The organism is Mesorhizobium sp. M0633 (genome assembly GCF_040320645.1).
In the GTDB taxonomy this organism is placed as follows: Bacteria; Pseudomonadota; Alphaproteobacteria; order Rhizobiales; family Rhizobiaceae; genus Mesorhizobium.
This window is the reverse complement of the sequence record NZ_JAMYQC010000034.1, coordinates 1-57,671: the sequence shown is the minus strand read 5'-3', so window position 1 is coordinate 57,671 and position 57,671 is coordinate 1. Positions and strand designations below refer to the sequence as shown.

Below are 57,671 nucleotides of genomic sequence, written 5' to 3'. Positions count from 1 at the left end.
GGTGTTTTGACCGTGAGCTCCTGTACAATACGGAACCGGCACACGCCCTGCAGCGAAATCAGGTAACGGCCGTCGCCGCTCTCGGACAGCGCAATGATGCGCCCGGCGCAGCCGACATTGCAGAGCTCCGGCTCGCCGTCGGGACGCAGCGCACCGTCAAGGCTGGGCTGGATCATGCCGATCAGCCGCGGCCCGGCGATCGCCTCGTCGACCATCTGCAGATAGCGCGGCTCGAAGATGTTGAGCGGCATGCGGCCTCCCGGCAGCAGCAATGCGCCCTCAAGCGGAAAGATCGGCATGGTCGACGGTAAGTCCGCAGCGAGCCGGTAATGCGCGTTTCCCGCCTGCACCTCAATCCTCCGATCGCTTTGTCAGGAAGCGCACCAAATCCGTCTCCTCCCGGCCGGCACAAGGCGCAACACCGGAAACCTGAAATCGAACGCCATCCGAAAACCTAATCTGGCGCAGCCGCGGCCCACCGCAAGCCCGCGCGACAAAACAGTCTGCGCCGGCTCAGGAAAACAGCAGCGACGACAGTTTGCGCCGTGCCGACAGCGTTGCTTCGTCGGTCATGCCCCATGCCTCGAAGAGCTGCAGCAACTGGGTTCTGGCGCCGTCGTCGTTCCACGAGCGGTCGGCCTTGATGATCGCCAGCAGATTGTCGGCCGCCGCCATGCGATCACCCTTGGCGTTCTGGATCATGGCAAGCTCGAACCGTGCCTGGTGATCCCCGGGATTTTCGGCCAGCCGCCGTTCCAGTTCCGCCGGATTGCCGAGCACTGCTGCTTGCGCGGCGAGCGCCATCTTGGCCCGCAGCGCGGCGAGCTGGGGCGCATCCTTCTTTGCTTCCGGCGCCCGCGCCAGCACCGCCTCGGCACCTTCGGCATCGCCGGCCTCGAACAGCAGGTCGCCCAAGCCAGCGATCGCCTCGATCGTCTCCGGCGCCTGTTCCAGGATGGCATCGTAAATGTCGGCCGCCGTCTGCACGTCCCCGGTGTCGCGCGCTTCGGCGGCCGCGGCCAGCGCCTCGGCAAGTTGCGGCGCACCGCCGTTCTTGCCGCCGACCTTCTGGATGAATTGCGTGATCTGGCTCTCGGGAATGGCGCCCATGAAGCCGTCGACCGGCTGGCCGTCCTTGAAGGCAATGACCGCCGGTATCGACTGGATGCCAAGCTGGCCGGCGATCGATGGATGGTCGTCGATATTCATCTTGACCAGCTTGACCTTGCCACCGGCGGCTTTCACCGCCTTCTCCAGCAGCGGCGTCAATTGCTTGCAAGGGCCGCACCACGGCGCCCAGAAATCGACCAGCACCGGCTGGTGACGCGATTCCTGGATCACGTCGGCGGCAAATCCAGCGGTCGTTGTGTCCTTGATTACGTCGGCCGGCGCCTCCGCAAGCGCGACCTTCTCACGCGCGGCATCGGTGCCGCCATATTGCACGGTGGTGGCATACCGGCCGCCATTGCTGCCAAATGGGCCGCCAAAGGGGTTGCTATCACTCATCTCGTCGCCTTTCGGTCGCGCCGCCGGCCAAGGGACGGGCGCAACATCCTTCTTTAGAACCCGGTTTCAGTCACCCATGTGGCGATCATGCCGAGACTTTCAAGATAACAGCATCATGTCCGGTTGCCTCGACGAATTTGACCAGGTCCGCGGCAGCGATGGAAGTCGTCGCTTCGTTGGTCAGCGGGTGGGCATTGACCACCGCATGGCTCATCAGCACCTCGTCCAACACGACCTTGATCCTTCGCTCGGTGTCGTTGATCAGCCCGAACACCGTGACCGCGCCCGGGACGACGCCGAGAAGCTCCATCAGCATCTCCGGCCGGCCGAAGGACACGCGCCCGGCAGCGCCGATCAGATGGTGTATATGCTTGAGATCGACCACCGCCTCCTCGCCGACGCTGACCAGGAAGAAATTGTCCTTCTTGTCCTTGAGGAACAGGTTCTTGGTATGGCCGCCGGCAATCTCGCCGCGCAGCGCCTGCGAATCGGCGACCGTGAACAGCGGCGGATGCCGCCGCGTCGATACTTCGATCCCGAGTCCGGCGAGAAAGGCGAAAAGTTCGGCTTCGGTCTTCGGCATCGGTCTTTCTTCTGATGGCCCGCTTTCAACTGCTTGTTCGACTAACGCCGTTTACGGCCAATGATGCTGCCAAGACAAGCCCGTCGCGCAACGCGGGGGCGATTGCCTTGCGACGTCTCGCAGGAGGCTTGTTCGCATTGCCGACGAAGCAAAAAGCCTGCGAATTCCCTGTTGCAATCGCCGCGCTCTTCAGCCATATAGGCGCGGCTTGCGGCCCAAAAGCCGCGCGAGCGGGTGTAGCTCAGGGGTAGAGCACAACCTTGCCAAGGTTGGGGTCGAGCGTTCGAATCGCTTCACCCGCTCCAGTTTCCTTGAGGGGAACCAAGCGATTAAGAGGCGCCTTTCGGGGCGCCTTTTGCTTACGTGGCGAAAAGAGTGTCCCTGCCATGGGCGATGCGCGGAAAGCCGCACTGTGACCAGCAGGTGTCGCAGCTTTTCTATTCCGTTGTGCTAGCTTTTTTTCTGCGCCGAATAGTGTGCGACTGCGCGACGGCCATTTTCAACTCGGGCGTGATCTCCAACGGTGCATTCTCTGCCCCATGTTGGTTCTGTAGCCCCTGGACCTGGACGGTCGGAAATGGGAGTTCGATGCCCTGCTCCTTGAAGACCTGGCGGAGGCGTACATAGAATTTGCGTTTCATACCGAAGGCGCCTCCCGGCTTGGTTGTGGCCTTGACCCTCAATACGATGCCGTATTCGCCGAACTCCTGTACGCCCTGCATCTTGATCGGGTCGAGCACCCAGTGTTTGAACTCGGGATCTTCCGCCAGTTCGAGGCCGATCCGCTTGATCAGCTTGCGAGCGAAGTCGATATCAGTGTCATAACCAACGGTGATGTTGAATTTGTCGATAACCCAGTCACGGCTCTGGTTCTGGACTGCCCCGAGTTCACCGAAAGGTATCGTGAACAGCGGACCACGATGGTGGCGCAGCTTCACCGAGCGCAGCGAAAAGCTTTCCACAGTACCCTTGTAATTGCCCGATGAAATGTATTCGCCAACACGGAACGCATCATCGAGCAGAAAAAACACGCCTGAAATGACGTCCTTGACAATGGTTTGTGCCCCAAAGCCCACGGCGACGCCGACGACGCCAGCGCCGGCGATCAATGGGCCGATCTGGATACCCAGCGAGGCGAGCATCATAAGCACCGCCATCACGATGATCGATGCGAGCAGAATATTCTGGAGGATCGGCAAGAGCGTGTGCAGCCGCGCCTGCTGCGGATCGAGGATCGGGACGTCCTCGTCGCTGATCACAGGGTGCGGTGTTTCGATGCCCAGCTTTCGTTCGATCAAAGCTTTGATGATCGACCAGCCGAAGTCGGCGGCGAGGGCAATGACCACGACATTGATCAAGCCGCGCAATATGAACGTCGTCGTCGTATCGCTGTCCCGCATGGATTGCATGTCCAGACCCCAGACACGTGCGAGAAGGTAAGCCGCCGCCAGGATGAAAATCATTCGGATTCCGCGATCGATGACAGCGATCGTCACCGCCGGGATCGTGGGCCGGCCGACATCTTCCGAACCTGGCCGCAGAACGAAATTAACCCCGCGCTGCGTCACCACGATTGCCAAAGGCAGGAAGAATGCGGCGAAGGTGAACCAGAAGTATGTATAAAGGCCGGCGATACGCTGCAGGAACAGGACGACGAAATAAGCAGTCAATAGCCATGTCGCTTCCGTGTGACCGATGTGGCGCGCACCGTCTCGCTGCGTTCTTGGCCGACGCCAAATGGCGAGCAGCAGGAGCAACAGCAGCACGAAATCGGCGCCCAGTGACAGGACCATCATTCCGTCCTGATCGATGCCGAGACTTGGCAAGAGGATAAACGCGGCGCCGAAGAAGGCGAAGACGCCGACGATCCGGGGTAGCCAATAGGACCAATGGTCAGCCGCTTCGTTGGTGATCGGCAAAGCACGAACCTCGACGGCGTTCTCGACGTTCATGAAGGAAGGGACGAGCATCGCCATGACGTACATGCGCACACCCCATGTAACGACTGCCGCCATCAGAAATGTCAGTACAATCTCGCGGATAAGCATCGGCCAGTCGAACAACATGAACGCGCCGGCGCTGCCCAGTGCGAAAGAGACTATCAGCATGCTGGAATAAAGCAGGCGGCCACCAATCTTCTTGGCTCGCCCAACGGGCGTATCCTTCGGTTGCGCGATAATCCAAAGACGAAATGGACGGGTGAGCTTGAACGTTGCCCAAGTGAGTGCCAGGCCGGCAGCGATGAACATTGCAATCAGCACAAATACGCCGGCAGGCCCCTTGCTGGACATATCCTCCATCGTCTCTGCCCGAACGCGCGCGAACTGGCCTGGCAGCAAGGGCAAAGTTCGCACGATTCTTTCGATATGATGCCTGATTCCATCGAGCGTCGAGGATGCCATCGTATTCATCTGGCCTGGTGCGGCCACGGCGCCGGACGATGCGTCGGTCGGCGAAGCCCCTCTCTCGGCGGGCGCTCCCGTTGACCCGGCGTCCTGATTTCGCTGTTCGGCCACCCAGGCCTTCACTGACGGATCGTCGAGAAGCTCGAACAACTGTTTGACCCTTTCAGGCGGGACGGTCGCCGGCGCCTGCGCCTGCGCCTGACCAGCCAACAAAAGGGCGATCCCAAAGACGAGCGGCCTGGCAATCAGGGCAAACATCGCAGTCAGGTCTCCGAGACGCCGTGCCGGGCGCGCCAGGTTCCTGGCTCCCAATCGTCGAGTCATGAGTGGCATCGTGCTGTTAACCTTCCGGTCAGATCGGCGAGCAACGACATCTATGTCCGTTGTTGCCCTACCTTGAAGAAACCGATGTTGCGGTGCAAGACGTCATCGTTCCGAGCCAGACCGTTGCGCCGGGTACTTGGCGGTGTTTATTTAGCCGCGGGGGCAGGTCATTCCGACCTCGGCCCAGGCCTCCGGCCAGTTCTATGAACTGGGCATCGACGTTAAATCTCAGGAACTGATTTCCTGAGTTGACCAGGACAGACCTTTGGCGGTCGCTCGGTGGTCAACTGCTTCGCGCACCGCTGCGGACATTCGAAACCATGATGTTGCTTGAGATGCAATGCGCTTCCGGGTCGGCACTGCCATGCGGCAAATCAGGCCGGGAGCCGCCACATTCGCACACGACCTGTACCACGCAATTCCGTTTCCTCGAGCGGGTCGCAAGCAAAATTTGGTCCAAGCAGTTGATGAGTTGCATCCGAAATACGGATTTCATCGGGCTCCGCGGACGTTTGGATACGTGCGGCGAGATTAACGGTGTCGCCCCATAGGTCATAGGCAAACCGCCTTTTGCCTATGACGCCCGCCACGATTGGTCCTGAGTGAATTCCAATTCTGAGTCTTATCGGTTCTCCTGCGAAGCGTTCGAGCTTAACCGCCTTCCGCAGTTCAAGCGCATAGTGCGCAAGGGCTTCCGCATGATCGGATCGCGCGGCGGGCAGGCCAGCGACCACCATCACACAATCGCCGATTGTCTTGATCTTTTCGCAGCCGTATCGCTCCGAGAGCAGATCCGCCGCTTTGAAGAAGTAATTTAAAATAGCGAGCGTCGTCACGGCTCCGACGTTCCGCGCTCTTTCCGTAAAACCGACGATGTCGGCAAAAAGCACACTCACCTCTGCGTAGTTGTCTGCAATTTCTTCGTGCGCTTTTAGCCGCTCCGCGATAGACGCCGGAAGAATGTTGAGGAGCAGGGCTTCGGCGCGCTGGTATTCACGCGACAATCCCTCTTGGCTCGCCCTCAACGCCTCGTTCATCGATTGTAATTTCTCGTTGAGTTGACGCTCCCTCTCTTGCAGGAGCGTCATTTCATAAGCCTTCTGTTGAAGCCGCTGCCTATTGTCGCGTTCGGCATTGGCGTCAAGAAAGAGCAGCCACACGCAGGCATTGTCAGCAAAAAGATGGAGGTCCGCGACACGCCCGCTGGGAAGTTCGACCATGGCCATATCATATGGAAGCTCCGGGCAGGGCAACAAACCTTCCATGAATTCAAGCTGCTCGGCAACAGGCTTACCTATGCGAACTGACGAGAGTCCGTAATGTTTAACGTTACCGCCCTTCGCAGCTATGCAAAGCTGGGCGTCGATTTTCAGATATGCGACCGAGCGCTCGTTGTAGAAGAAATCGTAAATCCAGCTTTTAACTTCTCTTGGCAAGACGTGCATGGTTTATTTGCTGACCATCGAAGCAAGTTGACGAAACGCATCATCAACATGCTCACCCGAAAGCGCACTTGTTAGATAGACTTGCCATCCAAGTTGCCTCAGTTCGTCAATTTCACTATCCGATATTGCCCACCGATCGGCCAGATCGGATTTGTTGAACAGCAATACAAACGGCATAGCGCCGAATTCAGCCTCGGCCCGCTCGCGCAACGTGAGCGCCACGGCAAGAGTAGCAGCGCGTGTTCCATCGACGACAAGCACGAGCCCACTCGCACCTCGCACATAGCTGACGCGGAATGAGCCGATATCGTCTTCGCCGGCCAAATCCCACAAAATCAGATCCACGGTTTTGTCCGGGAATGCGACGCTCTTCTTGTCGATTTTCACTCCCACCGTGGTCAAGTAGGTTTCTGAAAAGATGCTTTGCACAAACCTGCGAACCAGACTGGTCTTTCCGACAGCGAACCCGCCCAACATGCAGATCTTCTTTTGCAATATCCTGGGCTCCGCCTAGTGGAAGTTTACCGTAACCGAAACTCTGCGGTTGGCGGAGTTCCCGGTTCGGCTATTTTCAATCTCCGCTGGCTCAAAGGTGCCCGCGCCGCGAACCAAGAGCAACTCCGGATCGACGCCGCGCTTCTTGAGAAGCGCACGAACTGTTTCCGCGCGCGCGGCGCTGATCGACAACTTGGCCGTTTCACGGCCCGTCTCGTCCGAATGGCCGGTCAACATGAACTGTGCTGTTACGCCTGCCTTGCGGGCGGCCTTGGCCAATTCCTTCAACTGATTCGCCAATTTGTCGAGAACCGGCAGTTGCTCTGGTCCCGGTACAGCCTTGCCAGAATCGAACAAAATGTCGACCGCTTGAATAGCCTCCCTCAAATGAGTGAGTTGCGGAGGGGTCAACTCACGCAGCTCGGAGATTTCTAGAGAGAGTCCGTCCGCGGACAGCTGTTGGGCGGCGACCCGCGCCCGATCTATCCAGGCGGCAGGAGCTTCACCCTGGGCAACGATGCGATCCTTGATGATCGAAAGCCGTACTGAATCCGGCGGAGTCAGCGACGCCATCAGCCGCTTCACCACGAACTTCGGATCAAGGCTTTGATAGAATTGCCACTGTGAATGAACGCGAGCAGGATCGACCCCTGTTCCGGACAGCAGAGCCTTCGGGTCGGCGGCCTGCGGGTCTCTCAGGCCGGAAATATAGAAATGTCCGCCCCTCGCCGTTTGTTGGGCGACGATGATTCCCGCTTGGGCCTCCAGTCGCGACACATAAGTCTGCCAGTGCTCCGCCGCGCGTGCTTCGGGGCTCACATCACGAACCTTGGAGATGTCGAATTCCGGTCCGCCTGCCGAAAGCTGTCGGGCCGCTGCGCGTGCGAGATCTATCCAGGTGTCGGGAGCCTCACCCTCGGCAACGATGCGATCATTGACGATCGAAAGCCGAACCGATTTCGGCGGGGTCAGCGACACCACCAGCCGCTTCAGGACGAACTTCGGATCAAGGCTCTGATAGAATTGCCACTGTGAATGAACGCGAGCAGGATCGACCCCTGTTCCGGACAGCAGAGCCTTCGGGTCGGCGGCCTCCGGGTCTCTCAGGCCGGAAATATAGAAATGTCCGCCCCTCGCCGTTTGTTGGGCGACGATGATTCCCGGTTGGGCCTCCAGTCGCGACACATAGGCCTGCCAGCGCTCCGCCGCGCGTGCTTCGGGGCTCACATCACGAACCCTGGAGATATCGAATTCCGGTCCGCCTGCCGAAAGTTGTTGGGCCGCTGCGCGCGCCCGATCTATCCAGGTGTCGGGAGCCTCACCCTCGGCAACGATGCGATCATTGACGATCGAAAGTCGTACTGAATCCGGCGGAACCAGCGACGCCGTTAGCCGCTTCAACACGAACTCCGGATCAAGACTCTGATAGAATTGCCACTGCGAATGAACGCGGGCGGGATCGACCTGCGTTCCGGCCAACAGAGCCTGCGGGTCGGCGGCAAGCGGGTCTCTCAGGCCGGCAATATAGAATTGGCCATCGCGCACCTTTTGTTCGGCAACGATGATGCCCGGCTGGGTCCCCAGTCGCGACACATAGGCCTGCCAGCGCTGCCCGGATTGCCAAGAAAGAAAGAACCAACCGCCTGCCGGAATCAAAACCAGCAGGACTGCAGCGACTACCAGCCACGGAAATCCCTGGTTTGATTCCTCCTGCTTCAGTTCAACGCAGGTCTGCAACTGCGTCTCTACGCCGGCCAACTGCGAACTGTCGCCGTCAAACTGCTCTAGAGCCTGTGAGCATTCATCATGGATGCGAAGCAATACATCGCGAATTATTTCATGTAATTCCTCCGGCGGATTTCCCCGGATCACCGCAACCAAGGTCGCAAACGGTCCAACTTCCGACCAGAGACGAAGCTCTCCGAAACGAATAGTGTCCAGGCCACTCTGTTCTTTCTCGTTAAATGAGTCTTTTACAAAATCTTGAATTGCACTAAGCATCGAAGAAATGAGTTGAGGGTCTTCGCTAGTTGCATTATCGGCAGTTACATGCGCTATCAAAAGCCCGGAATTGCGGTTGATGAGAAACACATGTTCCACACGATAGACAAGAGAATGCTTAAGAACAACTTCTGAGAAGCTTGCTCCTGTCCTCCAAGCTTCAAGTCTCCACTTGAGCCCATGCCAGGTAAATATATGTCTTAAAGTTTCATTCAGCGATTGAAAGGTCTGGTCGATCTTTTCGCCGATCGACTTGCGAATAGCCGGCAGAAACACCGGGTACAATATATCCGTCAGCGTACGCGGGCTCTTCTGGATGGACCGTTGCACGGCCCTCTCGACAGCTGGCGCAAGGGCCTCTCCGAGTTGCGCATGAGGCGCACGTGCGGCTGCACGGGGGAGAACGCTCCCCACTGCAGCCGCAAGCTGCTCGGGTTCGTCGAGCAGGTGCGTAACTCGTGAAAGCTCCGAAATTTCGCGGCCGACCAGCAACTGGCGCAGCGTTTCCATGCGAGGGTCGGTGGTTGGGATTCCGTCGAGACGCGCACGATAGTCCGGATCAACGTTCCGGGCAATTTCGATCAAAAGGCGAGCCAGAGCCTCGCGATCAATCTCTGTATCGTTCGAAGCTGCTCTTTGAGGGAGGCTGATTGGGTCGACAGTCGACGTCAAGTTCCGATCAACTCACTTTCCAGGTACGCTCCGAGTTGTTCTTGCTGCCGACGGGATCCTGATTTAGACATTTTGCAACCTCGACAAACAGGCCAGCCAAAAGATTTCGGTCGGTCTTGACATTGCCAAGATCGGAAAACATTTTCTCCATCAGCATCTGAATGCTTTCATTCTTTTGCTTGATTTCCTCACGCAGCAAATGATCGTTTCGATTTATCCGGTCCGCAACTTCCCGCTCAAGCTCGCTCAACTGATCCGACAACGCGCGCACCTGCTTTTCGAGCGCCTGATTTTGCTCGCGAAGATTCCGGTCAATCTCCTTATCGGCGTCGGCTCGCGCGTCTTTTTCGTTCCGCAATTGCGCCGCAAGCGAGTCGACCTGCTTCTTCGCATTTGACTCGTACATTTCAAGATTGCGCTTGGCCTCGGATTCGACATCCTTGAAGCGCTGCAAGACCCGTTCTTCAAGCTTGGAAAAGCGGCGGTCATAGTCCTGCATCTGGTTGCCGAACAGCAGATCACGTATCTTGTCGACACCTACAGCGTCGCCGGGGGCCCCGCTCTCGCGAGCCTGGCCCGCCATGAAGGTCAGCCCGCTTCCGTCTGCATTACTTATCAGATTTGCGTCCGCTTTATTTGCTGAAGAAGCGGTATTCGAAGATTCCTTGGCCATCTTTATGCCCCCTTCTTTGAACAATTGCCACAGTGCACCACTCAGAAACCAGCAAGCATGCCAGCAAAATACCCGGCTCGCAAGCCGGAATCTTCTTGGCTTAAGCCAATTCGTGCCTCCCTTTTACATCTCTTGGACTAGCAGCAAATGCACGAGTTCCGATTGATGTCGCTCTCGCATCTCTTTGTGATAGCAGCCATAACCGGCTAATCTAATCGATCATTGGACGCAATCTACTATCGAAATGAGTAATACAATGTCAGGCTATAGCTACTGGAGCGCAATTAAGTAGCGCAGACTCATTAGAAGTGTCTAAAGTAGCTGGTCTGGCGGTGCACGTACCGTCTCGCACCCGGCTGTATACTGCGACGATCAGCTTCCGATGCGGGCCCCAACGGTAGAAGGAAGGTCTTCTTTCGCACGGAGAATGGCTGTTCGAGAATGCACCTCGGAATCGAGGCGTTTCGGTCGATAGGAGGGGAGCGACAGTCCCAATAACTGCAGTCATTCACACCAAAGCTTCAGTGGGCGGCATTTGTTGCGCCCCCAATTGCAAAAGACGTCAGGTTGCCATAGCTATTGCACTCATACGGTGCCCGGGACCGCCGCCTGTGGTCATGGCGCCGACTCCGGGGATCGACATGAGTATGCGGCATGCTTGGCTTTGACGTGCATCTGCGACAGCTGGCGCCCAAGCTCGGCGGCACGGATGCGAATGCTGCGCCAGGCTTCCAACTTCGGTAGCACGACAGGAGCAAGCTCGCTCTGCAGCCCAATGGCGGCGTCGCGGCGGCTCGGAAGAGTTCGCAGGAGACTGTTTGGACGCAGCGTCCCTGAGGACCGTTTCCTTTGGCAGGAAATCGCCGGCTATGTTTCGGGACTCTTGTTCTACCTTCGAACCAACGCGCGGGTTACACGGCGTGGCGCATAATCCCTTGGTTTCAATCGTGGTTCCTGCGCACAACGCGGAGGTAACGCTGGCGCGCGCACTCGATTGCCTTCTCGATCAGGAAATAGTGGATTGGGAGGCGATCATCGTCGACGACGCCTCCACGGACCGCACCCCCGCGATCATCGCCGGTTATGTGGAGCACGATGCCCGGTTTCGGACATTGAGCTCTTGCGCGTATAGCGCCGCTGGCGCGCGCAATAGCGGGATGTCGACAGCGCGCGGCCACTGGCTCATGTTTCTGGATGCGGACGATTGGGTGGGTGCCAGCTTCCTTGCCAAAATGCTGGCCGCACTGAAATCCGCTCCCGATGCAGTGGCTGCCTATTGCGGTTCCCGACGCGTGATGCCCGATGGCGAACTCACGGCGTCGAGCATCGCGACGGAGGTTGCGATCCAGCCCTTCGAAACATTCGCCCGCCGGTGTGCCGTCCGCACTCACGCGCTGCTGGTCGATCGGGAGATAATTGTCGAGTTGGGCGGTTTCGACGTGTCGCTGCGCACCTGCGAGGACTGGGATCTGTGGCAGCGCCTCGCACGTCTAGGCAAAAATTGGGTGATGGTCGACGAGCCGCTCGCTTTTTATCGGGTCAGCCCCAACTCGCTCAGCCGCAATTCGACGCAGGTGCTGGCAGATGCGGAAATCGTGATCGCCCGCGGCTTTTCCGCCGATCCCAGGGTCAAACACCCGGCATCGGCTCACGCCAATGGAGCGACCGACGCGAACGGCCACACCGCTTCAGAAGCACTCGCGTGGTTCGCGTTGTGGAACGCCGCATCGGATTGCGGCTGCGGCTCGCGCTCGATCAACCCGCAGTCCCTGCGCACGCTCCCGGCAGGACGTAAGTGGGCGCGTGAGATCGCCAAGGTGGCCGTCGATGGCCTTATGGTAGGAAGCCTGTCGGTGCCAGCGCAATTGGCTGCCAGGTGGGACAGGTTCGGCGGCTCCCTCACCGAGTTGATCATCGAACTCGGCAAGGTCTGGAATAATCCCGACGCGGCTCGCCGCGTGCAGTATCACTTTGAGCAAATGCTGCTCGATGTCGACGATCTTGCCGCGCCGCGCAGGCTGGCGCGGACACTTGGAATTCGTGTCGACGCGCGAAATCCGGCCTCGATCGAAGTGCCGGAAGGAATCGATCAAATCTATGCCCATCTGATGATGGATGGCCAGATCGAGGCTCTCGTGCAGTTCGGCGTACTCGGGAGAGTGACAAGGCGTCATTGGATTGAATTGATCCTGAATTTCGTGCCCCCTGAGCGGCCTATGCACAGTGCCGCGCGACTTGCGAGGCGATCGCCTGTAGATGCACCGCAAAAGGGCGCCGGTGCCGACAAGTCAAACATGTTTGCAGCCGAGGTATTGTTGTCCATGGCGGGACGCCGGTCTGATCGGGACAGCCATTTCGGCAAACTCGCGGGATTGGCCGCGGAAGCGCAGGCGCTGGTTCGGTCGAGCGCCGAAACTAAAGAGCCTTTTACAGCGCCGCGCCGTGCACGGGCCGCGGATGGGCGCGACAATGATCGCACATCTTTCTGGAATCGCCATTTCGCGACCGAGGATCCCTGGAACTACGGTTCGCCCTATGAGCAGGAAAAATATGAGCGGCAGCTCGAAATTCTGCCTGCCGGTCCCATCGGACGGGCGCTTGAGCTGGCCTGCGCGGAGGGCCACTTCACGCGGCAGCTGGCGCCGCGCGTGGGCCATTTGACCGCAACTGACATCTCCGCCGTAGCCGTCGGACGGGCGCGCGCGCGATGCAGCGATCAGCCGAATGTTGAGTTCGGCGTACTGGATTTCTCTGCGGACACGCTGCCGGGCGAAATGGATCTGATCGTGTGTTCGGAAGTGCTCTACTACCTGGATGATCTCGCCGATGTGCGGCGCATCGCCAAAAAACTCATTGAGGCGTTGGCGCCTGGCGGCAGTTTCATCAGCGCACACGCATTCGTGCTACGAGACAATGTTGGAAGGACGGGCTTCGACTGGAACACATTCGGTGCACAAGCGATCTCAGAGACGCTGGCAGCGACCGACGGCCTCGTCCTCGAGCAATCGATCCAGACCGAGCTCTACCGCATAGACCGCTTCCGCCGCTTGTCACCAGGCGACGTGGCGACGGAACCGATGGTAGATCATGTGCCAATCCGCGCACCCGTTGAAATCGGGGTCGCGCGAAATATCGTCTGGGGCGGGGCGCGGGCCTTGCGTCGCGACGTGGCACGTAGCGAGCGGCGGCAGCGTATCCCCGTCCTCATGTATCACAGCGTCGCCGATGATGGTCCGGCCGCGCTCGCCCGTTTTCGGCTCGCGCCCGCCGCATTCGCCAGCCAAATGGCATGGCTGCGCGCCAATGGCTTTCACGCGATTAGGTCCGAGCAGCTGGAATGGTTCATCGTCAACCGTCAGCCTTTCGTTGGCCGCCCAGTGCTCATCACGTTCGATGACGGCTTCCAGAACTTTGCCGACCATGCCTGGCCGGCCTTGCGCACGAACGACCTGACCGCGGAAGTGTTCCTGGTGACGGACCTGGTGGGTGAAAGCGCACAATGGGACGCCTACAGCGGCCCGCCGACGCAGCTTATGGACGCCGGGACGGTGCGACGCCTCGCCGGCGAAGGTGCGTTCTTCGGAAGCCATCTGGCGACGCATCGCGCGATCGATGGTCTGTCGAGCTCTGACTTGGCCGCCGAGCTCCTGCGCTCTCGTATGTTCATCGAACGATGGACCGGTCGGCCAACCACGGCGTTCGCGGCACCCTTCTCTGTCACCGACCGACGGCTTGGCAGGCTGGCCAAGGAGTGCGGCTATCGAATCGGCTTCGGCGGCAGACACGGGCCGGCGGACCTCGATTGCGATCCCATCGACCTTCCGCGCATCGAGATTCGCGGAGATCACTTGCTCGATGACTTTGTTGGCAAAGTCGAGGCCGTGCTCGCATGAACGGTGAACTTGTCAGTATCTAGATTTGTAACAAATTGGTTCCGCTTTTTATTCGGTGTCCCGCCCGCTTACCTCGTTCGCAAGTCTATTGGGCGACTTGGGATACGGCTGACATCAGCTCCTGCGGGCTTGGCGCCCCAAACATGTATCGCCCACCCTCTGGAACCTCCGTGAAGCTCCAGCGGACGATCCCCTGCCGGTCCAGCAGGAACTGACCGACCAATTGTCCGTGTCCCGTTGCTAGCATCTGCTCGTCGGCTTCGGTCAGCTCGTAATGGTCCCTCTTGTTGAGGATTTCGCTGGCCGCAAGAGGATCCATAGGACCGGGCAACTCGCCTGGTATGTCGACCCGCATATCCTTTGCCGCTGCCATCGAGACCTTGTACGGCCAGTTCGTCTCGTTTTGGGTGAATTCGAGATTGGGCAGTCCAAAAGCACGATGTGAAGCGCGTTCAGGATCGGAGGCCGCAAGCAGATTCGGCATCGGATGGTAGCGGAAATAGAGACGCGCCCGTTCGATCGGCGTGTTGACCACCGTCAGGCTCTCCACGCCCTTTTCGCGCAGCTCCGGATCAAGCCGCGCCTGGGCGGCGATATGGCGCCGGCAAAACGCGCAATGCAGACCTCGAAACAGGCCGACCAGCACCGGTTTTTGGCCGCGAAAATCGTCAAGCGCGATCTTGCCTTCCTGGGTAATGGCGTCGAGTACCACGTTTGGCGCACGGTCGCCCGGTTGAAGCGGCACCAAGTCACTACGCGCGGACATTTCCAACCTCCAACCCCGGCTAGTCGAGAAAAGGCAGCACCACAAGCGCTTCCGGGTCGAGCCCGTGCTGGGCGCATATACCCTGCGCCAGGGAAAAGTAGCGTTCGGCCTCGGCCAGATTGTCGAGGTCGAGATTAAGCGTTGCAAGACCATCATAACACGGAAACAGCAGTTGGGGTTCGCCCGTTTCGCGAGCTACGTCCAGTGCTTCGTGGAACAACCCAACCGCCAGGTCCGGACGGCCGTTGCACTGGTGGATCTGCCCAAGCACGATCAACGGCACCGGCAGGTGCTCGCGCTGGTCGAGCGCCCGGTCGATCTCGATGGCCTTCTCGGCAGCAGGCACGCCCTCCGTTGGACAGCGATCCGTGAAAGTACAACAAGCGACCGCCAGATTGGCGAGGAGGCGCGCCTGGAAACCCAAATCACCAATACGGCGCGCCACTTCAAGACCGCGCCGACAGACCTCCATCGCCTTTGCGGGATCGATGGTCGTGTAAAGCACGCCGAGATTGGTGTAGCCGCGGCAGGCCGCGCCCAGCAGACCGGCGGCTTCGGCCAATTCAATGCTACGCTCAACCTGACGCACGGCCTCACGGTTTCGCCCAAGGCGAGCCAGCGCGACAGCCTTGGTATTGAGTGCCTCGGCGGTCACAAGAGTGGCATCACACCTTACCTCGGAGACATGCTCCGTTGTCAGTGTGCCTACGCAATCCAGCGCCGCGTCTGCCCATTTTGCCGCGAGAGCGTGATCTCCGCTACGGAACGCCTGTCGGCCACGTTCTTGCCACAGATGCGCCTGCTCGATCGGGGCATCCGCTCCATCGAGGAGCGCTGCCGCCTCAGCATAGCGGGGTTCTGCCTTGTCCCGCTTGCCGACATCCCAGAGTAGCCGACCGATCTTACGCAAAACTCGCGCCGAGGCGACGCGATTGGCCGACTCGCGGTATGCCTGCAACACCGTCTCGTAGTGGTGGTGCGCGATCTCGCGGCGGCCTGCCGGGCCGCTCAAATCGGCAATGCGCTCTGCAATTGCCAGTTTGAGCGGTGTTTGCCCGATCGCGCCCAACGCAGCCAGTGCTCGCTCGTAGAAACGAAGGGCGTCGTCGTTGGCATATATCATGCGAGCGCGATCGCCTGCCGCCTGCAGGTAATGCGCGCCCTTCTCCCGCTCGGCGCTCTGTGCAAAATGATGACCGAGCACGGTCAAATCCTCGAGCCGTTCCGGCTCGTCGCCGCACAGTTGCTCCAAGGCAGCACCGATCCGCCCGTGGATTTCGGTCCGGCGTTGCAGGAGCAGATTCTGGTAGATCACGTCCTGCAGCAATGTTTGCGTAAAGCGGTAGCTTTGAGACGAGACCGACCCTGATCCGGCAACTTCCTCGATGATTTCCGCATCGCAAAGCAGTTCGCAGCCGGCTTCGAGCCGGCCGGGGTCGGCTGTCACGGTTTTCAGAAGTGTGGCATCGAAGCGCGGGCCGATTACCGCGGCCTCCTGGGCCAACCGGCGCGCCTCTTGGGGCAGCCGGTCGACGCGGGCAAGCAACATTGCCTGGATAGTGGCGGGGATGCCGGTTGCGACTTCGCCTGCCACAGTCCGCCATCGCTGGCCCTCTCGCATCAGTACACCGCGATCGATAAGGCCGCGAACGATTTCCTCTACAAAAAGGGGGTTGCCGCCCGCGCGCTCGAGGATCTGGTCGAGAAGCCCTCCCGCGGAGCTTACCCAGCTCTCGCCGAAAAGCGCTGCCAGCAGGCTGCGTCCGTCATCATTGTTGAGTGGCGGAAGCCTGAGCGCTGTGTGACTGACCCGACTTGAGTCGAGCTGGTCGTTGTCCGGCGCCGGACGATGCGTGACCAGCAACATCAACCGCGTGCGTTCCAACCTGTCCATCACGAAACGTAGTGCCTCGAGCGACACGGCGTCGGCCCAGTGCAGGTCTTCGACGACAATCAATAGCGGCGACAACGCAAGCCGCCGTTCGATGATTGTGCGGACTGCGTAGAGAATTTGCCGCCGCAGCTGCTCGGGCTCGACATGCTGCAAGGTGGCATCGGGGTCGCCAAGGCCAAGCACATGGTAGAGCAAAGGCATCAGCCGCTTCGCCTCCTCGCCCTGCAGGCCGAGATCGGCAAGCAAGCCTGCGAGCTTCCCCCGCATTTCGTCCCCATTGTCGTTTTGCATCATCCCGGCAGCGCTGCGCACCACTGCGCCCAAGGCGCCAAAAGATTGTTCACCCAGCGGTGAGCACGTGGCCTGCCGCACGGCGACGTTGCGAAAACGCTCCTCGTCGCCGACGCGGGCGACGAACTCCTTCACCAGCCGCGATTTCCCGATGCCGGCTTCTCCGACGAGGCGGACAAGTTGGGCCGAGCCGCCGCACGCCTGGTCAAGGCTCGCCATCATTCTATTGAGCTCCGCACCACGACCTATTAGCGGCGCACTGAGGCCGAGCGCCTCGAGCCCGCGCGCTGCACGCGGCACCGCTAGCGGTGCGTCCAGTCGATGAACGAGCACGCTGCCAGCCTTGCCGCGAAACACGACATCACCCAGCGACTCGTAAGAGAAGGCATGCCGGGTCAGCCTGTGAGTGAGCTCGCCTACCAGCACCTCACCCGGTGCGGCCAGCGATTGCAGGCGTTGCGCCGTATTCACTGTGTCGCCGGTCACGGAATAGGATCTGGCGGTGCCGATGCCCAATCCGCCAGTAACGACCGGACCAGTGTTTATGCCGATGTGGAGTAACAGAGGCGAGCCGGAGTGGGGGGTGCTTTCGCCGAGCCGCGCCGTCCGGGCGATCATGTCGAGAGCGGCGCGAAGCGCACGTTCCGGATCGTCCTCATGCGCGACCGGCGCACCGAACAAAGCGAGCAGTGCATCGCCGATGAATTTGTCGACGAAACCACCAAAGTTTCGCACGGCCGCCGTCAATTCCTTGAACAGTTTGTTCTGCAGCGCTTGCATGACCTCGGGGTCGAGCTGCTCGCTGAGTGTCGTAAAGCCGCAAAGGTCGGCGAACAGGACCGTTACCGTCCGGCGATCGGCGTCAGAGACGGGATGCAGCCCTTCTTCGCTTTCGATGTTCGGAAGCAGCGACGGAGTTCGAGAAGGCGGCACAATGGTCCGGCTTGGTGCCGGAGCAGGCCGTTCGACGGCTTTTGCGGGCGCACCGACGCTTGCCCCACATTTCGGACAGAACTCGAAATCAGGTGCGCAGGTGTAGCCGCAACTGGCGCATGGCACGGGCTGGCGCCTGCCACACCTCGGACAGAAGGCGTAACCGCCCTCAATCTCGAAACCGCAGCCCGAGCAGTCCATCGAACAAGACCTCACTAGTGGCCGTGACGGCGTGATCTCGCCCGCACTTCACGGCCAGACTATTCACAAGGATGCACCGATAGTCGTCGACGGGCAAGCGGCAGCGAGCGATCCGTGTGGGTCCGGTGGCAGAGCGCTGCCCATTCGGGCGGCTGCGTGGCCGTCGTCTGCGAAAGTTCCCTCTTACCCTCCGTCTTCCTGCTATCATGAAGATGAGAGGCCGTTGACCTCTTGATGCAACGGGCTGACTCGCAACGCTGTCACCGACGTCTCGCGCGCTTCCGGCCCGCAGCTACGGCCATCTGGGCCGTTTCGCCGAAGCCCGCGCGGCATGGCAGGAGGTGCTTCGCGTCAATCCCGACTATTCGTTGGAATACCGTCGCAAAGTCTTGCCCTACAAGAACCGGTCGATTTCGAACACGTGGTGGATGGGCTCCGCAAGGGGCGGTGCGGTGCAATGACAGGTGAGGCCTATGCGGCCGGATCAGACGCTAGAGGCTCCCCGATAGATCGCCGTCGCTTGCGGTTGCGCACTAGTCTCAGGTCGGCTTGATCTCTGCCTGGCCGATCTTGCGCCATCTGGCGTTTTCGCGAACCAGTTTCAGGTCGTCGGTCGTCTCGGCAAATGTCCGCAATCGGTATTGCCGGAGCAGGTTTGGGAAGAGCGCCACTTCCGGCAGGCCGGCAAGCTGCTCGCGGACTGAGATCTTTTCATCGATGACCCGCATGCCCCAGGCATTTTCCCGAACCTGCAGCTCCGCGGCCAGATCGCGCTCTTCCGGCGCGTTTTCGTCCAGCACGGCCAGAAGGATCGAGTGGAAAAGCGCTACGTAGCCAATCTGTCTCAGGCCGCCCACGACCCGCACGCGCGGCAATATGGCAAGGACGAGGAACGTCAGGAACAAGTTCGGCAGCAGCACGCCTTCCAGCAGCGCCCGCCTGAGATGTGGCCGCTCGAACGGGATGGAAAGACCTTGCGGCCTGTCAGGCTCGATCAGGTGCCCGTTCTCGAGAACGAGCTTGCGCACGCGCTCCTCGCGGATTCCCCAGAAATAGTCCGTGGCATTGGGCAGGAATCTGCCAAATGGGCTCGATGCGGCCTCTTGCCAGGCATGTTCGAGACGCTGGCGTCTTGCGGGTTCAATGAGCAGCCTGGAAAGAAGGCTGCCGTCATATTCCAGATGCCGCGCCATGGCAGCCGCGGCGGCCCGATCATCGATGAAAACCGGCAGGGCCATGCCGGCACGATCCCAATTGGCGACCAGATCCTGGTTCAGGGCAGTCAGCGCATCGGCGGCGGTTTCAAACACCTTGTCCTGGCTGGCAAGCAGTGTGCCCAGCCAGCGGCTGGCATCCGTTTCGTCGCCCACCGCTTCGAGCGCGCGCTTGTTGAGGGAGACGGGACCGGCCACGCAGGCGCTTTTGCGGCACAGTTTGTGGCGCCCCATGCCAAAAAGGTTGATCTTGTCGTCGCCGACGTCGAGCCATCCCGGCCCCTCCCGGCCAACTGTCTCCATGGTCATTGTCGTTCCCATGAAGCCGACGAAGGCCGACAGCCCGTTTTCGACCGCGCCGAGCCAGGCAAGCAGGAGGGCATCGAAGGTGATCCGGTCCATCAGAAGCAGGCAGTGCAGGCCGGACTGAATCACCGGTCTGTGCTCGAACTCGTCGAGGGCTTTGCCGATCTCGTCAGGCTGCATGATCCTACCGAGGCGCTGATGCAGGACTTCGCGCAGGATCGAGCGGGCAGCGATCGCCGGGCCCGATGCAGGCCTTGCCACCGGCCGCCAAAGATGGCGGGCGTAGTCGGAAACCGGTGCATTCCAGTTCTGCTCGATGTCGCGCACGACCTCCGGGCAGAGCAGCGACAGCACAGCCAGAATTTCCACCGGAGGGGTAGGGCTTGGGTCAAAGACGGCGGTCATTGGTCCCGTCTAGCCGCTTGCGGTGCAAACGCCAAGCGAGACCAGACTTGCTGGATGCGGCCGGCCCACACATAGATCGTCAACTCGATTAAGATGGCGTGAGACGAAATGGCCGTATCCTACGCAGCTCTCCATGAGCAATCACCTGTTCGCTCCGCACGAATTGTCAGACTGGCTAAACAGCTAACGCCAAACAGCGGATCTTAGAACCGCAGCCGGGCCATGCTCAGGAGGTCGTGGTACTGCCCGTCGGTAAAGCCGGCCTTCACATGCCGGCCTTCGATCTCAAAGCCGTGGCTCTTGTAGAGACGGAGGGCCGGTTCGTTGTCGGCATAGACGGTCAATTCGACCCGCTTCAGGGCGCGCCAGTTGTCGGCCACGTCAAGCAGCGCGCCAAGTATGGCAGAGCCGATACCTTTGCCGACAAAGGCATCGTCAAGGCCAACATTGATCTCGCCGATATGCGAACGGCGCGGTGAACCCTGCACGACCAGGCTGCCATGGCCGACGACCTTGCCGTCCAGCTCGGCAACGATCCAGGTGGTTTCCTGGCCGGACTTGGCAATGCGCCGCGCCACCTGCTCCACCATCTCGAAAGGCATCCTGAACGTGCCCCAGCGGAAGCCCGGCATGTTGAAGATAGCGCAAAGCGCCTCCGCATCGCTTGGCCGGACGGACCGCAGCAGCGGCTGGATTTTCTCGGAGGGTGGCGAGGTCGTGCTGGTCATGGCGTTCCCGGCGAAGGCAATCGGCCCGGTACGATGCACCGGACGCCACCTGAAAATCCAGCCGTCTCTGACCTATGATGCCGATTGCGAGCTAAAAATACCGGGAGGCGGCGTAGAGTTTGAAGACGCCGCTGATGCCTATCCAGCCGAAAAGGGCGAGCCAGCACAATGTCCCGGTCGCCGTCCAGTCGATCCGGTGCACAGCAGCGTCGGTGATGACGACGCCGAGGATGGCAAGCAGGCCAACCAGAAACTGCGCCAACCCGAGCACCAGCAGTTCCTCGCGCGGCGCGCTTCTCCAGACGAGATATATACCGCCCGCACCGGCGAGGAAGATGGCGCTGTAGACCTGAGCGTGGAAGGCATCGATCGGCCATGGCCAGATGCCACTGAATGTCAGGGGAAACAGCAACAGGCCGACGCCATAGAGCCCAAGGATCGCGGATTCCGCCGGCATGTAGCCGCTCCATGCGGGATTTAAGGTCACGCCTTTTGCAGAAGGACGGGCCCTGGCCCGCCACAGGAACAGCCCGGATACCGCGACCGAAGCAAGATAGACCAAAAACCACAGCCAGGGTGCTTTGCGCTCGAAGTTGAAATAGCCGAGATTGATGAACGAAGCCACCGACACGATGACGGTGAAGATGAAGGCCATGACGAGCACGAGCCTGCCGGGCGACCAGCGATTCCAGACCAGCAGTGCCGCCATCACGACCATTTCGGCGGTGTAGAAGCCACCGAGGAAGCGCGCATTGAACGGCGTGACGGCCCAAGGCCAGCCCGGTTTCACCAGCGCAGGCATGAAAAACAGGCCGGCGCCTACGATCAGGACGATGATGACCACCGCAGAAAAAAGGCGCAGGGCCGCGGGAAATGGCGGATTGTCGGATGTCGGCATGGGAGAAAATCCCAAAGATGAATGCTCCATGGACCATCATAGTGCTGCTTGCGGCCGGTTAAAATCCGCCGAATGGAAATTGAACGGTCACCAGGCTTATCCATTCGAATGGCCGTACGGTCCGTTTCGAAGTAAGATGGAGCACTCGGACCAAAGACCGGTCCGGTCAAAACGCCTCGGGGTGCATTTTCCGGAGCCTGCACGATGAACGAAGCTCAGGATCTGTTCTCACTTCTGCGACAATCGGCCGATGTCGATCCGCAGGCGATCGACGCGATCAAGCGAACCATCGCGGAGGGCGAGGACCGCGAACTTTGCCGCATCAATGCGCCAGCCTTCGCCAGCAAGCATGGCCTCGACGAGGAGCGCGCAATAAGCGCCTTTCTCCATGCGGCGCGGGTGGGTATCTTCGACATTTCCTGGAATGTACTGTGCCCCGGCTGTGGCGGCGTGCTCGACACCAACGCCACGCTGAAAACCCTGCAAAAGGACGAATACACCTGCGCGCTGTGCTCCGAGGGCTATTCACCGACCCTCGACGAGATGGTCGAGGTGACATTCACCGTCAGTCCCCGCGTGCGCAGGATTGCCGCCCACAATCCACACGAACTGCCGGTGGCGGAATATTTCCGCCAAATCTACTGGGCGTCCGGCGTCGATCTGCCGGAAGAGGATTTCGCGAAAAAGCTAGAAGCGTTCTCGCTGGAGGATATCGAGCTTGCGCCCGGTGAAAAGGCGGTTCTGCCCATACAGCTTCCGTCCGAATTCATCATCGTCTTCGAGCCGGTCACCCATTCAGCGCAGTTCATCGACGGGAAGGGCGAACCAACAAAGGAGCGCCGGAGCCTCTCTTTGGCCTTCGACCGCGACCATGTCCAGAACCAGACGCTGGAGATGCAACCCGGCCCGTTGCGCATTTCGCTGGAAAACCGGACCGACACCCGCGTGCTGCCGACGGTCTTCATCGCCGGCCAGGCATTGCATGATTTCCTGGGAAAACGCCGGCCCTTCCTGACCGCCAAGCGCCTGCTCACCAACCAGACGTTCCGCGATCTCTATCGCACGGATACACTCGACATCAACCAGCGCCTGAAGATCACCAGCCTGACGTTCCTGTTCACCGACCTGCGCGGATCGACCGAGCTTTACGAGCGGGTGGGCGACCTTTCAGCCTTCGATCTCGTGCGCGAGCATTTCCAGGTTCTGCACGAGATCGTCACGGCGGAGGCAGGCGCGGTGGTGAAGACGATCGGTGATGCGGTGATGGCGACCTTCGCGACGCCTGATCGTGCGATTGCTGCAGCCCTCAGGATGCGCGATGCCATGCGTACGCTCAACGACAAGAGCGGGCGCGAGGATCTGCTGCTCAAGATCGGAGTCCATGCCGGCCCCTGCATCGCCGTGTCTATGAATGAGCGACAGGACTATTTCGGCCAGACGGTCAACATTGCTTCGCGGGTCCAGAACCTTGCCAACGCACAGGCGATCTTCGCCACTCGAGCGGTGGTCGACGACAATCTCACCGCCGATCTCTTACACAGGAACGCGCTGACGCCCGTGCCCCACGAGGTCTCGCTGCGCGGCATTGGCCGGGAGATAGCAGTATACACGATCCCCTGAAGGCTTGGCCCCTGAAGATTTGGCTCGTCCCGGCCCCTCACACGCGCCTACAGATAAAATAACGATCGGCGGGAACCGAAGGTGGCGGCGGGAGGCGTTGCAACTGCGGGTGATCTAGCGGCGTGCCGCTGACCGCGATGCCGCCGACGCGAAGCAGGCGCGCGGTCAGATCGGGAAGCCAGGTAGAGGTCACTGCATCGCAATCTTCATAGCCGGTGCCGATGTCGGCATGAACAAGAGCGGCGTCGATGCCAATGAACCTGCTCGCCGTCTCGCGTATTTCGCCGAGCACGAGGTTTTCAGCTTCGGGAATTGAGCTGGCGTGTGCGGCAAGTGCGCGGTCGAACGCTACGATCCGGCGTCCGGGCAGGCGCTCGCGCAGATGGTGGAACGTCCGGCCATTGCCGAGGCCGAGCTCGAGCACAGGCCCCTCCATCTTCGCCACCTCGGCGCAGACATGATCAAGTATGTCGCGCTGTGCGGTCATCCTCCGGATGAAACTGTCAAGGCGACTCATGTGCGATTGTATGTCCAGAACCAGTTCACGAAATCAACTGCCCCCGACCAGAGCGTTTCGCGGCTGAAACCCGAGGCCGACGTGTTAAGCCCCGATCGAGTCTTGCCGCGTGTAGAGGCGGACGATGAACACTGCAACAAGCGAACAGTTGCCGACAAGGATCATACGGGTGGAGTCGGCGGCACTGCGCGCGGCGGAATAGCGCTGTCACTTGTAGGGGTCCGCGGCGTCCCGCAACCCGTCGCCGAGGAAGTTGAACGCCAAGATGACGAGAACGACGGGGAGCATCGGCAAAAGCAGCCATGGATAGAACGCGATCACGCTGACGCTGCGCGCCTCGGTGAGCAGGATGCCCCAGCTGGTTATCGGCGCCCTCAGGCCGAGCCCGAGGAAGCTCAGCGCCGTCTCGCCCAGGATCATGCCGGGTATGGAGATCGTCGCCGTCGCGATCAGATGCGACATGAAGCCGGGAATGAGATGCCGCCCGATGATGCGGCTGCTTCTGGCGCCCATCAATTGCGCGGCCAGAACGTAATCCTCCTCGCGCAAGGCTAGAAGCTTTGAACGCACGGCCCGCGCCAGTCCGGTCCAGTCGAGCAGCCCGAGGATGACGGTGATGCCGAAATAGATCAGGATCGGACTCCAGGTTATCGGCATGATCGCCGCCAGAGCCAGCCATAGCGGAATGCTGGGGATCGATTGCAGAACTTCGATTATCCGTTGGACGATCAGGTCGAAGATACCGCCGTGATAGCCGGCCAGTCCGCCGATGACAATGCCGAGCAGGAAGCTGAAACTGATGCCGACGAGGCCGATTGTCAGTGAAATGCGTGCGCCATAGATGATGCGCGAGAGCACATCGCGCCCCAGCCTGTCAGTGCCGGCCAGAAAGAGCTGGCCGTTTTCGGCGGGGCAGACAAAATGCCTGTCACCATCGATAAGGCCCCAGAACCGGTAACTGTCGCCCTTGCAGAAGAAACGGATCCGCTGAACATCATCCTGTTTCTCGACGTAGTTCCGCTTGAGCGTGTCCATATCCAGCGTCATCTGGCGGCCATAGACGAACGGCCCGACGAACTGGCCGTTGTGGAACAGGTGCACCCGCTGCGGCGGCGAATAGATGTAGTCCATGTTGCGCGTGTGCAGATCGTAGGGTGCCAGGAACTCGCAGATCAGTATCCCGAAATAGAGCGCTGCCAGGAATATGCCGGATACAAGGGCAAGCCTGTGCCGACGGAATTTCCACCACATCAGCCGCAGCTGCGACGCCTGAAAGACCTTCGACTGCTCCGGCGTCATCGCCTCGACCGACTGCAGGTCAAAGGGCGCGATGGAAACGTAGTGTTGCAGTGGGGCGCCCGGAGCGGGCAGCGGCGATTGCGTGTTCATTTGGTGCTGCCGCCTTGCAAACGAATTCGCGGATCAAGTAGCGCCAGCGCCAGGTCGGAAATCAGGACGCCGATGACCGTCAGGAAGGCGAGGAACATCAGGAACGACCCTGCCAGATACATGTCCTGGCTTTGCAGCGCCTTGATCAGCATCGGCCCGGTCGTCTCCAAAGACAGCACGATTGCCGTGATTTCGGCGCCGGAGATGATGGCCGGCAGGATAGAGCCGATATCTGAAATGAAGAAATTGAGCGCCATGCGCAGCGGATATTTGACCAGCGCCCTGAAGGGATGAAGGCCTTTGGCCCGCGCGGTCACGACATATTGCTTATGTAGCTCATCGAGCAGATTGGCGCGCAGCCGCCGGATCATGCTTGCCGTGCCCCCGGTGCCGATGATCAAGACCGGAATCCAGAGATGGGCGAGGATCGACTTCGCCTTGGCCCAGCTCATCGGCTCGCCGAGATATTGCTGGTCCATGAGATGGCCGATAGACGTGCCGAACCAGATGTTGGCGAAATACATCAGGATCAGCGCCAGCATGAAGTTCGGAATCGCAAGGCCGAGAAGGCCGAAGAAAGTCAGGCCGTAGTCGCCCCAGCTGTATTGATGCGTGGCGGAGTACATGCCGATCGGAAAGGCGATGAGCCAGGTAAAGATGATCGTGACGAAGGAAACCAGCACCGTCAGCCACATTCGGTCCCCGACGACGTCGCGAACCGGCAGCTCATATTCGAAGGAATAGCCGAAATCGCCGTGCAGCATCCCGCCGACCCAGTAGAAGTAGCGAATGACCGGTGGCTTGTCGAAACCATATTCCTTGCGCATCATCTCGATGCGATCGGAATCCACCGCTTCGCCCTGAGCCCGAAGCTCGGCAACATAGCTGTCGAAATAGTCGCCTGGGGGAAGTTCGATGATCGTGAACACCAGTGCCGATATGACCAGCAGCGTTGGAACCATCACGGCGATGCGCCAGACAAAATATCGAAGCACGCTCAGGACTCTCCAAGCCAGAATGTATCCGGCATATAGACACCGAAATAGGCGGTCGGGTCGTAGCCGTAGAGCGCCTTGTCAGGCAGATTGCGCAGCCGCGAGGATGCCAGAACCGGCTGATGCGTTCCGTTTACCGTGCCGATCGAAAACACCTGATCGGTATAGATCGACAGCATTGAATTCCAGATCTCGGCGCGCTCCGTGGCTTCGGTCGATGCGTTCCAGCGCCTGAGTAAAGCCATCAACTCGACCACGGGCGGAAGATCGGGCGCTTCGCCGACCTTGCCACGGGACAAGTAGTGAGCACCCCAGAGCGGCCATTGCAGCTGGTCATCGACGGTTGGGGCCAGTTGGTAGGGGTTCATGTCGGCGGTCGGCACGCCATTGTCGATGCCCGACCACATCGACATCATGATCTGGCCACCAAGCGCGCGGCTGCGGAAGATGTCGCGCTGCGAAGTCCGGATGAACAGGGCGATGCCGATCTTGCGCCAGTGATCGGTGATGAGCTCGAGCGCGTCGGTTTCCAGCGTGCTTTCGCCGGCCGTTTCCACTACGAGCTGCGCCGAGCGTCCGTCGGGAAGTATCCGCAGGCCGTCATCGTCACGCGCCTGAAGCCCGACCTCGTCGAGCAGGGCATTGGCCTGGTCGGGATCATGGGCGACCCAGGCTTTCGCGAATTCCGGCCGGTAGAGCGGGCTCTCCGGCAGGACTGTATCGGCACTTTCCTGCGCCAATCCGTAGAACACAGCCAAATTGATCTCGCGCCTGTCCACAGCGAGCGAAAGTGCGCGGCGCACGCGCACGTCACGAAAAAGGCCACGCCACACCTGGTCGGCACAATTCAGATTGGGCAGCAGCGCCAGCCGCGAACCTTGTGTGCGTTTCCAGAGATGCATCTTCACCGGGTAGCGCTTCTCCGCATCCTTCAGGAAGGAGTAATCGGTGAAGTCAATTCCCATGCCTTGCAGGTCGCTCTCGCCCGCACCGGTCTTGGCGGAAATGATCGCCGACGAGCTGACATTCATGACAATCCGGTCGACATAGGGCAGTTGCCGGCCATTCTCGTCTATTCGATGAAAGAACGGGTTCCGCTCGAAGACGAACTGCTCAGCCGGCGGCTTGGTCCGGTTCTGCCAGGGATCGAGCGTCGGCAGTTCCGGGTTCTCCGGGCGATACTGCCGCGACATGCGGATATGCAAGAGCGTCCATTTCTGGGCCCGGTTCTCCTTCATTAGGCCAGCGAGCCGGAATGGATCCTGGTATTTCTTGTGGAACTGCTTGAGATAGGCGGCCGGCAGAACAAGCGATAGGGGCGAAGCAGCGGCGAGCTTGGGCAGGAAGTCGGGATTGGGCGCATCCCAACTATAGCGGACCGTCAACGGATCGACGATCTCGAAGCGTGGCGGCTTGCCGTCCGCCAGCAGGGCCGGGGCAAGCCCGCCTTGCGAAAGCTCATCGTTCAGCCAGACATCTTCCCAGCAATAGCGAAAATCCTCCGACGTCAGCAGGCTACCGTCAGACCATTTATGTCCTTCTCGTATCTTGAAAGTGAAGACACGATCATCCGCTACATCGAAACTTTCGAGAATGTCGGCTTGCAGGTTAAGCTTTTCGTCATAGCCGACCAGGCGAGCGTACCCGTAGATCGTCATCATCCGGATATCTTTCTGGCTGCCGATGATCGTGCGCAGCGTGCCGCCATATTGGCCGGGCTGCCGGCCCATCGCAGCGAGATTCAACGCGCGCGGGCGCTTGGGCAGGCGTTCGGCGAGTGCCGGCAGCGCTCTGGCCTTCAGCTGCGGCTCAAGAAATTCCGGCTCCAGATCGCCGGCGCGCAACGTGCCCGGCAGAAATGCCGAAGCCATGAGTCCAAGGACGGTGCGCCGGCTGATCAATGGCGTAGCTCGCTGACATCGGCCGAACTTCGGGCCAGCACGAGGTGGCCGCCGCCAAGATCGAGCGGCGACAGCATGTCCTCGTCGCCCTCGTCGCGGAATTGCGGTCCCCATGCGCTGGTGTCGGAAGCGCCGCTGAGTTTCAGCGTCTTGAAATCCATCGGCCTGTCGAGATCGGGGAAAGGTACTGCGGCGACCAGTGAGCGCGTGTAGGGGTGGACCGGTTTCCTAAGCAGAATTTCGCGCGGCGCGAGCTCGACGATACGCCCGCCGCACATCACCGCGATGCGGTCTGCCATGTAGTCCACCACCGCCAGGTTGTGGGATATGAACAGGTAGGTCAGGCCCAGTTCCTTCTGCAGGTCCTTCAGAAGGTTCAGGATCTGCGCCTGGACAGAGACATCGAGTGCCGAAACCGGCTCGTCGCAGATCAGGAGTTCAGGCCCCAACGCCAACGCGCGCGCGATGCCGATACGCTGACGCTGCCCGCCGGAGAAACTATGCGGATAACGCTTTATGAAGCGCGGGTCGAGCCCGATTGCCTGCATCAGGCTCTTGACCGTGGCGAGTCGGGACGCGGCATTGCCACGTCGATGGATTTCCAGCGGCTCGCTCAAAATGTTCTCCACCGTCATGCGGGGTGAAAGCGACGAAACCGGATCCTGGAAGACCATCTGGATTTTCGCGCGCAGCATGCGCAGGGCGTCTCCCTCGGCTTCCAAGACGTCGATCGGACCATCGCGGCCATTGAAGATCACAGAGCCGCCGCTAGGGGTGACAGCCCGCATGAGGATCTTGCTGACGGTGGTTTTGCCGGAGCCGCTTTCGCCGACAAGACCCAGGCACTCACCCCGCCTGATATCAAAGCTCACGCCGTCCACGGCGCGAACAGAGGTTTGATGATCTCCGCCGAACCATCCGGACTTGCGGATCGTGAAGGTCTTTGTCAGATCCCTGACCGACAGCAGGATGTCGTCCGGCCCCTTCGATGCCGGCGCCGTCTGCTTGCCGAGCAGGTTCCCGACATTCACCGGCACCTCGCGGAGCGCCTTTAGCCTTTCGCCGGGCTTCAGGTCGAAATGCGGAACGGCTGCCATCAGGCCCTTCAGGTAAGGGTGGCCCGGCCGGCGGAATATCGCCTCCACAGGTCCCGCTTCCATGATCTCGCCATGGTACATGACCACCACCTCGTCGGCGACGTTGGCGACTACGCCAAGGTCGTGCGTGATCAGCAGCATCGCCATGTTCAGCTTCGTCTGAAGCTCGCGCAGCAATTGCAGGATTTGCGCCTGGATGGTGACGTCCAACGCCGTCGTCGGCTCGTCGGCGATCAACAGCGCGGGCCGGCAGATAAGCGCCATGGCGATCATGGCGCGTTGACGCAATCCTCCCGAAAGTTCAAAGGGATACATGTCATAGGCGCGCTTGGGGTTGGGAAAGCCGACAAGTCCGAGCATTTCCTCGGTCCGCGCCTTGCGCTCCACCCAAGCCATGGGCGTATGAATCTGCAGGGATTCGCTCACCTGATTGCCGATCGTATGCAGCGGCGACAGTGATGTCATCGGCTCCTGAAATATTTTGCCGATGCGGCTGCCTCTCAACGCCCGGATTTCGAGTCCGTCACGCGGCATCTGCAGGATATCCTGCGTCGTGCCGGGCTTTTCAGGATCGGAAAACAGGATACGGCCGCGAACATGGGCTGTGTTCGGCAAAATGCCCATCACTGCCTGGCTGAGAACCGATTTTCCGGAACCGGACTCGCCCACAAGCGCGGTAACCTTGCCGGGCAGGACGCGAAGATTTGCACGCCTGACGGCATGCAACGGTCCCCCTATAATGGCAAAAGAGATGCCAACATCCTCGATCCGCAGCAGATCAACGCCCAAATTCATTCTCACACCAGCCCCCACTCTGGCAGGTCCAGAAGGCGAGACTATCGCATTGCCAGCCTAGAGCAACTTGGATTCGAACAGTCGCCAGTTCCCTGGCGGAACCGGCGACCGGACTGTTACCAAACGCGTTCGGATCAGATCGTGGCGGTTACTGGAGCTTCCTCGGGTCGCCCGCGGACGGCCGCGCGGCATTGCGATGAAGCAGCATGACCTGCTCGGCGTCCGATATTCGGTCGTAAATCGGCTCCAGCGCACCGTCTTCGTCGAGCGAGAGAGTACCCGACAAATCGGGTGAAAGCACCGTTAGCTTCTGCCTGATGCCCGCCAGTTCCTCCATGCCGAGCGCCAGCCAGTTGTTGGCGCCGCAATAGCCGGCGAAGTCTTTGCTGGCGAGAACGCTGTGCGGATATTTCTTGGTCAGGGTCTGGAGGCGCTGGACCTCGTTTACAGCCGAGCCGAAGACAGAGAATGTGAGCCGGTCGGTAAGCCCGACATTGCCGAACATCACATTGCCGACATGCAGGCCGATACCATAGTTTATGTCGCTCAATCCCTGCTGCTTTCTGCGCAGATTGAGATCCATCATGCGCGCGGTGGCCTTGTGCGCTGCTGCAAGAGCAGCCTGGCAGGCGATCTCGGACTGTGAACGGTGCCTTGCGCAAGGGTAGACGGCAATGAAGCCATCACCTATGAAACTCATGATCTGCCCGCCCTTGCGATTGAAAGGTGCAGCAGCGGCGTCGAAAAACTGGTTCAGCGTATCGATATAGACTTCGCGGCCGGAGGTTTCGGCAAGTCTTGACGACCCGCGCATGTCGCCCATGACCAGTGCCGCCCGGATTGTATCACCCTCGCCGCGCTTGATCTGGCCGTCGAGCACGCGCCTGCCGGCGTCGCCGCCGAGATAAGTGGTCATCATGTTGTCGGCAAGCTTGGTGAGCACCGCCATCTTGGTTGCGATAGCGAGATGGTTCTGGATGCGCAGCAGCGCCGAAATCATGCTGTCGCTGAAGCCTGCAGCACTGTCGGTGGACCAAGACCCGATCATGCCCTGACTGGTGTTGCCGCTGAAGGGATGGACGAAAGCCATGTAATCGGTGACGCCCATCAGCTTGAGGTCATCGAAAACAGGAAATTCCGACGGCACCGACGGGTCGAGCCGGCGCCGCAGATGGTCGAGCTTGTGGCTGAGCAGATGGTAGTATGGGCTGGTCAGGAATCTGTCGGAATGAACGCCGTTCTCCTTGCGGAAGCCTTCCACTTCCAGGCCCTGGCCGCGGAGCCAGGTGAAGCCGAGCGCGTCATAAAGCGGATGAAGCATCGAAAAGCTCAAATGCACCCGCTTCAACGGCAGGCCGGCAGCAGCCAGCCGTTCACAAAAGCCCCTTACCAATGTTTCCAGGTCGTCGCCCGCCAACGCCGATTGGGTCAGCCAATCGGCAACCTTATCCATGAGAATGGCAGAAATTTCTGCTTGCGCTGTGCTCATGCTATCTCGAAATCTCCTTGCACAAATTCGCCGGCTCGGACGCCGTCAGGCCTTCACCACCGTCTCTCGGGCTAGCCCGAGGCGGCCAAAAATATTGCGTGTGTCGACGATCAGTAGAGCGTGATCCGCGATCGCCTGATAGTCGATCGCGTCGTGGTCGGTTGCAACGACGACAGCGTCGAAATCCTTCAAGGCCACATCGGTCAATTCGACCGAGCGACGCCCCTTGATCGCCATATGCTCCCGTGTGGCCGGGATTTCGGTAACATGCGGATCGTGGAATTCCGCCTTGCCGCCCCATTCCTCGATGAGTTCAATGAGCCGCAATGAGGGGCTTTCGCGGATGTCGGGCACATTCTTCTTATAGGCGAGCCCGATGATGAGAATGCGCGAGCGGCTGAGCGCCTTGCCGCAGTGCCGGTCCAGCGCCTTCGCCAGTTCATCGACCACATGACGCGGCATGGCCGTGTTGATCTCTGCCGCCAGCTCGATGAAGCGGGTCGGCAGTTCGTATTCGCGAGCCTTCCACGTCAGGTAGAAGGGATCGATCGGAACGCAGTGCCCGCCAAGTCCAGGGCCAGGATAGAACGGCATGTAGCCGAAGGGCTTGGTCTTTGCCGCCTCGATCACCTCCCAGATGTCGATTCCCATCGCACCGAGCACGATCTTCAACTCGTTGACGAGGGCTATGTTGACCGAGCGGAAGATGTTTTCCGTCAGCTTGACCGCCTCGGCGGTCGCCGTGGTGGAAACCGGAACGACGGTCTTGACCACGCCATGGTAGAAAGCCTGCACGAGCGTCGCCGCTTCAATGCCGTCACCTGCCACGACCTTGGGGATCGTCGCGACTTCAAAGCTGCGGTTGCCGGGATCCTCGCGTTCGGGCGAGAAGCCGAGGAAGAAGTCTATCCTCGACTGCAAGCCGATTTTTTCCAGGATGGGCTTGATCACGTCGTCGGTGGTGCCGGGATAGGTGGTCGATTCCAGCACGATCAGCTGGCCGAGACGCAGATGCTTCGCGATGGTGCCGGCGGTGTTCCTGACAAAGGAGAGATCCGGCTCGCGGTGTTTCGTCAGTGGTGTCGGAACGCAGATGATGATGACATCGCAGACGGCCAGTTCGGCAAAATCCGCAGTGGCGCGGAACCGTCCGCTCGCCACCTGGCCGGCAAGGGCTGTCGACGTCACCGCCTCGATGTAGGATTGTCCGTTGTTCAGGCTCTCGACCTTTTGGGCTTCGATGTCGAAGCCGCAAACAGGGAAGCCGGCGCGTGCGATCGCAACCGCCAGCGGCAACCCGACATAGCCCAGTCCGATCACGCCGACTTGCGCGGCACGCGTCGAAATCCGGTTCAGAAGACGGTCATATGTCGATCGTGAGGCGTCCAAAAATCTGCTTCCCGTCAATTCGGACAGGCCGTCCGCTTCCATGGTGAGGCTCACCGCTCACAAGAGCCCCGAGGCATATTGCGGAAAATCGATGTCCGCAAGCCGTCAGACCGGCACCTTCGCCTTAAGGCTTGCGGCAGCCATCGCATAGCCGCCGGCGGCGCCATCGATGAAATGAACGTGATCGCGCTGCAGCGGCGATGCGACGAGGCATGTCATCAAGGCCGATTTCTGGCGGTGCAGGCCATAGTTGCAGATGCCCGCCTCTTCCGCCTGTTTCAGCCGGTTCTCGATCCGTTGCAACACATCCGCGTCAACGTCGATGGTCATCTTTAAGCCATCGTCGAACTTCCGGAAATCCGAATTGCTGGCCACTTCGCGTTTGTAGATCTTCGGATCGAATCTGCCGATCGTCCAGCCATATCTATCCGTAACAGCCGTAAGCGTCATCAGGAACACTATCCACAGCTTCGACAGCCATCGCCGTCCTGCCGGCGCCGTGGCCCGCGCCTCGATATCGAGGCCGGCGGGCAGCAAACTGTAGTCCGGCCCGTTCACCGGCACCGGGTGGCCATCGCGTTCCTGCCTGCCGGCAAGGGCGATGATGTCGGAAACCAGAAACTGAAAACCGCGCAAGTCGCGCGACGCCCCCGGTATGGCTATGATCGAGACGATTTCGCCATGCCGGGCTTCGATCGGGTTCCAGCGGCACGAGAGGCCGGTCAGGTCCGGCCGCGCGCCGGCCGGCGCAGGATCGATGCGGTAGCGCCCCGCTTTCATCTCGGCTTCCGCCCAACTGCCGCCACCTCCGGCGAACATGGCATAGAAGACCGCATCGGAGGCCTGGAACCTCGCCACGCGAACGTCGAGGCCTTGCGCTCTTATATCCTTTATCGGCACGATTGCGGCACGCAAGGTCAGATCCAGTTCGTCCGCCACCCATCTCTGGACAGCCGCCAGCGCGTTGCGGGTGATCTCCAGCGCCGAGCCGGGAAACGCCACGAGCGCGCCGTCGCCGCCGAAGACAAAGGGAAGATCTTGCCTACCCAGCGCATTGAGCAGCGCCGAAATGACGCTGGCACCGGCCATATTGACGGTTTTATAGCGCCCCGCCTCGATCGCCTTGGTCGAGCCGACGATGTCTGCGGTGGCCAGCGCCCAGCCATCGGGGAGAGGCCGATAGTTATCAATATCGGCAACGCTTTCAAACTTTGCGAAGACCGGCAGAGAAGCAACAAACGGATCGGACGCGGCAGCTGTTTCCATGAGCATCAGATAGCACATTCCAGTGCTTGAGGGTGAAGTCGATCATGCTTCGAAATTGACTTGCGCAGGCTTTCCGATGATAGGGTCCGGCGATGCGAATTGCCTTCTATGCGCCGCTGAAGTCGCCCAATCATCCCGTTGCCTCCGGCGACCGCCAGATGGCACGGATGCTGGTCAAGGCGCTGGAGCATGGAGGACATAGCGTCGAACTGGCATCCGAATTGCGCTTCTATCTACGCGAACCGGATTGGAAAAGTTTCGATGCGCTCAAGATCGAGGCCCGGGAGGAAGCCGCGCGGCTGGCAAGGCTTTGGGATCGTGACGGCAAGCCCGATCTGTGGTTCACCTATCATCCCTATTACAAGGCGCCCGACCTGATCGGGCCCGAACTGGCGTTGGCCTTTGGTGTCCCCTATGTGACAGCGGAAGCCTCCCATTCGAGGCGGCGCAACACCGGTTTGTGGGCCGATACGCAAGCGTTGGTGGCGCGAGCCGTCGAACAGGCGGTGCTGAACATCTGCTTCACGCAAAGGGATCGTCAGGGACTGGCAGATGCGGTACCCGACGCCGCTTTCGGCATGCTTTCGCCCTTCATCGACACCTCGCTATTCCGGGAAACGCCGGCACGGGGTTGTCCGACGCGCCTCGTTACCGTCGCCATGATGCGCCCGGGCGACAAAGTCGAAAGCTATCGCATGCTGGCGCAGGCGCTCGGTTCGATCGGTCACCTGCCCTGGACCATGTCGGTCGTCGGGGACGGACCTGCCCGCGAGGAGATCAAAGCGCAATTCGCCGGCTTGCCCGCCGAGCGTATCGAATGGCTTGGCGCGATTGAGCCAGCCGCCGTGCCGGATGTCCTCTACAGTGGGGGAATTTACGTCTGGCCGGGTTTCGGCGAGGCCTATGGCGTTGCCTATCTTGAAGCACAGGCCGCCGGCCTTCCGGTTGTGGCTCAGGACGTCGCCGGCGTGCCGGAGGTCGTCCGGAATGGCCAGGCCGGGTTTCTCACCCCGCCGGACGATGTGGCGGCGTTCGCTTCTGCCATTGAAAGGCTTCTGGCCCGTAACGACGAAAGATCCATCATGGCCGCAGAAGCCAGACGTTTCATCCTCGAAGAACGTTCTCTCGGTGCTGCAGCGGCGCGTCTGGCCGAACTTCTTGCGAAGATCCCGGTCTCATGACATCCGATCAAATCTGGCAACCCTTGGTGGAGGAACTGGCGAGCCGGCAGCGGGCGGACCGTAAGGCAGAGTTCTGGCTGCGCGACGATGACGCCGTGGATCCGACGCCTGCGCTTGATCGGTTGCTCGACCTCACCGGTGAATTCGCGGTTCCGGTGACTCTGGCCGTCATTCCCGCCCTGACTGACGAGAAGCTTGTCGTTCGGCTTGACGAGGCGCCGCATGCCACGGTCGCCATCCATGGCTGGGCGCACCGAAATCATGCGCCCGAGGGCCAGAAGAAGCAGGAGCTCGGCGCGCATCGGCCACGCGAGGCGGTGCTCGATGATCTGGCTCGCGGGCTGGCGCACGTAACCGGCCTGCACGGCGCACGTGCCGTTCCGATGCTGGTGCCACCCTGGAACAGGATCGACGCCGGCTTGGTATCCGACCTTGGATCGATAGGATTTTCGGCATTGTCGGTCTATGGGCCGCCAAGGCCGGCTTCACTTGCGGTCATCAACAGCAATGTCGACATCATGGATTGGCATGGCACGCGCGGCTGCCGCGATCATGGCCTATTGGTTCAGGCTATCATCGCGCAATTGCAGCATGCATTCGATGGGGGCGAACCGGTGGGCCTGCTCACCCACCATCTCGTACATGATGAATCGGCCTGGCTCTTCCTCGAACGGCTGTTCACAGTCACCGCACAGACTGAAGCCTGCGCATGGCTTCCGATCAGGACATTGATCGGGCGCAGCGCCGGTAGAACAATTCCAGGAAAGTATGAACGGTTTCCGTCCGGAATTGCGTCAAAACAAAGAGATAGAGGAAAATAGCTCAGCGCCTTTTGCGCAATGAGACTGGAAGTTTGAGCGTCTGGCCATCCCGCGCGGCAAAAGCGCCGGTAAACCTGTCCTTGGCCAGTTTCTGGATCTTGTCCAGTTCCTTGTCGGTGCGTGTCGGATCGTGGTGAAACAGCGCAAGCCTCCGCGCACCGGCCGCCTCACAGAGCTTGACGCCCTGTTGCCAAGTCGAGTGCCCGTAACCGCGGCGGCGTTCCATTTCCTCCTCGGTGTAGGTGCAATCGTAAATGACGAGGTCGGCATCTTCGATCAGGCCGAGCACCGCCTGATCGAGTTTGTCCGGCTCGTGCTCAGTGTCTGTGATCACCGCCACGACGCCGCCGCCCCATTCGACCCGGTAGCCTATGCAGCCGCCCGGATGCATAAGACTGCCGGTTCGGACCACCACCCCTTCGCGCGGGCGAAGCACGTCTCCGGATACGAAATCGCGATAGTCGAGGCTTGCCTTGCAGGCCTCCAGTTTCACCGGAAACCACGGCGGCCGCATGAACTCATCGACCATCTGCCGGGTCGTCATGTGTCCTGCAAGATGCCCGGACCAAAGCGTAACCTTGGCGCCCCGGTCATAGATCGGCGCAAAAGACGGCAGCCCGATGATGTGATCGTAATGGCAATGGGTGAAAAGCAGGTCGAAATCGGTCACGCCCAACGCCTGAAGCGCCGCGCCGGCAGGCCGTAGGCCAGAGCCTGCGTCGAACAGAAGCGTATGCTTACCGCATCGCATCTCGACGCAGATTGAGTTGCCGCCATAGCGAGAGAATTCTGGCCCTGATACCGAAATGCTGCCGCGGACACCCCAAAACCTGACCAGGAAAACGTTGTCGTCCATGCTACCCCTTCGCCCATCATATCCAAACAACTGCTGCTAGGCGAGACAGGCTTTCTCCGGGTGATCTTCTCAGCGAGAGGACAGTGCCGTCACGACGGCGAGGATCGAGCGCACGTCCTTCGTTATTTGGCGCTTCGTGCGTCGATCAGATCCGCGGTCGTATGGCTTAGGCGATCGGCAAGAACCCGCAATATCTCGATGGTCATTTCCGGGAACTCCCTCATAAGCCTCAGGAAATGATCCTTGCGGATTCTCAGGGCTTCCAGCGGACTTGCCGCTCTGACGGTGGCAGTGCGGGAGCTGTTGCACAATATGGCGATCTCGCCAACGATCGAATTTGGCTCCAGTTCGGCAACTTTTATCGGTCCGCTGTCGGAATCGACAAGAATATCCGCCCTGCCTGAAAGGATGACATAGGCGGCGTCTCCCTCGTCGCCCTGCCGGAAAAGGATCTGGCCGGCGCTGTAGCTCACACGATCGGATGTGAACGCAAGCAGCTTGAGCTTTGTCGGCTCGATGGCAGAGAACAAGGGAACGCGTTGCAGCATTCCAACTTCATCCTTGAGCAGCATTGTCGCAAACCTTCCAAAATTCGCGTTTGCCAGACTAGAGCAACGGACGCCCAGATGGAATCAATTCTCTTTCCGGGATGGCGAGACAAACCACGCGAAAGGTGGCGAGCCCGATATCGTGCACCGGCAGAATGATCCCATTTGAATGTCCGTTGCTCTATGACAACAGTTCCTTGAAGATACCGTTCCCTGCCAAAAGTGTCTCGTGTGTTCCGTCTTCCGCCAATTGACCCGAGTCGAAGACGATAACGCGATCGAACATCATCGCCATTGCCGGATTCGTCACGACCCACACAATTGCCGGCGAATGGCCGTCGCGCCTGGCTTCCTCGAGCACATTTCGCAGCACCTTATCCTGCATGCGCTGGTCTAGCGCCGACAGCGGCCGGTTGAGAATGAGAAAATCGGGACGCTTGAGCAAGGCCCGGGCAACATCGAGCTTCTGTCGCTGTCCACCGGTCAGCCGCCTGCCGCCGGAGCCGACGTTGAAGTCCAGGCCGACATCCAGAAGTTCGCCATAAAGCCCCAGTTCGTCAAGAATGTCATAGACGATGGAGCGTATGCGGTCGGGCGCGTCGGGATGATTGTTGCCCACACGCCCGAACAGGACATTATCCATGACGGTGGCCGCGGCAATGTATTTGGCAGGATCATACCGTTCGACCGCATTGTGCAGCTCGGGCGGCAGGTCTTCATAGAACCGGTTGCGTGCAGCGACGATCTTGCTCATCAGCTCGTCGCTCAGCAGGCCGAAGCGGTGCCGGGGCTCGATGTAGGCAAAGCTCAAGGTGACGATCATGGCGCGATCGTTCTCCGAAACCGCCTCGTAGGGACGGTTCTTGAGCCGTTGCAGCAAGGTTTCGTAGGCGGGTATCTCCTCCGCGCTCATGAAGGCGAGCTGCTGGAAGAACTGGTGATCGGGCGGCAGGTCGGCAAACAGCTCGATCGCCTGTTTGGCGATCTCCAAGCCCATTTCGTAGAGCGTGCGGTCGAGGCCGGCTTGCCTCAGCACGGAAGCAAAATAGGGGTTGGCCGCCAGGGCCCTATCGGCCAGTTCGGGGCCGGCGGCAGCGCCGAAGAGCAGGTTTTGGCCGATCGTTGCTTCCTTGTTGTAGGCGCCCGGTTCGAAAGGAACCACCAGTCCGCTCAGCCCCTCTTGTTCCAGCCGGGTCCGCAGCGCCGCACGCAGTTCGACGATCCGCCTGGCAAGCTCCGTGTGACGCGTGAGGTCGGCCGAAGAGCGCAAGCCGAGATCCAGAATGTCACGCGACAGAACAACCGCGTCGAGCACCCGGCGCACGGCTTCAAAGAGGTCGTGCGGGCCGGTAGCGCCAGCGGAAGCATAGTTGATCCAGTCGCTGTGGATATCAAGATCCGGATTGCCCGACCGGCGCGCCTCGTGAATGTTCCAGCGGTGCTGATCTGCCGCAGCACCGTCATAAGGCACCGATGTCAGCGGCGCATGCTTCAACCCGTAGAGCAGGTTGTCGCGGAGGCTTGCCTGGAACAGGAAAACATCCGACGAGGCATACGACATGCGCCGGCCGGTTACTGCTTCGGGGAGTTCAAGCAGGTCGTCGGTGCCCGAAGCGACCCTTCCGCTGTCCGGCCAGTTCAGCCGCGCGAAGGCTTCTGCAAGCGCCTCCGCTCCACCTGTTGCGGTACTGACCAGTGCCACCGTCTCACCCGGCTTGACCTGGAGGGAGATACGGTTGAGGAGCATTGCACCGCCATCGTCTGCTACGGACAGATTGATCGCCGACAGCGGCTTGGTCATCGGATCGGGATCGTCGATCGTCAATACCCCGATTTTCGGCGCGATGAGACCTTCGACGGTGAACTGTTCAACGACCTGTTGATATTTGACCTGGACATCCTGCCGATCCTGATCCCAGTCGATCAGTTCCTTCATCGGTCCGGGCAGGTCCTTGTAGGCGCCGATCACGGCCACGAGCTGGCCGACGTCCAGCCGCCCCTGGAGGACCAGATACCCGCCGATCATGTAGAACAGAAAGGGCGTGAGCTGCGCGAGAAAATTGTTGAGGAACTTCACCATGAATTTCCATTGGTAAAGATCGAAGCGGATCTTGAAGATGAGCCCGAGCCGGGCAGCTATGTCGGCGCGCTCGTAGTTTGATGTATCGTGGACGTGAACCGCGCCGATGCCGTCGACGATTTCGCCAACCCGGCCCGAAAGCGCGCGCGCCGTCAACTGCCGTTGGCGCCCGAGCACGATCAGCCGCCGCCGCATTCGCGGGATGAGCACGATCTGGATCGCCACGATCACGACCGCTATCATTCCGAGCCAGACGTTCTGGATCATGATGAACAGCATGGCCGTCAGCGCTTGGCCGCCGAGCAGTACCGGCTGCAGGAAGGCGTCGCCGATGAAGCCGCCCAGCGGCTCCACCTCGTCCTTCACCATGGTCGCCACTTCGGCGGATTTCACCCGCTTGAAGTAAACCGGCGGAAAACGCAGCACACGGTCGACCAGATCGAAGCGGATACGCCGCAGCATGCGTTCGCCGAGGCGGCCCTTGTAGGTGTTGATGTAGAATTTGAACAGGCCGTTGATGACGACTAGCAAGAGGAACACAAGGCTCAGGGCAAACAGGGTCTCCTCGCGGTCGAGCTGAAAACCGGAGAAGAACTGGACCTCTCCAATGAACGGCAGGTTATAATGTAGCCTCATGAATGGCTGGGTCGCGCCCGGTTGCTCGAAGCCGCGACCTTGGATCGGTCCGTTGACGATCAGCTTCGGCAGGTCGAAGGACATGAAATACGGGATCATCGAAAGCACGACGATCATCAATATCCAGAGCTGCTGCTTCTTGGTGTGCGTCCAGATATAGCGGGCTAGGCTGGCTTCCATATGCGACTGTGGACCCTTCAGTTGGAAGGATGCAGGATGTAAAAGCACCTGCTGGCGAATGGCGTATCGGCAATTTCTTCATCGCCAACGACAAGTTCGAAGCTGCTGTGCACGGACCTTGTCCTGCGCTCAACGATGCAAGGAACCTGCGAGGCGGCGCGATCCAGTTCCGGCGCATGGTCGATGGCAACGACATGGGCATTGTTGATCGGCGAAGAAAGCAGCTGGCCAAACGGTCCGCGGCTTTCGTAGGGCTTTGGCGAACAGCCGAGCAGCACGAGGCCGCAGCTGCGCGGCTGGTGCTGGCGGATGGACGCCGATGATCCGGACAGATGCAACAGGCTCTCTCCGGCACCGGGCAATAGCCAAGCGGCTTGCAGCATGATCACGTCCGCGGAATCAAACAGTCTTGCGGAAGGCAAGATTGCGTTGTGTCGCCCAAAATCCCAACATACAAGACGAATTATGATGGATGTCACGCAACCACGCAATGCCATGGACTGGCACGAGCAAGCCTTGGACCTCACGCGGGGAATTGCTGCTTATGTCAACTGCCCTCTCGTGGCAGGGCTGGCGCGCGTCGTCGCCAAGCATCCGAAGGCCGATATCGCCAACGCCTTCAACCACAAGCAGGTCGCCTGCAAGATGTGGGCGCTCGACCGGCTGTTCGAAAGCGGCGGCGGCCGCTTCGGGCGCATATGGGTTCTGGGTGGATGGTACGGCGTATTGCCGGCAATGCTTTTCAACGACGCTCGCTTCGACATCGCGGCGGTCGATAGCATCGACATCGATCCCGAAGTCGCGCCGGTCGCCCGGACCCTCAACCGGGAAGCCGGCGACCGGTTCCGGGCGCTGACGGCAGATATGTACGCACTCGACTATGCGGCCGGGCGGCCCGATCTGATGATCAATACGAGCTGCGAACACATAGCCGATCTGCGCGCCTGGCTTGCTCTGCTTCCGCCGGGCACGAATGTACTGCTGCAATCGAACGATTATTTCAGCGAGCCGACGCACATCAACTGCGTGGCTTCGCTTGCAGCCTTCGAGGAAATGGCGGCGCTACGGGAGGTGCGGTTCTCCGGCGAACTGCCGACAAAAAATTATACGCGCTTCATGCTGATTGGAACTGTTTAATGCATTTCGCCCAAAAGCGCGTAGCGGTTTTGGGACAACGACACGCATAAAAACAGGACTTGAAGCGCGTCGCACGAATCTCACCAGACGCGACGCGCGTTAGAGCATTTGCAGGAAAGTGTGGAAACGGCTTTCCGTCCGGAATTGCGTCAAAACAAAGAGACAGAGCGGTTCTGCGTGGAACGATGAACCGCTCTAGGATCTATCGTCTGTTTAATCATGAACTTTTCCGAAACCGGGCCCCACGTTTAGGGACCATGTTCGATGCCGCTCGCGCAGGATTTGCGCGGAGCGACGCGCGCCTTCCAGATCGAGACGATGCGCGGATGGCGTCGGTTCCACAAGCGCTTGTTCGACCGCTTGCGCCAAACCTTCAGGCGTCAGGTCCTTTTCCATCAGCACCGTTGCAAGACCGAGTTCTTCGAGCATCAGGGCGCGAACCGTCTGTTCGGTTTCCCCGCCGGCTGCAAATGGGACGAGCAGGGAGCGACAGCCCGCGCGCAGGACATCGCAGACCGTGTTGTAACCCGCCTGCGAGACTGACAGGCGGGCGCCGGTCAGCAGGCTGGCGAAATCCTCGCGGAATCGGAAGATGGACAGGCCCGGCGTGGCATCGCGTGCGATCGCGTCAAACTCGTCTTTCGGCAGGTTTGGGCCGGTGATCAAACACCATTTCCAAGCGTTGTTGGCATTCCGCGCCGCTGCGATGGTGGATCTGACAAGGCTCTTTCCGGCAGCCCCGCCGCCAACCGACACCAGAACGTCGAAGCGCTCGGAGGCCGCGGGCGATGGCGGCGCCGCAACGAGCCCCGTGTAGGTGACCTCGGCCCTGATCGCCCCAGCCAGTGGAAATGTCTTGTCGATGGTTGCGAAAGCCGGATCGCCGTGGACCATAACAAGATCGAAATGCCTGTTGATGAGATCGACCGTTTCCTCGTTTCGGCCCAGCTTGACGCGCTCCTGGAGGATATCACGGACGGACGTCGCCAGCAGCGGTCTGGGCGACGTCGCGTCGATGGCCTCGATCAGCGGCAAGAGTTCGAAACGCATCTGTCGGCGTCCAAATGGAAACGCCTCGACAATGACGATATCAGGCCTGCAATCCCGGAATGCCTGCAGCAGCATCTCTGAACGCCATTTCTTGAAATCATCGTCGATCGGGTTGCCTTGCAGGTCGACAAGTCCCGAAAATCCTTCATCACCGGAGGTGACAGGTGGCAGGGTTACAGATTGTACACCCAGTCCCGGAAACCCAGCGATCGGCGCTCCGCCGGTCACGACGGTAACGTCAAACCCGTCATCGACCAGAGCCGCCGCAATGCGGCTGGCGCGCGCGAGATGGCCGATGCCGAGCAGGTGCTGGACATAGAAGAAAGCGCGCAGCCGCTTCATTCGGCGGCCCGCCACTCCCGCTCGAACAGTTCCTTGAGCTGTCCAATGCTTGCCATATGATCGAAATTGCCGCGCACGCGCCGCTCTGCGGCGTCGCCGAGGCGGTCGCGGAGCACGGGATCACGGATCAGGCGCTCCAGCGCCTGTGCCAGGGCAATCGGGTTTTCCGTCGGAACCAGCAACCCGGTTTCATCCGGCGATAAAAGCTCCGGCACGCCGGAAATATCGGTCGACACGCAGGCAAGCCGCTGGCTAGCCGCCTCCACCAGAACGTTCGGCAGACCGTCGCGGTCGCCATTTGCGGTGATCCTGCAGGCCAGCGCGAAGATGTCGGCGCGGCGGTAGTGCTCAAGCACCTCCTCCTGCGCAAGCGCGCCTTTCCAAGAGACGCGACCATCCAGGCCGAGCTTTTGCGCCAGCGACTTGAACCGTTCCAGTTCTTCGCCGCCGCCGATATGCTCGAAACGCCACGCCAAATCGCCGGGCAACAGGGCAAGGGCTTCCAGCAACGTATCGTAACCTTTCTTTTCAACGGCGCGCCCGACACTCAGAACGACAACCGGTTCGTCCGGAGCCGAGCCGTCATGCTGCTTTCGCGCCTCGCCGAAACTGCCGAAGCGATCAAGGTCGAGCCCATGATAGCTCAGATGCACAGACGAGTTGCCGTTAGCGAGTTTTTTCAGACGGTCGAAGCCGGTTTTCGTGCAAGTGACCGTCCAGCGCGCCGAGGAAAGCTTGCCGGCCAGATCCCAGTCGGCCGAAGTCCAGATGTCCTTGGCATGGGCCGAGCAGGTCCAGGGCAGGCCACGAAGCTGGCTGGCATAGCGCGTCACCGATGCAGGCGTGTGCGCGAAATGTGCATGCAGCCAGCCCGCGTTTTCCGGCCATTCGGCCGACAACACGAGCGCTTGCCCGAAGCGGCGCGCGCGATTGCGCGTAAAGTCGCGGGGCATATCGGCAGCCAGCGATCCGAGCGCGCGCCAGAAGCCCGGACGCAGCAGAGAGGCAAACAGCGAGCGAAGCACGCGCAGCGGCTCTTCATGCAGATATTCCGGCAGATAATGGACGGGCGCTTTGATCTCGTCATGCACGGGGTGGCGTTTTTCGTCGGTCGGCCGCCTGAGCGCGACGAGTATCAGGTCGAACCCCGCACGCTCAAGACCGAGCAGTTCCTGCGCGATGAAGGTTTCGGACAGCCGCGGGTAACCCTTCAGAACCACGACGATCTTGCGATGTTGCAACTCAGGTCATTCCTTCAATGACCGAAAGGTGATGGCCGGCCCGCCGGTCGAGCAGTTCCGCGACGATTTCGGAAATATGAGGCAGCCCTTCCAGCGTCAGATGCGGATTGCTCTGCGATGGGCGGGGCCGGTCCGGCAGCACCTTCAGTGCATCAGCAAACCGCCGGGAATCCTCGGCTTCTTCAGGCAAAAGCATCTCGATGAGGCCGAGTTCGGCTGCGCGCCGTGCGCGGATCAGTTGTTCCCGGCGGGGCTCGACGCGCGGCACGATCAGCGCCGGCTTGTCGAAAGACAGTATCTCGCAATAGGTGTTGTAGCCGCCCATCGCCACTACCGCCTTGGCGCCGGCAATCAGGTCTTCCATACGGTTGTCGAACTCGATGATCTTGATGTAGGGGATCTTGGACCCCTTCTTGAGCAGCTTGTTGCGCTTGCGCGCCGGCATGTAAGGCCCAAGCACGATCAGGGCTCTATGCTGCAATTGCGGATCCTGCTGATAGGCATCGATGACGTCGTGGATCAGATCGGCGCCGTCACCGCCGCCACCGGTAGTAACGAGGATATAGTCGCCCTCGGGTCGGTGGCCGGGCAACTCGTTCCGCTGCAGGCTCCGTTGCAGGAAACCGACGAACCTCATCTTTGCCCTGACAGCCGGGGGCACATCCAAGCCCGTCAGCGGATCGTAGAAATCCGGCGGACCATAGGCCCAGACCTTGTCGTAAAAGACGCCTATCTTGCGCATCACGTCTCTGCGTGCCCACTCTGCTTCGAGCAGATGCGGCGCATCCATCACCTCGCGCAGGCCAAGCACCAGCGTGGTGCCCCGCGTCTTGAGGTAGGACAGCGTGTCCTCAATCTCACCGCGCAGGCCGAGCGGTTCCTTGTCGACGATGAAGATATCCGGCCGGAAGGTCTCAGCTGTATGGCGGATGATCGACTGGCGCATCCTTAGCGTCTCATGCAGATCGATGTCCTTTTCCAGCGAGGTGTATTCGCCGTTGCGCAGCTTGATGACGCTGGGGATCTTCACGAAGTCGACACGGGCGCGGTAGTCGAAGGCGCCAGCGATAGTCGCACCCGAAATGATAAGCACCTGAAGTCCGCGGAAATCCTCGACCAGCGAATGCGCGATAGTCCGGCAGCGCTGCAAATGGCCGAGCCCGAACGTGTCGTGGCTGTACATGAGAATTCGAGCGTTTTCTGCGTGCTGGGTCATTGTTGAACGTCTCTTAGAATTCTCGCCTTGAGGACCGTGAGCGACCCGCAGGATTCGAAATCATCCTCGCGGGTCTACCGACCTGTTCTGAAACATGAGGGCGCAATTTTCAATTCGTATTACAAAGAGGGTCCATATGCTGAAACCAGGAAGCTACGTCTGCTCAGCGGCCTGCTTGCCACGTGGTCCAGAAGAACCTGCATCATTTCACTGGTATTGACCATCTCGGATTCTCGGCGGCCTTGACCGCTACGATCAACGTGGAGACTCCAGAATAGAATAGGTATGGGCTGGGTACTTCACTTCGAGCGTCTAAGCCAAGCCCCTAAACCATGATGTGCCTTGGCGGTGGGAAGCCGGAGCGTTGACGGAGTAGGGGACACGTTCGAACCGCCTATATCTTGACTTCTCAGACCAGAATCTAGGGGTCAGGAGTTCGACCCTTTTCGGGCGAGCCAATTGAACTCACTAGCTTTTTGGACGCCATGGGCGCATGAACTCGCCGATTGCAGGCGTGTCAAAGCTGACCTGTTTGCCGCCGACGACAGCGCCGGCCTTCGGGCCAGCATCCGAGTCTTCGATCCCTTTTCCGGTTGTACCGCGCAGGTAATATTCGGCTTCCATATATATTCGAGATTGAGGGCGAACCGGAAAAAAATGTCTTCGTCTTTGACCTCATCCTGCGCATAGGCCCGGGAAACCGGGGCAAGGCCGGTGGCCGAAGCGAGCGTTGCTCCCAGGCCAAACTGCAACGCGCGGCGGCGCGAAACACGAAATGCAGGCGTGACGCGGATCATGGCTTCCTCCCAAAAGCCCGCCGGCATCAAACATTTTGGCACCTCAAAAGCGCGCCTGCGCTCCCAACTTCACGAAATGTGGAATGTTCCTCAATCACCTTGAATGATCTCACCGATGGCCGAGCAGCTAGGTTTCCTCGACCCTAGCCTGATGTCAGCCGACGCACACTGCGCTGTAGCGGCGCCGGATCTGCCGGCAGCAAAAATCCCGCCGCTGCGGTCGTCCGAAGTACGCTGTCGATAAAATTCAGGACTTTTGCGTATCGATTTCGGACCAAGGTCCGTCTTGTAGAATACTGTATTTGAACAAAGCTAGGTAACAGCCGACTTTCGGATTCGAAAGTCCTGACGTTTTTCATCTGAAACCCATCCTGGCGGGAGGGCGACTCGAAGGAGGAACTATGAAAACGCGCACCTGTCTATTCGCGACTGTAGCCGCTCTCACCCTTGTCGCATCTCCGGTACTCGCTGCTCCCGGGGGCAATGGCAATGGCAACGGCAATGGCGGCAGCAACGGTAACGGCGGAAACTCGGCTGGGGCCGGCTCGCAGGGACACGGAGCCGCCACTTCCGCCGCGGCCAAGGACAAGTCGACGACCGGCGTTGCTCATGCAATGGCGGTCGTTGCCACGACACCGGCCTCACCGCAGGCTACGCTGGCCTTGCAGGCAGCGCTGGATAGGAAGGCCGCGAAAGACGCGGCAGACACTGCCGACGACACTTCCGACGAAACCGAGTAAGCATTCGAAACAGACCACTCGTCGCGTTGAAAGCCGTGGTTCGCCGCGGCTTTTTTCGTTTCCCGACGACGAACTCTCAAGGTGAACAGCGCTTCCAGAAAAAAGCTGCTCCACGGCGGCACTGAAGCTACGCTAAGGCCAAACGCCGCCGCATCGGCGTCGGATTCGAGTGCATTCGAGGAGATCCCATGACCGGCTTTGTCGACCGCGAGCGCGCAACTGACCTGATGCAGCGCGCCGGCATCGAGGCGCTGGTGCTTTGCGAGCCCGAGGCGTTCCAATATGCCACCGGTGCCTGGATCGGCCCGGCCGGCCTGTTCCGGCGGGCCGGCGCCGGTTTCGTCGTTATTCCCAAGCGAGGCGACCTGCCGATCGGCGTCGTGGTGGCGGATTTCCAGGCTGCCCGGCTCCGGGCGGCGATGGCCGGCGCCGTGCTGCGCACGCATGCGATCTGGATCGAATCGGCGTCGCTCGAGCCGGCGACGGCTGACCGGCCTGTTGCGCAGCGCATCGAGGCCGGCCTGGTTGGCCGCGCTCCCGGTTTTTCACGTCCGGCGACCTTTGAGCCCGCTCCGTCCGCGAGCTGAAAACGATCTTTACAGAATTCGGGCGGGAGCGTGCGACGCTCGGCATCGAGCTGGATTTCGTCTCGGCCAGCGATTTTTCCGCGCTGCAGGCGATGTTGCCGGGCACTGCCCTGGTCAACGGCTCACCGGTTCTCGACAGGCTGCGGGCAATCAAATCGCAGAGCGAGATCGACCTTCTGCAGCAGGGCATCGCCCTGTCGGAAGCCGGCCTGTCGCGGCTGCAGCAGCATGCGACGACCGGCATGCGTCAGTCTGAGCTGGTCGCGCTTTACCGGCAAGGCGTCGCGGATGCAGCCGCCGGGTCGTCGCAGCAAATCTCGACGGCGGAATACGTCACGCTGGGCGCTCGCCCAAAAGGCGCCGACGCCGTCGCCGCCGCCGGCGATCCGCTGAAGGCCGACATGGTGTGCAGCGTGAACGGCTATGCCTCGGATATGTCGCGGAATTTCACCTTCGGGCCGCCGTCGCCCGAACAGGCCGAATTGCATGCGATAGCCGAACGCGCCTTCGCCGACGGGCTTGTCGCGCTTATGCCCGGAAAGCCGTTAGCCGCCGTGCATCGCGCCGCCAGCGAAAGCCTGGCGCGCCAGGGCCTGCGTTCCTATCGCCGCGGCCATTTCGGCCACGGCGTCGGCAATTCCGTGTTTTCCGAGCAATGGCCGTTCATCTCGGCCGACAGCACTGTCGTGATCGAGGCCGGCATGGTGCTGGCATTCGAGATCCCGCTCTACATCGACGGTCTCGCCAGCTTCAATCTCGAGGACCAGTTCCTGATCACCGCCAACGGGCCGTCGCCGATGAACCGCCTGCCGAGGCGCCTGGATATTATCGCTTGAATCCAGCCGTTATCTGGCGCCGGCCACGCCCCTGCGGAAATCCGACGGCGACATGCCGGAAAGCTTGCGGAACGACTTGTTGAAGGCACTGAGCGAGCCGAAGCCCGATTCCATGGCGACGCGCAGCACATTGGCATCCTGATGCATCAGCAGCGCCTGCGCGTAGCTGAGGCGCAGCAAATTCACATATTCATTGAGCGTCATGCCGGTCGATTTCTTGAAGATGCTCATGGCGTATTTGGGATGGATATCGGCCGCCGCGGCGATATCGACGCAATCGATCTCGTAGAGGAAATTCTCGGCGATGAAGTCGCACATGCGCCCGACATTGCGCAGCGATTGCTGATCGAAGGGACTGCCTATCTCCTGTTCGACCGGGGTTTCGGGCACCAGCCGGTAAGGCTCGAAGCGCACCCGCTCCAGCCGCAGCAAAAGCTCGTTGACGGCATGCTCGGCCTTGACCGGGTCGCCGGAGCGGGCATAGCGGTTCCAGCGCTCGAAATTGTGGTCGTCCGACCGGTCGGTGGCGTCGGTCACCAGCGTCGCCCCGGTCATCAGTCTGTTGCGGACCTCGACGGGCAAATGGAGCCGGAAGAAATGCACCAGCGGCAAATGCGCGCCGGCATAGATGGCATCGTCGGAGGCTTCGTCCATCTGGTGCGGCAGGCCGCCCCAGAACAGACACATGTCGCCAGCAGAGAGCGAAAGCTCGTGCCCGTCCATACGGTAATGCACGGCGCCGCGCACGATGAAATTCACCTCGACCTGGGCGTGCCAATGCGGCTTGAGCATCACCAGGGGCTGGGTGTGGAACATCTGCAGCAGCAGCGGCAGGCCCTCCACGCTGCTGGCGCCAGGCTGGTAAAACGGCCTTTCCGGCATCTTACTTTCCGCTCATTTCTTATTCCCTTTGTCGCGGACAAGGCTTTCCCGAGGCCTAGTCTAGCCACGCTCGCAAACAGAGAGCAACTGAAATGGGAGGATTTCAATGCGCATAAAATTGACCTGCGCCGCGCTCGCGCTTGCCTTGGGCTCCAGCCCGGCCTTTGCGCAGTCCGGTGAAATCACGATCTGGAGCTGGAATATCGCCGCTTCGTCGCTGAAGGCCACCATAGCGGGCTTCAACAAGCAGTATCCCGACATCAAGGTGACGGTCGAGGACCTTGGCAACCAGCCGACCTACGACAAATCGATCGCCGGCTGTGCCGCCGGCGGCGAGGGGCTGCCTGACATCGTTACGATCGAGAACGGCGAAGCCGAAAACTACTGGAGCCAGTTCCCGGATTGCTTCGTCGACCTGCATACGCTCGGCTACACCGCGGAAGACCAGGCAAAATTCCCCGACTTCAAGCGTACCGAGCTCGAGGTTGACGACAAGGCCTATGCGATGCCCTGGGATTCCGGTCCAGTGGCGATGTTCTACCGCCGCGACTTCTACGAGAAGGCTGGCGTCGATCCGTCCTCGATCAAGACCTGGGACGATTTCATCGCCGCCGCCAAGAAAATCCAGGCCGCCAATCCCGGCGTCACGATGACCAACGCCGATTTCAACGGCGATTCCGAATTCTTCCGCATGATCTCCAACGAGCAGGGTTGCGCCTACTTCTCCGCCGACGGGCAATCGATCACGGTCAACCAGCCCAAATGCGTCGATGCCATGACCAAGATCAAGGAGATGAAGGACGCCGGCATCATTTCCTCTGCCGACTGGAGCACCAAGATCACCAACAACACCGCCGGCAAGGTCGCCACGCAGATGTATGGCGGCTGGTATGAAGGCACCGTGCGCACCGAATCGCCCGATGGGGCAGGCAAATGGGGCGTCTATCTGATGCCGAGCCTGACCGCCGACGGTCCGCGCGCCGCCAATCTCGGCGGCTCCTCGCTCGCCATCACCTCGGTGTCGAAGAACAAGGAAGCCGCCTACGCCTATCTGAAATACACGCTTGCGACGAATGAGGGCCAGATCACCATGCTGAAAGGCTTCGGCCTGGTGCCGTCGCTGATCTCGGCGCTCAACGACCCTTATGTCTCCGAAGGCCTGCCCTATTGGGGTGGCCAAGCCGTGTGGAAGGACATCCTCGGCACCTTGCCCAAGGTCGTCCCCAGCCGCGGCACGCCGTTCCAGAGCGACGCCGAAATCATCATCCGCGCGGTGCAGACCAAATATCTGGCCGGCGGCTATCCCGACGCCAAGGCAGCGCTCGACGATGCCGCAAGCCAGATCGCCGCGGCGACCGGCCTGCCGGTCAAGTCGTGATCTAGACGAGGCGGCTCCGAGCGCGCGGCTCCCCTTCTGCCCTTGTGGGAGAAGGTATCGCCGAAGGCGACGGATGAGGGGTGCTCCAGCTTGGCGCCGGCGGCACTCCGGCCATCACCCCTCAACCGTCTCGGCGCTACGCGCCGATCCACCTTCTCCCACAAGGGGAGAAGGCAAGAACTTGAAAGCAGAAAGGAGGAAAACGATGCGCTACCAGAACGCCACGGCGTATCGCTTCCTCGCGCCGTATCTGCTGATTTTTTCGATCTTCTGGCTGTGGCCGATCATCGATTCCTTCCTGATCTCGTTCCAGGCGACGCGCACCGTGCCGTGGCGCTTCGCGCCGACCTTCAACTGGGGCCGGCTGATCGGCGATCCGGCCTTCTTCAATGCCTTGAAGAACACATTGCTGATCCTTGTCATCCAGGTGCCGGTGATGATTTCGCTGGCGATTGTGATGGCGGTGCTTTTGAATTCGCCACTGCTCAAGGCCCGTGGCCTGTTCCGCTTTGCCTTCTTCGCGCCGGTCGTGGTCGGCGAGGTCGCCTATTCGGCGGTTTTCCGGCTGATGTTCAATCTCGACTACGGCATCATCAACAAATTGCTGAACAGCATCGGCCTGCCCAGTGTCGACTGGTTTACCAACGTCACCCCGGCGATGGCGGTGATCATGATGGCGGTGACGTGGCGCTGGGCCGGCTACAACGCCATCATCCTGCTCGCCGGCCTGCAGTCGATTCCCGAGGATGTCTACGAGGCGGCGACCCTGGACCGGGTCAGCAAGGTCAAACAGTTCTTCTACATCACGCTGCCGCTGCTCAAGCCGATCATCGTGTTCTGCGCCGTGCTGTCGATCATCGGCACCATGCAGCTGTTCACCGAGCCCTTCCTGATCACCGAGCGCGGCGGGCCGGGCGGCGGCACCGAAACGCTCGGGCTGCTGCTTTACCGCCAGGGCTTCCGGTCGCTCAATTTCGGCTACGCTTCGGCCGTCGCCTACACCATGGCCGGGCTGGCGATTGCCATTTCGCTGGTGCAGATATGGCTGACGAGGGAACCGAAATGACCTCGCGCTCCCCAATCAGCCATTCCCGGGTCAGCCGTTCCCAGGCCAGATTGGGACGCAGCATCGCGCTGCATCTGTTCCTGACGCCGCTGGCGCTGGTCTGGCTGTTTCCGCTGTGGATGATGGTGGTTTTTTCGACGATGCCCGACAACGGCATCTTCAGCCCCGACATCGAGCTTTTGCCGCATGGCAATTTCCTCGACAATGTCAGCAATCTGCAGCGCGGCACCAATTTCATCGGCGCCATCGGCATCTCCGTCTCGGTGGCGGTGACCTATACCTTCCTGTCGGTGATGCTGACCTCGATGGCCGGCTGGGCGCTGGCGCGTTACAACTTCTTCGGCAAGGGCATGGTCGTCGCCATCATCTTCGGCACCATCACGCTGCCCTATGCGGTCGTGCTGATCCCGCAATTCATCATGGTGGCGCGCGACTTCAAGCTCGCCAACACTTGGGTGGCGCTGATCGTGCCGCCGCTGTTCAATTCGCTGGGCGTGCTCTTCATGCGGCAGAGTTTTTCGATGATGCCGCACGAGCTGTTCGACGCCGCCAAGGTCGAGGGCGTCAAGGAATGGCGGATATTCCTGTTCGTCGCACTGCCTCTGGCGCGGCCGATGCTGGCGGCGCTCGCCATCATCCTCTTCCTTGCCTCCTGGAACAACTATCTCTGGCCGCTGCTGATCAATTCCAAGCCGGGCGCAATGACCGCGCCCGTGGCGCTCGGCACGCTGATCGGTCTCACCAAGGTGTCCTGGGGCGGCATCATGGCGGGCGCGGTGATGCTGACGGCGCCAATGCTCGTCGTGTTCGTGCTTCTGCAGCGCCATTTCGTTGCCGGCATCGCCGCCGGCGCCATCAAGTAAGGATCAGCATGGCGGCAGTCACACTCAAAAACGTCATCAAGCGCTTCGGCGTCTTCGAGATCGTCCACGGCGCCAATATCGACATCGATGACGGCGAATTCGTCGTCTTCGTCGGCCCTTCCGGCTGCGGCAAGTCCACGCTGCTTCGGATGATCGCCGGGCTCGAGGACATCAGCGACGGCGAGATCGCCATTGGCGGCAAGGTGGTGAACGACGTCGAGGCGGCCGATCGCGGCATCGCCATGGTGTTCCAGTCCTACGCGCTCTATCCGCACATGACGGTCGAGCAGAATCTAAGCTTCGGCCTGAGAATGACCGGCAACCCCAAGGCAGATACCGAGCGGCGGGTGAAGCGGGCTTCCGAAATCCTGCGCATCGCCGAGCTGATGAAGCGGCGGCCGCGGCAATTGTCGGGCGGCCAGCGCCAGCGCGTCGCCATCGGCCGCGCCATCGTGCGTGAGCCGCAAGTGTTCCTGTTCGACGAACCGCTCAGCAATCTCGATGCCGAGCTCCGGGTGCAGATGCGCGTCGAGATATCGCGCCTTCATAAGGAACTCGGCGTTACCATGGTCTATGTGACGCACGACCAGACCGAGGCGATGACGCTGGCCGACAGGATCGTCGTGCTCAACGCCGGCAATATCGAGCAGATCGGCGCGCCGCTCGATCTCTACGACGACCCCGCCAACCGCTTCGTTGCCGGCTTCGTCGGCTCGCCGAAAATGAACTTCCTGGCGGCAAAAATGGTCGGGGCCGACAACGGTGCGGCGGTCGTCGAACTGGTCAATCATCGCGGCGCGCGACTGCGCAAGCCGCTTTCCGATGCCTTGCCTGCAATAGGCGGCGATGTTGTGCTTGGCGTGCGGCCGGAGCATTTCTTCGACGCCGGCCAGGGCGATTGCGATCTTACCCTCAAGGCCGACGTCGCCGAGCACTTGGGATCGGTGAGCTATGTCTATGCCAATTCCGGTACCGGGGGCGGACGCGAGGAACTGATCATCGAGCGCGAGGCCTCGCGGCATCGCGCGAACGGCGACGACCTGGTGGTGTCGATCAAAGCCGACCGCTCGCTTCTCTTCGACGCCACCGGCGCACGCATTCGCTAACCCATCTTTCTTTTGTCCGATCGCGATTGCTCGCGGCCACCCCACGGAGATTTGACATGACGTCCAAACCAGAAAAAGTTCGCTGGGGCATTCTCGGGCCCGGCAACATCGCCAAGGCTTTTGCCGGGGGCGTCGCCCATTCGCGCACCGGCACATTGGTCGCCTTAGGGGCGCGCAATCCCGGCAAGGCGGGGCTCACCGAGGCTTTCCCCGGCGCTCGCATCCTGGACGGCAACGAGGCTTTGGTTGGCGATCCGGATGTCGACGCGATCTATATTTCGACGCCGCATCCGAGCCATGCCGAATGGGCGATAAAGGCGGCCGAGGCCGGAAAGCACGTGCTTTGCGAAAAGCCGCTTGGCCTGACCGCATTCGAAGCCGACGCCATGATCCATGCCGCGCGCAAGGCCGGCACCTTTCTCGGCGAAGCCTTCATGTACCGGCTGCATCCGCAGACGGCCAGGCTGGTCGAGCTGATCAGGGCCGGCGCGATCGGCGACATCAAGATGATCAAATCCAGCTTCGGCTTCGCCATGCCGGGCTTCATGCCGGAGCACCGTCTCTACGCCAAGGATCTCGCCGGCGGCGGCATTCTCGATGTCGGCGGCTATCCCGTCTCGATGGCGCGGCTGATTGCCGGCGCCGCGGCGGGAAAGCCCTTCGCCGAGCCGGACAAAGTCGTCGGCGCTGCGCATCTCGGCCAATCCGGCGTCGACGAATGGGCGTCGGCGCTGTTGCATTTTCCGGGCGGCATCGTCGCGGAAGTGTCCTGCAGCATCTCGCTCGCTCAGGACAATGTCTTGCGTATTCTCGGCAGCAAAGGCCGCATCGAGGTGGCGGATTTCTGGTATGCCGGCGGCCAGCAAGGCGGCACCGGCGAAATCCGCATCATCCGTCCGGGTGACACCGAGGTGGTCGAGGTCACGGAGGACGGCTGGCTGTACGCATTTGAGGTCGACGCCGCCGGCGAGGCCATTCTCGGCGGAAAGCAGGAGTTCGCCTGGCCCGGTATGGGCTGGGCCGACAGTCTCGGCAATCTGCGCGTGCTCGACAAATGGCGGGCCGCAATCGGGCTCGAATACGACATCGAGAAACCGGCAAAGCGCGTCAACACGATCTCCGGACGGAAGCTGCGCTCCGGCGGAACCGCCATCCCCAAGCGCAGCATTCCGGGCCTGCCGCGGCCGGCCTCGTGCCTGGCGCTCGGCTTCGAGGATTTCCGCACCTTTTCGTCGGGCGCCATTCTGCTCGATGCCTATTTCGAGGCCGGCGGCAATCTGTTCGACACCGCCTTCGTCTACGGTTCCGGCTATACCGAGACGCTGCTCGGCCAGTGGCTGAAGAACCGCGGCGTGCGCGAGCAGTCGGTGGTCATCGGCAAGGGCGCGCACTCGCCGCTCTGCTATCCCGACGTCATCGGCAAGCAGCTCACCCAGTCGCTCGAACGGCTGCAGACCGACCATATCGACGTCTATTTCATGCACCGCGACAATCCGGACGTGCCGGTCGACGAGTTCGTCGATGCGATGGATCGCGAGGTCAAGGCCGGCCGCATTCGCGGTCCGTTCGGCGGCTCGAACTGGACGATGGAACGCATGGACAAGGCGATTGCCTATGCCGAGCGCACCGGCAAGCAGAAGCCCGGCGCGCTTTCCAACAATTTCTCGCTGGCCGAAATGCTGGAGCCGATCTGGGCAGGCTGCGTCACCTCCTCCAGCGACGAATGGAAGGCCTGGCTCGCCGCCCGGCAGATGCCGAATTTCGCCTGGTCGAGCCAGGGCCGCGGCTTCTTCACCGACCGCGCCGGCCGCGACCGGCGCGACAATGAGGAGCTGGTCCGGGTCTGGTATTCGGAGAGGAATTTCGGCCGTCGCGACCGCGCCATCGAGCTCGCCAAACGGCTGGGCAAAAGCCCGATCCACGTCGCGCTCGCCTATGTCCTGGCGCAGCCGTTTCCGTCCATCCCGCTGATCGGGCCGCGCACGCTCGACGAATTGGAAGACAGCCTCCAGGCGCTCGACATTTCACTTTCGCCGGACGATCTTGCATGGCTGGATAGCGGTTCGGATCAGGCCCGCGCGCGGGCCTGACGGCAGCGGCAGTCGCTTCGGCCTACGCTGCGCCCTTAGCTTCCGGACTGTTTGCGCTGCCCTCACCCTCTCCCGCAAAGAACCGGGAAAGGGTAAGAATGAGGGCAGCGCAAAGGTCACTGGAAGTTAGGGAAGACAGATGCTCGACATCGCACCGACGAAACAGGCGGCCACCTGGCTCGATTCCTTTGCCCGGGCGCTCGAGGCCGGCGACGTCGAGGCCGCAACCAATTTGTTCGTCGAGGACTGCTACTGGCGCGATCTCTTGACCTTCACCTGGAACATCAAGACGATGGAGGGCCGCGCCGCGATCCGCGACATGCTGGCGGCGACGCTGGCAACAACCAGGCCTGCCCAGTGGCAGCTCAGCGGCGAAGCGACTTCGGACGAGGGCACGATCGAGGCCTGGTTTTCTTTCGAGACGTCATCGGCGTGGGGTCAAGGCGTCATGCGCCTCAGGGACGGCAAGTGCCGGACGCTGTTTACGGCGATGAGCGATCTCAAGGGGTTGGAGGAGCGCAAGGGCCCGGCGCGGGCGCTGGGCGTCCGCCACAAGGCGGATCCGGAACGCGAGACCTGGCTGGAGGCGAGGCGCCGCGAGGCGCGTGACCTCGGCGTTAGCCAACAGCCCTACTGCCTGGTTATCGGCGGCGGCCAGGGCGGCATCATGCTGGGCGCCCGGCTCCGGCAGCTCGGCGTGCCCACCATCATCATCGAGAAGAATGCACGGCCCGGCGATTCATGGCGCAATCGCTATCGCTCGCTCGTGCTGCACGACCCGGTCTGGTACGACCATCTGCCCTACATCCCGTTTCCCGAGAACTGGCCGGTGTTCACGCCCAAGGACAAGATGGGCGACTGGCTGGAGATGTATACGCGCGTCATGGAGCTCAACTACTGGACCTCCACGACATGCGTCAGCGCGTCCTATGACGACGCCGAAAAGGTCTGGACGGTCGAGCTCGACCGCGCCGGCGAGCGCATCACGCTGAAACCCAGGCACATCGTCTTTGCAACCGGTGCTTATGGCCCGCCCAGGCGCATCGACCTGCCGGGCGCCGAGGTCTTCGACGGCGAAATCCTGCATTCCAGCCAGTATTCCAGCGGCGAGAAATTCCGCGGCAAAAAGGTCGCCGTCATCGGCGCGGCAAGTTCCGGCCATGACGTCAGCGTCGACCTCTGGGAGAGCGGCGCTGAGGTGACCATGGTCCAGCGCTCGCCGACGACGGTGGTCAAGTCGGACACGCTGATGGAGATCGGTTTCGAGATCTTTTCGGAAAAGGCGCTGGCCCGCGGCATCACCACCGAAAAAGCCGACATGATCGTCGCCTCGACGCCGTTCGCGCTGCTGCCGCAAGGCCAGCGGGCGCTTTACGACATCATCAAGGCGCGCGACGCGGCCTTCTACGATCGCTTGCGCGGCGCCGGCTTCGCGATCGATTTCGGCGACGACGAGACCGGGCTCCTGATGAAGGCCTACCGCACCGGCTCGGGCTTCTACATCGATGTCGGCGCTTGCGACCTGATCATCGACGGCGAGATCGGCATCCGCAGTGGCGTCGGGATCAAGTCGCTGACGCAGACAGGCATCCTCTTCGACGACGGCACCGAACTGGCGGCCGACGCAATCATCGCCTGCACCGGCTACCTCTCGATGAACGAAACCGTGGCGGCGATCGTCTCGCGCGAAGTCGCCGACAAGGTCGGCCCGTGCTGGGGGATTGGCTCGGGCGTGAAAGGCGACCCGGGTCCGTGGCAAGGCGAATTGCGCAACATGTGGAAGCCGACGGCACAGGAAGCGCTGTGGTTCCACGGCGGCAATCTGGCGCTGTCGCGCTTCTATTCGAAGTACGTCGCGCTGCAGATCAAGGCGCGCATGGAAGGCATTGCGACGCCGGTTTATGGGGCGCCGCGGTGAAGCTGTGATCTCCCCCCTTGAGGGGGGAG

Annotated in this window: 43 protein-coding genes, 1 tRNA gene and 4 pseudogenes (1 of these 48 running past the window's edge); 17 read left to right on the top strand and 31 right to left on the bottom strand. The window is 60.8% G+C overall.

Going from position 1 to position 57,671, the window contains the following annotated elements; all coding sequences use genetic code 11:
• The 3 genes from NKI47_RS28035 to NKI47_RS28025 all read right to left on the bottom strand — a co-directional run.
• Nucleotides 1-350, bottom strand: the 5' portion of a protein-coding gene (locus NKI47_RS28035; RefSeq protein ID WP_023675985.1) for an LON peptidase substrate-binding domain-containing protein. Its footprint begins 322 nt before the window's first position; only the first 350 of its 672 coding nucleotides appear in the window; it begins with the start codon at nucleotides 348-350; its stop codon lies beyond the left edge, outside the window.
• A 163-nt stretch (nucleotides 351-513) separates the two neighbouring features.
• On the bottom strand, nucleotides 514-1,506 hold the full coding sequence (trxA, locus tag NKI47_RS28030) for a thioredoxin (RefSeq protein WP_352594344.1): 993 nt from the start codon (nucleotides 1,504-1,506) through the stop codon (nucleotides 514-516).
• 85 nt (nucleotides 1,507-1,591) lie between these two features.
• Nucleotides 1,592-2,089: a prolyl-tRNA synthetase associated domain-containing protein gene (locus tag NKI47_RS28025; RefSeq protein WP_023675983.1), complete on the bottom strand. Its 498-nt coding sequence runs from the start codon at nucleotides 2,087-2,089 to the stop codon at nucleotides 1,592-1,594.
• A gap of 230 nt (nucleotides 2,090-2,319) precedes the next feature.
• Between NKI47_RS28025 and NKI47_RS28020 the strand changes: the two genes are divergently transcribed.
• A tRNA-Gly gene (locus tag NKI47_RS28020) sits at nucleotides 2,320-2,394 on the top strand.
• Between the two features lie 132 nt (nucleotides 2,395-2,526).
• Here the strand turns inward: NKI47_RS28020 and NKI47_RS28015 are convergent.
• From NKI47_RS28015 to NKI47_RS27990, 6 genes and pseudogenes are all read right to left on the bottom strand, one after another.
• Entirely contained in the window at nucleotides 2,527-4,752 is a 2,226-nt protein-coding gene (locus NKI47_RS28015; RefSeq protein WP_352594343.1) for a mechanosensitive ion channel family protein, read from the bottom strand.
• Between the two features lie 440 nt (nucleotides 4,753-5,192).
• On the bottom strand, nucleotides 5,193-6,263 hold the full coding sequence (locus NKI47_RS28010; protein ID WP_023675981.1) for an adenylate/guanylate cyclase domain-containing protein: 1,071 nt from the start codon (nucleotides 6,261-6,263) through the stop codon (nucleotides 5,193-5,195).
• A 3-nt stretch (nucleotides 6,264-6,266) separates the two neighbouring features.
• Nucleotides 6,267-6,758, bottom strand: a complete 492-nt coding sequence (locus NKI47_RS28005) for a Rab family GTPase (protein WP_245274668.1) — start codon at nucleotides 6,756-6,758, stop codon at nucleotides 6,267-6,269.
• Nucleotides 6,759-6,773: 15 nt separating this feature from the next.
• Nucleotides 6,774-9,344, bottom strand: a complete 2,571-nt coding sequence (locus tag NKI47_RS28000; RefSeq protein WP_352594342.1) for an OmpA family protein — start codon at nucleotides 9,342-9,344, stop codon at nucleotides 6,774-6,776.
• Between the two features lie 94 nt (nucleotides 9,345-9,438).
• Entirely contained in the window at nucleotides 9,439-10,104 is a 666-nt protein-coding gene (locus NKI47_RS27995) for a DUF3450 domain-containing protein (protein WP_031211579.1), read from the bottom strand.
• Between the two features lie 613 nt (nucleotides 10,105-10,717).
• A pseudogene (locus tag NKI47_RS27990) lies at nucleotides 10,718-10,863 on the bottom strand (IS110 family transposase); the annotation flags it as partial.
• Nucleotides 10,864-11,024: 161 nt separating this feature from the next.
• Here NKI47_RS27990 and NKI47_RS27985 point away from each other — a divergent pair.
• Nucleotides 11,025-13,997: a trifunctional glycosyltransferase/class I SAM-dependent methyltransferase/polysaccharide deacetylase gene (locus tag NKI47_RS27985; RefSeq protein WP_352594341.1), complete on the top strand. Its 2,973-nt coding sequence runs from the start codon at nucleotides 11,025-11,027 to the stop codon at nucleotides 13,995-13,997.
• An 85-nt stretch (nucleotides 13,998-14,082) separates the two neighbouring features.
• On the opposite strand, the gene NKI47_RS27980 is transcribed toward NKI47_RS27985, so the two are convergent.
• Both NKI47_RS27980 and NKI47_RS27975 read right to left on the bottom strand, forming a co-directional pair.
• Nucleotides 14,083-14,763, bottom strand: coding sequence for a redoxin domain-containing protein (locus NKI47_RS27980; RefSeq protein WP_023675975.1), 681 nt, complete (start codon nucleotides 14,761-14,763; stop codon nucleotides 14,083-14,085).
• Between the two features lie 19 nt (nucleotides 14,764-14,782).
• Nucleotides 14,783-18,082, bottom strand: a complete 3,300-nt coding sequence (locus NKI47_RS27975; protein WP_352594340.1) for an adenylate/guanylate cyclase domain-containing protein — start codon at nucleotides 18,080-18,082, stop codon at nucleotides 14,783-14,785.
• 216 nt (nucleotides 18,083-18,298) lie between these two features.
• Between NKI47_RS27975 and NKI47_RS27970 the strand changes: the two are divergent.
• Nucleotides 18,299-18,524 (top strand): annotated as a pseudogene (locus NKI47_RS27970) (adenylate/guanylate cyclase domain-containing protein); the annotation flags it as partial.
• 97 nt (nucleotides 18,525-18,621) lie between these two features.
• Here the strand turns inward: NKI47_RS27970 and NKI47_RS27965 are convergent.
• From NKI47_RS27965 to NKI47_RS27955, 3 genes are all read right to left on the bottom strand, one after another.
• Entirely contained in the window at nucleotides 18,622-20,007 is a 1,386-nt protein-coding gene (locus NKI47_RS27965; RefSeq protein ID WP_023675973.1) for a hypothetical protein, read from the bottom strand.
• A 203-nt stretch (nucleotides 20,008-20,210) separates the two neighbouring features.
• Nucleotides 20,211-20,735: a GNAT family N-acetyltransferase gene (locus NKI47_RS27960; protein WP_023675972.1), complete on the bottom strand. Its 525-nt coding sequence runs from the start codon at nucleotides 20,733-20,735 to the stop codon at nucleotides 20,211-20,213.
• 91 nt (nucleotides 20,736-20,826) lie between these two features.
• Nucleotides 20,827-21,633 (bottom strand): hypothetical protein, encoded by an 807-nt coding sequence (locus tag NKI47_RS27955; RefSeq protein WP_352577334.1) that lies wholly within the window; start codon nucleotides 21,631-21,633, stop codon nucleotides 20,827-20,829.
• A gap of 204 nt (nucleotides 21,634-21,837) precedes the next feature.
• On the opposite strand from NKI47_RS27955, the gene NKI47_RS27950 reads away from it, so the two are divergent.
• Entirely contained in the window at nucleotides 21,838-23,253 is a 1,416-nt protein-coding gene (locus tag NKI47_RS27950; protein WP_023675969.1) for an adenylate/guanylate cyclase domain-containing protein, read from the top strand.
• A 37-nt stretch (nucleotides 23,254-23,290) separates the two neighbouring features.
• On the opposite strand, the gene NKI47_RS27945 is transcribed toward NKI47_RS27950, so the two are convergent.
• From NKI47_RS27945 to NKI47_RS27910, 8 genes are all read right to left on the bottom strand, one after another.
• A complete protein-coding gene (locus NKI47_RS27945) occupies nucleotides 23,291-23,770 on the bottom strand; it encodes a class I SAM-dependent methyltransferase (protein ID WP_023675968.1) in 480 nt (159 codons plus the stop codon).
• Between the two features lie 207 nt (nucleotides 23,771-23,977).
• Nucleotides 23,978-25,159: an ABC transporter permease gene (locus tag NKI47_RS27940; protein WP_352594339.1), complete on the bottom strand. Its 1,182-nt coding sequence runs from the start codon at nucleotides 25,157-25,159 to the stop codon at nucleotides 23,978-23,980.
• A complete protein-coding gene (locus NKI47_RS27935; RefSeq protein WP_352570080.1) occupies nucleotides 25,156-26,154 on the bottom strand; it encodes an ABC transporter permease in 999 nt (332 codons plus the stop codon). Before NKI47_RS27935 ends, NKI47_RS27940 begins: the two co-directional genes overlap by 4 nt.
• A gap of 2 nt (nucleotides 26,155-26,156) precedes the next feature.
• On the bottom strand, nucleotides 26,157-28,055 hold the full coding sequence (locus NKI47_RS27930; protein WP_352570081.1) for an ABC transporter substrate-binding protein: 1,899 nt from the start codon (nucleotides 28,053-28,055) through the stop codon (nucleotides 26,157-26,159).
• Nucleotides 28,052-29,947 carry an ABC transporter ATP-binding protein gene (locus NKI47_RS27925; protein WP_352570082.1) on the bottom strand — a complete coding sequence of 632 codons (1,896 nt, stop codon included), beginning with the start codon at nucleotides 29,945-29,947 and terminating at the stop codon, nucleotides 28,052-28,054. The genes NKI47_RS27930 and NKI47_RS27925 overlap by 4 nt, the downstream gene beginning before the upstream one ends.
• 148 nt (nucleotides 29,948-30,095) lie before the next feature.
• On the bottom strand, nucleotides 30,096-31,436 hold the full coding sequence (locus tag NKI47_RS27920) for an adenylate/guanylate cyclase domain-containing protein (RefSeq protein ID WP_352450254.1): 1,341 nt from the start codon (nucleotides 31,434-31,436) through the stop codon (nucleotides 30,096-30,098).
• Nucleotides 31,437-31,481: 45 nt separating this feature from the next.
• The gene (locus tag NKI47_RS27915) at nucleotides 31,482-32,825 is read right to left on the bottom strand and encodes a nucleotide sugar dehydrogenase (protein WP_352594338.1); all 1,344 of its coding nucleotides are present in this window, start codon (nucleotides 32,823-32,825) and stop codon (nucleotides 31,482-31,484) included.
• Between the two features lie 105 nt (nucleotides 32,826-32,930).
• A complete protein-coding gene (locus NKI47_RS27910; RefSeq protein WP_352457190.1) occupies nucleotides 32,931-34,109 on the bottom strand; it encodes a DUF3095 domain-containing protein in 1,179 nt (392 codons plus the stop codon).
• Between the two features lie 74 nt (nucleotides 34,110-34,183).
• Here NKI47_RS27910 and NKI47_RS27905 point away from each other — a divergent pair, with 74 nt between their 5' ends.
• Nucleotides 34,184-35,272, top strand: coding sequence for a glycosyltransferase family 4 protein (locus NKI47_RS27905; RefSeq protein ID WP_352570085.1), 1,089 nt, complete (start codon nucleotides 34,184-34,186; stop codon nucleotides 35,270-35,272).
• Nucleotides 35,269-36,093, top strand: coding sequence for a polysaccharide deacetylase family protein (locus NKI47_RS27900; RefSeq protein ID WP_352570086.1), 825 nt, complete (start codon nucleotides 35,269-35,271; stop codon nucleotides 36,091-36,093). The genes NKI47_RS27905 and NKI47_RS27900 overlap by 4 nt, the downstream gene beginning before the upstream one ends.
• A 1-nt stretch (nucleotide 36,094) precedes the next feature.
• Here the strand turns inward: NKI47_RS27900 and NKI47_RS27895 are convergent, their stop codons facing one another.
• The 4 genes from NKI47_RS27895 to NKI47_RS27880 form a co-directional block, all read right to left on the bottom strand.
• On the bottom strand, nucleotides 36,095-36,949 hold the full coding sequence (locus NKI47_RS27895; protein WP_352570087.1) for an MBL fold metallo-hydrolase: 855 nt from the start codon (nucleotides 36,947-36,949) through the stop codon (nucleotides 36,095-36,097).
• Nucleotides 36,950-37,071: 122 nt separating this feature from the next.
• Nucleotides 37,072-37,521, bottom strand: a complete 450-nt coding sequence (locus NKI47_RS27890; RefSeq protein ID WP_023675957.1) for a cyclic nucleotide-binding domain-containing protein — start codon at nucleotides 37,519-37,521, stop codon at nucleotides 37,072-37,074.
• Between the two features lie 157 nt (nucleotides 37,522-37,678).
• Entirely contained in the window at nucleotides 37,679-40,393 is a 2,715-nt protein-coding gene (locus tag NKI47_RS27885; protein ID WP_352570088.1) for an ABC transporter transmembrane domain-containing protein, read from the bottom strand.
• Between the two features lie 17 nt (nucleotides 40,394-40,410).
• Nucleotides 40,411-40,731 carry a hypothetical protein gene (locus tag NKI47_RS27880; protein ID WP_352570089.1) on the bottom strand — a complete coding sequence of 107 codons (321 nt, stop codon included), beginning with the start codon at nucleotides 40,729-40,731 and terminating at the stop codon, nucleotides 40,411-40,413.
• 130 nt (nucleotides 40,732-40,861) lie between these two features.
• On the opposite strand from NKI47_RS27880, the gene NKI47_RS27875 reads away from it, so the two are divergent.
• The gene (locus tag NKI47_RS27875; protein WP_352470917.1) at nucleotides 40,862-41,530 is read left to right on the top strand and encodes a class I SAM-dependent methyltransferase; all 669 of its coding nucleotides are present in this window, start codon (nucleotides 40,862-40,864) and stop codon (nucleotides 41,528-41,530) included.
• A gap of 213 nt (nucleotides 41,531-41,743) precedes the next feature.
• On the opposite strand, the gene NKI47_RS27870 is transcribed toward NKI47_RS27875, so the two are convergent.
• The 4 genes and pseudogenes from NKI47_RS27870 to NKI47_RS27855 all read right to left on the bottom strand — a co-directional run.
• Nucleotides 41,744-42,922 (bottom strand): glycosyltransferase family protein, encoded by a 1,179-nt coding sequence (locus NKI47_RS27870; protein WP_352570090.1) that lies wholly within the window; start codon nucleotides 42,920-42,922, stop codon nucleotides 41,744-41,746.
• Nucleotides 42,919-44,163, bottom strand: coding sequence for a glycosyltransferase (locus NKI47_RS27865; protein WP_352570091.1), 1,245 nt, complete (start codon nucleotides 44,161-44,163; stop codon nucleotides 42,919-42,921). Before NKI47_RS27865 ends, NKI47_RS27870 begins: the two co-directional genes overlap by 4 nt.
• A 1-nt stretch (nucleotide 44,164) precedes the next feature.
• The gene (locus tag NKI47_RS27860) at nucleotides 44,165-45,379 is read right to left on the bottom strand and encodes a glycosyltransferase family protein (RefSeq protein ID WP_352450264.1); all 1,215 of its coding nucleotides are present in this window, start codon (nucleotides 45,377-45,379) and stop codon (nucleotides 44,165-44,167) included.
• 489 nt (nucleotides 45,380-45,868) lie between these two features.
• Nucleotides 45,869-46,176, bottom strand: a pseudogene (locus tag NKI47_RS27855) (ferritin-like domain-containing protein); the annotation flags it as partial.
• Between the two features lie 401 nt (nucleotides 46,177-46,577).
• Between NKI47_RS27855 and NKI47_RS27850 the strand changes: the two are divergent.
• The 4 genes and pseudogenes from NKI47_RS27850 (at nucleotide 46,578) to NKI47_RS27835 (ending at nucleotide 48,339) form a co-directional block, all read left to right on the top strand.
• Nucleotides 46,578-46,916, top strand: coding sequence for a hypothetical protein (locus NKI47_RS27850; RefSeq protein WP_023675950.1), 339 nt, complete (start codon nucleotides 46,578-46,580; stop codon nucleotides 46,914-46,916).
• A 188-nt stretch (nucleotides 46,917-47,104) separates the two neighbouring features.
• A complete protein-coding gene (locus NKI47_RS27845) occupies nucleotides 47,105-47,503 on the top strand; it encodes an aminopeptidase P family N-terminal domain-containing protein (protein ID WP_352594337.1) in 399 nt (132 codons plus the stop codon).
• Nucleotides 47,500-47,595, top strand: a pseudogene (locus NKI47_RS27840) (hypothetical protein); the annotation flags it as partial. The gene NKI47_RS27845 and the pseudogene NKI47_RS27840, both read left to right, overlap by 4 nt.
• Before the next feature lie 3 nt (nucleotides 47,596-47,598).
• Entirely contained in the window at nucleotides 47,599-48,339 is a 741-nt protein-coding gene (locus NKI47_RS27835; protein WP_352594336.1) for a M24 family metallopeptidase, read from the top strand.
• A 9-nt stretch (nucleotides 48,340-48,348) separates the two neighbouring features.
• Here the strand turns inward: NKI47_RS27835 and NKI47_RS27830 are convergent, their stop codons facing one another.
• Nucleotides 48,349-49,221 (bottom strand): helix-turn-helix domain-containing protein, encoded by an 873-nt coding sequence (locus tag NKI47_RS27830; RefSeq protein ID WP_352570094.1) that lies wholly within the window; start codon nucleotides 49,219-49,221, stop codon nucleotides 48,349-48,351.
• Nucleotides 49,222-49,327: 106 nt separating this feature from the next.
• On the opposite strand from NKI47_RS27830, the gene NKI47_RS27825 reads away from it, so the two are divergent.
• From NKI47_RS27825 to NKI47_RS27800, 6 genes are all read left to right on the top strand, one after another.
• Nucleotides 49,328-50,599 (top strand): extracellular solute-binding protein, encoded by a 1,272-nt coding sequence (locus tag NKI47_RS27825; RefSeq protein ID WP_023675947.1) that lies wholly within the window; start codon nucleotides 49,328-49,330, stop codon nucleotides 50,597-50,599.
• Nucleotides 50,600-50,804: 205 nt separating this feature from the next.
• Nucleotides 50,805-51,665, top strand: a complete 861-nt coding sequence (locus NKI47_RS27820) for a carbohydrate ABC transporter permease (protein ID WP_254817930.1) — start codon at nucleotides 50,805-50,807, stop codon at nucleotides 51,663-51,665.
• Complete coding sequence (locus NKI47_RS27815) at nucleotides 51,662-52,528, top strand: carbohydrate ABC transporter permease (protein ID WP_023720571.1); 867 nt, start codon at nucleotides 51,662-51,664, stop codon at nucleotides 52,526-52,528. The genes NKI47_RS27820 and NKI47_RS27815 overlap by 4 nt, the downstream gene beginning before the upstream one ends.
• A gap of 8 nt (nucleotides 52,529-52,536) precedes the next feature.
• Nucleotides 52,537-53,634: an ABC transporter ATP-binding protein gene (locus NKI47_RS27810; RefSeq protein ID WP_352479725.1), complete on the top strand. Its 1,098-nt coding sequence runs from the start codon at nucleotides 52,537-52,539 to the stop codon at nucleotides 53,632-53,634.
• Nucleotides 53,635-53,690: 56 nt separating this feature from the next.
• Nucleotides 53,691-55,724, top strand: a complete 2,034-nt coding sequence (locus NKI47_RS27805; RefSeq protein WP_352594335.1) for an aldo/keto reductase — start codon at nucleotides 53,691-53,693, stop codon at nucleotides 55,722-55,724.
• A gap of 139 nt (nucleotides 55,725-55,863) precedes the next feature.
• Nucleotides 55,864-57,642, top strand: a complete 1,779-nt coding sequence (locus NKI47_RS27800; RefSeq protein ID WP_352594334.1) for an NAD(P)-binding domain-containing protein — start codon at nucleotides 55,864-55,866, stop codon at nucleotides 57,640-57,642.
• The last annotated feature ends 29 nt before the right edge of the window (nucleotides 57,643-57,671 follow it).

Coding starts and splice junctions, on each gene's coding strand:
- NKI47_RS27965 (WP_023675973.1), bottom strand. CDS start 20,007: ATGACCGCCGTCTTTGACCCAAGCCCTACCCCTCCGGTGGAAATTCTG.
- trxA (WP_352594344.1), bottom strand. CDS start 1,506: ATGAGTGATAGCAACCCCTTTGGCGGCCCATTTGGCAGCAATGGCGGC.
- NKI47_RS27850 (WP_023675950.1), top strand. CDS start 46,578: ATGAAAACGCGCACCTGTCTATTCGCGACTGTAGCCGCTCTCACCCTT.
- NKI47_RS27995 (WP_031211579.1), bottom strand. CDS start 10,104: ATGGCCAAGGAATCTTCGAATACCGCTTCTTCAGCAAATAAAGCGGAC.
- NKI47_RS27845 (WP_352594337.1), top strand. CDS start 47,105: ATGACCGGCTTTGTCGACCGCGAGCGCGCAACTGACCTGATGCAGCGC.
- NKI47_RS27905 (WP_352570085.1), top strand. CDS start 34,184: ATGCGAATTGCCTTCTATGCGCCGCTGAAGTCGCCCAATCATCCCGTT.
- NKI47_RS28025 (WP_023675983.1), bottom strand. CDS start 2,089: ATGCCGAAGACCGAAGCCGAACTTTTCGCCTTTCTCGCCGGACTCGGG.
- NKI47_RS27805 (WP_352594335.1), top strand. CDS start 53,691: ATGACGTCCAAACCAGAAAAAGTTCGCTGGGGCATTCTCGGGCCCGGC.
- NKI47_RS28010 (WP_023675981.1), bottom strand. CDS start 6,263: ATGCACGTCTTGCCAAGAGAAGTTAAAAGCTGGATTTACGATTTCTTC.
- NKI47_RS27820 (WP_254817930.1), top strand. CDS start 50,805: ATGCGCTACCAGAACGCCACGGCGTATCGCTTCCTCGCGCCGTATCTG.
- NKI47_RS27925 (WP_352570082.1), bottom strand. CDS start 29,947: ATGAATTTGGGCGTTGATCTGCTGCGGATCGAGGATGTTGGCATCTCT.
- NKI47_RS27980 (WP_023675975.1), bottom strand. CDS start 14,763: ATGTCCGCGCGTAGTGACTTGGTGCCGCTTCAACCGGGCGACCGTGCG.
- NKI47_RS27950 (WP_023675969.1), top strand. CDS start 21,838: ATGAACGAAGCTCAGGATCTGTTCTCACTTCTGCGACAATCGGCCGAT.
- NKI47_RS27815 (WP_023720571.1), top strand. CDS start 51,662: ATGACCTCGCGCTCCCCAATCAGCCATTCCCGGGTCAGCCGTTCCCAG.
- NKI47_RS28015 (WP_352594343.1), bottom strand. CDS start 4,752: ATGTTTGCCCTGATTGCCAGGCCGCTCGTCTTTGGGATCGCCCTTTTG.
- NKI47_RS27920 (WP_352450254.1), bottom strand. CDS start 31,436: ATGAGCACAGCGCAAGCAGAAATTTCTGCCATTCTCATGGATAAGGTT.
- NKI47_RS27800 (WP_352594334.1), top strand. CDS start 55,864: ATGCTCGACATCGCACCGACGAAACAGGCGGCCACCTGGCTCGATTCC.
- NKI47_RS27940 (WP_352594339.1), bottom strand. CDS start 25,159: ATGAACACGCAATCGCCGCTGCCCGCTCCGGGCGCCCCACTGCAACAC.
- NKI47_RS27910 (WP_352457190.1), bottom strand. CDS start 34,109: ATGTGCTATCTGATGCTCATGGAAACAGCTGCCGCGTCCGATCCGTTT.
- NKI47_RS27960 (WP_023675972.1), bottom strand. CDS start 20,735: ATGACCAGCACGACCTCGCCACCCTCCGAGAAAATCCAGCCGCTGCTG.
- NKI47_RS27870 (WP_352570090.1), bottom strand. CDS start 42,922: ATGAAGCGGCTGCGCGCTTTCTTCTATGTCCAGCACCTGCTCGGCATC.
- NKI47_RS27895 (WP_352570087.1), bottom strand. CDS start 36,949: ATGGACGACAACGTTTTCCTGGTCAGGTTTTGGGGTGTCCGCGGCAGC.
- NKI47_RS27875 (WP_352470917.1), top strand. CDS start 40,862: ATGGATGTCACGCAACCACGCAATGCCATGGACTGGCACGAGCAAGCC.
- NKI47_RS27975 (WP_352594340.1), bottom strand. CDS start 18,082: ATGGACTGCTCGGGCTGCGGTTTCGAGATTGAGGGCGGTTACGCCTTC.
- NKI47_RS27825 (WP_023675947.1), top strand. CDS start 49,328: ATGCGCATAAAATTGACCTGCGCCGCGCTCGCGCTTGCCTTGGGCTCC.
- NKI47_RS27955 (WP_352577334.1), bottom strand. CDS start 21,633: ATGCCGACATCCGACAATCCGCCATTTCCCGCGGCCCTGCGCCTTTTT.
- NKI47_RS27885 (WP_352570088.1), bottom strand. CDS start 40,393: ATGGAAGCCAGCCTAGCCCGCTATATCTGGACGCACACCAAGAAGCAG.
- NKI47_RS27830 (WP_352570094.1), bottom strand. CDS start 49,221: ATGCCGGAAAGGCCGTTTTACCAGCCTGGCGCCAGCAGCGTGGAGGGC.
- NKI47_RS27900 (WP_352570086.1), top strand. CDS start 35,269: ATGACATCCGATCAAATCTGGCAACCCTTGGTGGAGGAACTGGCGAGC.
- NKI47_RS27860 (WP_352450264.1), bottom strand. CDS start 45,379: ATGACCCAGCACGCAGAAAACGCTCGAATTCTCATGTACAGCCACGAC.
- NKI47_RS27945 (WP_023675968.1), bottom strand. CDS start 23,770: ATGAGTCGCCTTGACAGTTTCATCCGGAGGATGACCGCACAGCGCGAC.
- NKI47_RS27810 (WP_352479725.1), top strand. CDS start 52,537: ATGGCGGCAGTCACACTCAAAAACGTCATCAAGCGCTTCGGCGTCTTC.
- NKI47_RS27890 (WP_023675957.1), bottom strand. CDS start 37,521: ATGCTGCTCAAGGATGAAGTTGGAATGCTGCAACGCGTTCCCTTGTTC.